This window comes from Rufibacter sp. XAAS-G3-1, from assembly GCF_013623775.1.
Taxonomy (GTDB): domain Bacteria; phylum Bacteroidota; class Bacteroidia; order Cytophagales; family Hymenobacteraceae; genus Nibribacter.
Genome location: NZ_JABFAM010000009.1, coordinates 230687 through 288357, shown reverse-complemented (window position 1 = coordinate 288357; position 57671 = coordinate 230687). Strand labels below are relative to the sequence as shown.

The following is a 57671-nucleotide window of genomic DNA, read 5'->3' as shown; positions in this document are numbered from 1 at the left end:
CTCCTTTAACCTGGACGGAACCTCCATTTACCTCACCATGGCCGCCGTGTTCGTGGCGCAGGCTACGGATACGCCCCTTGATTTCGGACACCAACTGACCTTGCTGCTGGTGCTGCTGCTTACCTCCAAAGGCGCCGCCGGAGTGACGGGGAGTGGGTTTATCACGCTGGCCGCCACGTTGCCGGCTGTGGGCAACATTCCCGTGGCGGGGCTGGCGCTAATCTTGGGCATAGACCGGTTCATGAGTGAGGCGCGCGCGCTTACCAACCTCATCGGCAACGCCGTGGCCACCATCTTCGTCTCTAAATGGGAGAAGGAGATAGATATGGAGCAAGCCAAAAAGCTGATTGGGTAAAGCGTTTTGGGGCTGTTTTCCAGAAAACAGCCCCCAAACGCTTTATACCTCCTCTGGGTGGTAGATGATCTTGTCGCGGTGCTTCATGCCCCAGTCGCGCAGTTCATTGATGACAGGGGTGAGGCTATGGCCGTATTCGGTGATAGAGTATTCCACGGTGACCGGGGAGGTGTCATGCACAGTGCGTTTCACCAGTTTATTCACTTCCAGCTCTTTCAGTTCTTTGGAGAGCATTTTGGCGGTAATGCCCTGCACATCGCGGTGCAGTTCTTTAAAGCGCCTTTTGTGCACGCAAAGGGCCACAATGATCGGAATCTTCCATTTTCCGCTTAGGATGTCCAGCGCATCTCTGATGGGCAGGATGTGGGTGATGCACAGATTGCGTTCGGTTCTGATAACTGCTTCCATATCAAATTGCTTTCGTGGGGGATACCAGTATAGAAAGGTAAACCAGTATCTATTTGAAACCAAAGGTACGTAAATTTGTTTATACAACTATAGTACAGACATATATTTTAGCCAAACCGATGAACTTACTTCAGGACTTGAACTGGCGCTACGCCACCAAACGCATGACGGGGGAGAAGATCCCGCAGGAGAAATTGGAGACCATTCTGGAGGCCATTCGGCTTTCGGCCTCTTCCATGGGCTTCCAGCCTTACAACGTGGTGGTGGTGGAAAACCCCGAAGTACGGAAACAGATTCAGGCTGTGGCCTATAACCAACCGCAGATTGTAGAGTCTTCGCATCTGCTCATTTTTGCAGTCTGGGACACCTTAACCGAGGAGCAGGTTGCCGCCTACATGAACCAGATTGCGGCCGAAAGGGGAGTAGGAATTGAAACATTGGCTGGTTTTGCGGACAGTATCAACAACATGATCAAAAACAGGACTCCTGAGGAGAATTTCCACTGGTCGGCAAAACAAGCATACATTGCGTTAGGTACCGGGCTAGTAGCAGCTTCTACGGAGCAGGTAGATGCCACGCCTATGGAAGGGTTTAACCCAACGGCTTTGGATGAACTCTTGGATTTACGCGCCAAAGGGCTGCGGAGTGTGGCGCTGCTGGCATTAGGCTACCGCGATGAAAAAAAAGACGTACTGGCCTCGGCCAAGAAGGTACGCCGCCCGGCCAAAGAATTTTTCGTGAACGTAGTGTAACTAATCTCCCCAGAAAGAGAATAACCATACAGAAACCCGCTGAATAGCCCATCTCCTGGTCTCAGCGGGTTTTCCATTGAGAACTAACATATCCATCCCATTACTATGAAAAAGCGCACCCTTGGAAAATCTGGGCTGGAAGTAGCCCCCCTGGCTTTCGGCGGAAACGTCTTCGGCTGGACGATTGACGAGAAAACTTCTTTTGAACTGCTGGATGCCTTCACCCAGGCTGGCTTCAACCTGATTGACACCGCCGATTCTTACTCCCTTTGGGTACCCGGCAACAAAGGTGGTGAGTCAGAGACCATTATCGGCAAGTGGCTCAAGTCCCGCGGCAACCGAGATAAGGTGGTGATCGCTACCAAAGTGGGTTCAGAAATCACGCCAGCGCGGAAAGGCTTGAACAAAAACCACATCCTTACATCCGTAGAGGAGTCCCTGCGCCGTCTGCAAACGGATTACCTAGATCTGTACCAGTCCCACTATGACGATGAAAAAACTCCGCTGGAAGAAACACTGGAGGCGTACCACCAACTGGTGCAGGCTGGAAAGGTTCGGGCCATAGGTGCCTCTAACTTTACCGTAGACCGTCTGCGGCAGTCATTGGAAATTAGTAAACAGCATAACTTCCCCGTTTACCAAAGCCTGCAGCCGGAATACAACCTCTACAGCCGCCAGGAATTTGAGGCCGACTTGGAGCAGCTGTGTCTACAGGAGGGAATTGGCGTCATTAACTATTTTGCCCTGGCCAGCGGTTTCCTGACTGGGAAGTACCGTTCAGAGGCAGACTTAAACAAAAGCCAGCGGGGCGGCGGCATCAAGAAATACCTGAATGAACGCGGTTTCCGTATTCTGTCTGCCCTGGATGAGATAGCAGCGAAACACAACGTAAACCCGGCGCAGATCTCTCTGGCCTGGCTCATGGCCCGCCCCAGCATCACGGCCCCCATCGCCAGCGCCACCAACTTGGAGCAGTTGGGTGACTTAATCAAAGCAGCACAGCTTGAACTTAGCCAAGACGATATTTCGGCGTTAGATCAAGCCAGTGCTTACTGAGGTTAGAGCATAACTCATTTGGCAAATTCCCTTTTCACTGTTTTAGGGCTGTTTTTGGTAAAACAGCCCTAAAACAGAAACAGAGGTATCATTCATTGATGTTACGTACTCCTGCTGGTGGTTTCCGGCGAGTAATTTTTTTATTGGCTCACCCTTCCTGTACTACTGCTTGCTCCAAAAGACCTCGTAGCGTCTTTAGACCTGTGCGCGTCTATGCACAACGATGTTCCGTACCCACCAGTGGTTCCCGGCGAGTCTGGAGACTCGCTTCATCCCAGGTCACGTGACTGGAGTCTCGCGCCGGTAATCTCTAAACCTGTGAGGTCTTAAAGACCTCACAGGTTTTTGCGTTTTGGGCCCGTTTTCCGAAAAACAGCCCCAAAACGCCACCGCAACAACGCCAATGGGGCTGGCAGAAAAAGCTATGGTTTGCGAAAGAGGGCGTGCTCATCGCTCTCTATCGCTATTCTACAGCATCAACTGCGGTAGGCATTAGTCCAGAAAAACCTGCCTGGGAATAAACAAGTCATCTAAGTTGACCAGGGCGTGAAGGACGGGGTGCAGTTCCTCACGCTGGAGCGTAAACATATCCCTTATGCTGAGAAACTTTACCTCTTCCAGAAGCTGGGCGTGGGGGGCATGCTCCGGATCTGAGCCTAAGGCCAAAGTGCCTTTCACCAGTTTCACCTCAAAGAAAAGCTCAATGGCGTGGAGCGGAGGGCGTAAAAACTCGTTCAGGTACAGGAACCTGCTTACTTCCACGTCCAACCCGGTTTCTTCCCTGAACTCACGGACAAGGCACTCTTTCACTTTCTCGTTGAAGTTCAGTCCGCCGCCGGGCGGCATCCAAAAATTGCCTTCGCCAAAAGCGGCCTTGTGGCGGGCCAATAGTAATTTATCTTCTTGTACCAAAAGGCCGCAAACTCTGATTCTGGCTTTAGAGGCGTATGGTTCCGCAAGCGGATGAATGTTCTCCATAGGTTGTAGGGCAGGGTGTCAGGCAGTACTTTTGTCAAATGTTAAAGACGTTCAATCCTGATTTCAAAAATACGGTAAAAGAGAAACTACAGCGGCAATTTTACATGCAATTGCTGGGTTTTGAAATAGAAACCGTAGAAATAGGCTTAATTGAGGGCAAATTAACCCTGGAAGAAAAGCACAAGCAGCACAAAGGCTTCGCCCACGGGGGCGTGATTGCCACCCTCGCCGATATTGTCATGGGCTTTGCGGCCGTTACCCTGGTGCCTGCTGATCAACACGTAGTCACTTCCAACCTCACTATTTCCTATTTGAACCCGGGGGTGGGTGACGCGCTTTTTGCCAAAGGCTGGGTCTTGAAACAGGGCAGGAAGTTGAACTTTTGTGAGGCAGAAATCTTTAGCATAGATGGGCCAGGCGAGAGAAAACTCATCGCGAAGGCCTCGGCTACCATGGCTACTATCTAACCAGAGGCTGCACTACTCCAACACAAAACATGACTCCAGCAGAAGCGCTCCGCAAGAATTTTCCGTTTGAACCCACCCAAGACCAGGCCAAGCTGTTCCAGAAGCTAGACCATTTCATTATGCGCCGCACTGGTTTGAAAGAAGTGTTCCTGCTGAAGGGTTTTGCGGGTACGGGTAAAACCACGGTGGTGAGCGCGTTGGTGAAAATACTGAATAGCTTCGGCTATAAATATGTGCTGCTGGCGCCTACCGGTAGGGCCGCCAAGGTCATGTCCATGTATTCGGCCAAACCGGCCTCTACCATCCATAAGAAAATCTACCGGCAGACCTCTAACCCCTATTCAGAAGGATTGGCTTTTTCGCGGCAGCCCAACAAGAGCGAGCAGGTCATCTACATAGTGGATGAGGCCTCCATGATCTCAGACGACAAGGCGTTTGGCGATAGCGGGCTGTTGCAGGATATGTTGGGCTACGTGTTTGAGCGGCCCAGCAACAAACTGCTGCTCATTGGTGATACCGCCCAGTTGCCACCCGTGAACCAGACCATCAGTCCGTCTTTGGATGCCGCTTACCTGCAGAGTAACTTCAACTGCCACGTGCACGAGATGGAGATGCGCCAGGTAATGCGGCAGGCCGAGGAATCTGGCATTCTCATGAACGCCACCCGCCTCCGGAACGAACTACTCAAAGAGCAGCCGGTGCTAGCCTTCAAGACGCGTGGTTTTAGGGACATTTTCTCTATGCGGGGCGATAAACTGGAAGACGGGCTACGCTACGCCTATGACAAGTTCGGGATTGACAACACCACGGTGATCTGTAGGTCTAACAAGACCGCTAACCTGTACAACCAGCACATCAGGCGGCAGATCTTCTTCGCCGAGGACGAGATTGGGGTAGGCGACTACCTCATGGTAGTGCGCAACAACTACACCTGGCTGCCCAAAGAATCCAGCATCGGGTTTATGGCCAACGGCGATTTCGTGGAGATCACCAAGATCATCCGCTATGAAGAGATGTACGGCATGCGCTTCGCGGATGTCCGGATCAGGTTCGTGGATTACCCCAACGAGGAAGAGCTGGACACCAAGATCATGCTGGACACCCTGTACTCAGAGGCGCCCGCCCTGCCCGCCGACAAAAACAAAGAGCTGTACCAGCAAGTATTGGAGGATTACCAGCACATTGCCAATAAACGGGCCCGGGCGCAAGAGATGCGGCAGGACAAATACCTGAATGCCTTGCAAGTGAAATTTGCCTACGCGCTCACTTGCCACAAAGCCCAGGGCGGTCAGTGGCAAGCGGTTTTCGTAGACCATGGTTTTCTGAAGGAAGATCTGGTAAGCCAGGAGTTCGCCCGTTGGTTGTATACGGCGGCCACCCGGGCCTCAGAACAGCTTTTCCTGGTAAACTTCAACGAGAAACTGCTGGAGAACGCCCCAGAACATGTGGAAGAGTAAGCAGCTTATGAAGACAGATATCAACCCAGATTTAGGAGCAATAGCAGTAGACCCAAAGAGTGGGCAGGAGACTTTTACGTACAACAATCAAAAATTGAATTTCAATCTTCTTGATTTTTGGAGTTGGTCACAATCAGACCTACTGAGCAATTCGTTAAGGGGAGTACTTGCCGAATTTATTGTAAAGCAGGATGTAGGTCTCTCTAAAGATTGCAGGGTAGAGTGGGATGCTTGTGACTTAGTTACTGAATCTGGGTTGAAGATAGAAGTAAAGTCATCTGCATATCTTCAAAGCTGGAAACAAAGCGGATTATCTAAAATCTGCTTTGATATTGCCCCTACGTTTGGCTGGGATTACGCGCTCAATCAATATTCAGAAATCTGCGGTAGGCAATCAGACTTTTATGTATTTTGTCTGCTACATCACCAAGACAAAAGTACTGTTGATCCTGCTAATCTTGATCAGTGGACTTTTTATGTTCTCCCAACAAGAATATTGAATGAGCAGAAGATAGACCAAAAGAGCATTACATTAGGGGCACTCTTGAAGCTAAAACCGATAGAGTGTAAATTTGGGAGGATAAAGGAAACAATTGATAGTTTTAAGTAGCAGGACAAAATAGATAAGTATTCCTGTTCAATCACTTAGTTAGAAAAGACAAGATGAAAAAGTTAGTACTTGGGGCTTTGTTTCTGGTGTTTGGCGGTACTGCCGCCATGGCGCAGGCCACCACGGCCACGCAGGCCACCGTTCCCGTTGCACCCATCGTTGCTCCGGCCCCGGCACCAGTGGGGCCGTCCATTCAGTTTGAGGAACAGAGATTTGACTTTGGTGATATCAAGTCCGGAGACGTGGTGGAGCATACCTTCAAGTTCACCAACAACGGCACCTTGCCTTTGATCATCTCCAACGTACGCACCACCTGCGGCTGCACCGCCACCGACTTCCCGAAGGCTCCGGTTATGCCCGGCGAAACAGCTTCCATCACCGCTAAATTTGACAGCGCGGGTAAGCGTGGGAAGCAAAACAAAGTCATTACCGTTGAGTCAAATGCCATACAAGGCAATGCGCAGGTCATGATTGTGACCACAATTGCCGCGGCTAACTAGCGTTTTTGTTGTGTTTTGGCCAAAACACAACAAAAACGCCTCTCTTGCAATGGCCGGAGAGGCGTTTTTGTTGTGATTATACTCTTAGGAGATGGTGGGGCGCCAAAACCCACCCCAACCCCTCTGAGGAGGGGAATATGCCTTTGCAGAAGAAAGGAATGCGCGGTAGAGTCTTTTCCAGCTGTTCGGGAGTTCTACTCCCGAACCTGCCTGCTGCGGAGTTCCACTCCGCCGGGAGCCACGGGCAAAAGAAGGGGAGTGGAACTCCCCGACCGAGTGCTTTCGGAGTGGAACTCCGAAAGAGCGATTACTTACAGTCTGATTCTTTAGAATTCTCAGAATATAATTAACGCTCATTTTTCCCTGCAAGATTAGCCAAGGAGAGGAGAATATGCCTTTGTTGGGGAATAAAGGTAATGCAACCAATAACCGTTACACGGATTTACTACTTTCCCCTTTCCAGTCTTCCCCGAGCGCGCCTCGCTTTTGGCCCTAGACAGACATTAGCTAAGAGAAGAGAACTTCCCAGGCCGAAAGGGCAGTGCGAGAGGGGAAGACGGGGCCTCGCGGCCGTGAGCGCATACCGGAACAGATGAAACAATACAGCACTTGCACCCACGCCAAAAGCGGACAAGCCAAGGCAACAGCAGAAGGCGTGCACCTACCAATCTCCCTAAAGAAGCCGCTTAACCAACCAAATTAGAGTAGTAAGGAAGAGGAATTAAGGCTGATTTTTCACCAAAGCCCACACCAGATTCAGCCAACCGCCAATCAAGAACAGGCCGCCAATGGGAGTGATGGCACCCATCCACTTAATGCCCGTGAGGCAAAGGATGTACAAGGAGCCGGAAAAGATAAGGATACCTATGAGAAAGCAGAGACCAGAAAGGCGCATGCCAGTAGCCGCCGGGAACTGCGTCATCAAGATGCCCACCAGCAGCAAGCCCAGGGCATGGTACATCTGGTACTTCACAGCCGTCTCAAACGTTTCAGTGCGGCCGGTTTCGGTGAGCAGTTTGGCTAAGCCATGCGCCCCGAAGGCTCCAATCATCACGCCCAATCCGCTTAACAAGGCACCAAGGATTAATATCGTTTTAATGGTCATTTTTGAAAATCAGGTTAAAAGTTATGGTGTCACTGAATAGTCTCGGTGACCAAAGATAGCACTGCCCACCCTAATCATGGTACTGCCCTCGGCAATAGCTAGTCTGTAATCTGAGCTCATGCCCATGGAAATTTCCTTGAAATGAGGGGCATCCTTGAAAAATTCCTGTTGCAATGCCTCAAAGTAACCACGCAGGCGGGCGAATTCCCGTTGCAGGTGTTGCTCATCTTCGGTATTGGTCGCCACACCCATGACCCCGCAAATGCGTACATTATTTAGAACGGCGAAATCCTCTGAACGAAGAATTTGCCTGGCTTCTTCCAAATCCAGGCCGAATTTGGTTTCCTCCTCGGCAATGTAGAACTGCAACAGGCAATCAATGACGCGGTGGTGTTTTTGGGCTTGTTTGTTGATTTCCTGCAACAAACGCAAACTGTCTACCGACTGGATGAGGCGTACAAACGGTGCAATGTATTTTACCTTGTTGGTTTGCAGGTGCCCGATCATGTGCCACTCCACATCTGACGGAAGCTGCGGTTGTTTGTCCTTCATTTCCTGCGCCTTGTTTTCGCCGAAGGCCCGCTGTCCGCCATCGTAGGCTTCCTGGATCAGTTCTACAGGATGGGTTTTAGAAACGGCAATCAACTGGCAGTTAGTCCCGTGCAACCGTCTCTGGAAATCCTGGATGTTCTCTTGAATTGTCATGATAAGTAATTAGACAGAAATAACTATATCTTCTCCTCTCTGTATCCTCCTGAAAGGATCTTGTGGGCGAACTGGCAATGGCGTTATTTACAGCTTTGCCAGTTCGCCCACAAGATCCTTTCAAGAAGACAAAATAGATTTTTAATTTGTCCTGCTACTTAGCAAAAGAAAAAGTAGGCAAGCCTTATTAAACTGACAACTAACAACTAAAAACTGATAACTAACAACCAGCAACCAAACTCAGTCTTCTAACGCATTGGTGAAAAAGGTGTTCTTGAGCAAGAGCCACAGCAACAGCAGCACCAGGGCCCAGCGCAAATATATCTGGTAATAATCTTTGGTATCGCGGTAGCGGGTTTCTTTTATCTCGGTTTTCTCCAGGCTGTTGATGCGCTGGAAGATCTGCGAAAGGGCATTGGCATCCTGCGCCCGAAAGAACTGCCCCTCAGACAAAGAAGCCAACTGCCGCAGTGTTTTCTCTTCCAGGCCGGTTTGGATGGACGCCATCTGGCCTGTGGAGTCAGCCTCCAGCAAGACGGTTCCCTCGCGCCCAATGCCCACGGTGTACAGCTTTAAATGGAAGGCGTGCGCCAACTGAGCCGCTAGTTCAGGGTCTAAGCTTCCGGCGGTATTCTCGCCGTCACTGATCAGAATGCAGACCTTTGACTTGGCTTTGGAATCGCGCAGCCGGTTAATGGCTACGGCCAGCGCGCTGCCAATGGCGGTGCCGTCTTCAGAAACCATCCCCAGTTGAATGTTTCTGATGCTTTCCCGTATCATCTCGTAATCGGTGGTGAGTGGGGCCAGGGAAAAGGCGCGGCCGGCAAAAACCACCAACCCAATTCTGTCCTGCACCCGGCCGTTCACAAACTGCAGGGCCACTTCCTTGGCGGCTTCCAGCCGATTGGGGAGAAAATCCGTCAATTCCATGGAGCCCGATACGTCCATGACCAGCACAATGTCAATGCCCTCGGCGGAGAGTTCTACGGTTTCATCGGTCTTCTGGGGCCGGGCCAGGGCCACCAACACCAGCATCAGGAACAGCCCGAACACCACGTCTGGAACGTAGCGCAGAATGCTAGTCCAGTGCCAGGTGACATCTCCCGCAAACAGCGCCACGTCCATTTTCTTCCGGAACCGCACGTGCAAAAGCCAGCGCAGCAGAAACAGCAGCGGCACGCCCAGGAGCGCGTACAGAAACCCAGGGTTGGCCCATTCAAATGACTGCCAGGTTTGCCACGAGAACCAGCTCAGGTTCAGCCAGGAGAAATCAGCGGGTGTTTGCCACATGGCGCAGGGAGTCTCTGATTAAAACATAACGGTTCGCGGCGAAATCGGCTAATTGGTTCAGAGAGTCGGTTTCCTCGCTTTCATTCTCTGAGATAATATTGCCGTAGATGGCGCGGTCACACACTTTAAGGGCATTGCTCACCCGTTCGTCTTCTTCATAATAGGAAACAATCTCTTTGGTGGTAAACGAGTTAATGGCGGTGTCTTCCAGCTTGGTTAAGTAGTTCTTCCATAAGATAATGGCGCGTTCTAGTTGATCTAAGGTTTTACCCCGCAGAAAACGCTCTTTGGACGTCTGGAACCGGGACTGGAACTGCGCTTGGTCTTTCTGGAGCACGTACAGTTTGTACCGCAAGTTAATGCCTTTCCCAAACAAGCCCCAGACGCCGCCAATGAGAATAGCGGCCGCCACGGCCCCCATGAGCCAGTACAAGTAATTGAATTGCTCCGGAACCGGTTGCAGGTGCGTGGTAGATTGAAGCGGAAGCGGGTCTTTTACCAGTGCTACGTTTTGGATCAGGAACACGGTATCACGGGCCGTTGTGAGGTGCAGGGTATCGCCGTTATGGAACAGTTGGGCCGTCAATTGCAGCGTCTGCACCGGTTTCAGGCTGAAGGTGCGCAGCGTGTAGAGTGTGCTGTCTGTGCTGATGCCCTGCACGGTGCGGGTGGGGTAGAAGTCTTTCCTGACCACTTCAAAAGGAGAGAACCCCGCCGAGGTGTCGGGGAAAACCACTTCGGCCTGGGGGGCGTGCCTGGAAAGCAGCACGTATTTCACAGATTGGCCTATTTCCACAGAATCGCGCAGGAAAAATCCCTCCACCGTAATGGCCGGGAATTGGGCTTGGCAGACAAAGGGAAACAGACAGCAGAAAAGCCAGCCTGTTCTTTTTATTAATGATGGAAGCAAATTCAATTCTAGGTTGTGAGCCAATCCAAAGGATCAGCTTCTTTTGTGTTTACTGATTATTGCTCTGTTTTGGGCTTGTTTTGGTAAAAGTAGGCCCAAAACGGAGAGAAGCTATGCTTAGGAACTCCGTTTCATGATCTTGTTGCGGGCCTTGAACAGATGCACCAACTGGGGCACATAATCCTGCTCCACAAAAATAGGAAGGAAATCGGCCTGGTATTGGCGGCACAGTTTCGCCAGCCTTTCCTGGTTCTGGGCGTAGGGGAGCAGGTACCGTTCCCTGAACTCCCTGGAAGACGTATTCACCCAGATGGTTTTGCCGGTTTCTTTGTCCTGCAGCGGAATAATACCCAGTTTTGGGAAATCAATCTCGCGTTTGTCCATGAGTTGCAGCACAATGAGGTCATGTTTTTTGGCCAGCATGATCAGTTCCCGCTCATAGTTGAGGTCAATAAAATCAGAGATCAGGATGATGATGCTTTTGCGCTTGACCACGTTCAGGCAGAGCTTGATACCGGCCCCAATGTTGGTTTTCAGGGATTGGGGCTGCAAGACCGCCAGCGTTTTGATGAGGCTGTAGGCGTGCTCGTTGCCTTTGCCGGGTTTCAGGTAGCGCTCTTTGCCGTCGCTGAAGCAGATCATGCCCAGTTGGCTGCCCTGTTCCAGCGCCGACAGGGCCAGAATGCCGCCAATCTCTTTGCCAATGTCCATCTTCTGCGCCCCCGGGGTACCCAAGGAGTGAGACCCGCTCACGTCTATCAGCAGGAAAACGTTCTGTTCTTTTTCTTCGCGGTAGGTCTTGACAAAGATACCGTGGCCCTTGGCCGATACGTTCCAGTCAATGGAACGCACATCGTCACCGTACTGGTAGGAGCGCACGTCATCGAACTCCAGGCCAGAGCTTTTGAAGACAGATTTGAAGTCGCCCTGCATCTGGGTGTCAATTGCCTTTCTAATCCGTATCTCGTACTTTCGTAGCTTCCTGACCAAGTCTTTCATGCCTGCTAAAGAGTTGCGCCCCGTTAAAATTACCCAAACTTACAACAACCGCGTGAAAAAACGTTTGTGCCTCCTGTTACTCCCGCTGGTGATGCTGGCCTGTACCCCTGAGCCCGCGAAGCCCGCCGATTTGATTTCTGAGGAGCAGATGACCAGGATCATGATAGACGTGCACCTCACCGAGGCGGCCATTGGCCGAACCATCCCCAACTATGACACGTCGCGGGTGGCGTACCGCGAGGCCCACAAACGTATCTTAAAACGCCATGCCGTCTCAGATAGTGCCTTCAAGCACAGCTACGACTTTTATCTCTCCAACCCCGCCCTGCTGGACAAGATCTATGAAGATGTTTTGGACAGCCTGAGTTTACGGGAGGCGAAGTTGACCGCCAAGGTGGCAGTGGCTGATTCTGTACAGGCTGCACCACCAGACACGGCAAAGACGGGGCTAACCAAATTCAGGAAAATGTCTTCGGCAGATACTCTGACCACCATACAAAGCAAAGTGAAAAGAATGATTAGATAAGCTTCTTGCCATTAGGCACTTGTGCCTGCGGCTGGGCTAAGACAATGTTCCCTTCCTCGTCTTCAAATCCCGTCACCAGAATCTCTGAAAGCCAGGGCCCTATCTGTTTGGCAGGGAAGTTGGTGACGCAGATCACTTGCTGTCCCACCACTTCTTCTAACGTATAGCGGCACGTAATCTGGGCGCTCGATTTTTTTATTCCCAGTTCCCCCAGGTCTACCCAGAGTTTATAGGCGGGTTTGCGCGCCTCAGGGAAAGCCTCAGCCCGCACAACGGTGCCAGCCCGTAGCTCTACGGCCGTGAACTGCTCCCAGGTGATTTTGTTTTCCATTGTTTTGGGCCTAAGATAAGGGCTCGGCCACAAAGGGGCAAATACGGTTGTGACTCCGTAGAAACCTCTGGAGCAAGGCCGCGTATCCAAAGAACCGGTTCTTGCAACGGAGCGGCTTTTATCCAGAAACCCACAGACTATGAAAAACAATACAGGTACCACTTTATCGGTTTGGCAGCCGGGCGTGGAGATGCCCCTAACCCCAACGCTTGACAGCAATATTTCCACGGATGTTTGTGTGGTGGGGGCGGGTATCTCTGGGCTGACCACCGCTTATTTACTCTGCAAGGAAGGAAAGAAAGTAGTTGTGCTGGACGCCGGTGAAATCTGCGGCGGGGAAACCAGCCGTACCACCGCGCACCTTTCCTGGGCCCTGGACGACCGTTTTTCTACGTTGATCAAGGTCTTCGGGAAAGCGCAGGCCCTGCTGGCCTATGAAAGCCACCGCGATGCCATCCATAAGATTGAGCAGATTGTCAGGGACGAAAACATCCAGTGCGATTTTGAATACGTGCCGGGTTACCTGTTTCTGGGGGCCACTGACACCGAGGATCAACTGGATCAGGAGCTGAACGCTTGCCGTGAATTGGGCATCAAAGACGTGGTGAAACTCAAACATGGCCCCTTGCTTAGCGTGAGCGAAGGCCCTTGTCTGGAATTCGCGCACCAGGCGCAGTTTCATCCCGTAAAATACCTGGCCGCTCTCAGTCGCTACATTCTGGAACACGGCGGGGAGATCTACACCAACAGCCACGTCCAAGAATTTGATACCGGCAGCGTGCACCGGGCCATAACAGATGCAGGTTTTGCTGTCACGGCCAATCATCTGGTGGTGTGTACCAATACGCCGGTGAATGACCAGGTGACCATGCACACCAAGCAGGCCCCGTACCGCACCTACGTGATTGGCGCGCGGGTGCCCACCGGCAGCGTGCCTACCGCCCTGTATTGGGACGATTCTGATCCTTACCATTATGTGCGTCTGGGCACGGTGGCCGGGGAAGAGAACCTTGACTCCCAGATTCTGATTGTGGGGGGCGAAGACCATAAAACCGGTCAAAGCAACGGCGATGAAAGCGAACGGTTTGCCTGCCTGGAAGACTGGACGCGCCAGAAATTCCCGATGGTGCAGGATGTGGTGTTCCGCTGGTCTGGTCAGGTGATGGAGCCCGTGGATTACATGGGATTCATTGGCCGTAACCCCGGCGACAGCAAGAGCGTCTACATCGCCACCGGCGACTCGGGCCACGGCATGACCCACGGCACCATTGCGGGCATTCTGATCTCGGATTTAATCTGTGCACGCGTCAACCCCTGGGAGATGCTGTATGACCCCGGCCGCGTGACCTTCTCCACCGATTCGGCCAAGGAATTCCTGAAAGAGAACTTGAACGTGGCCGGTCAGTACCTGGACTGGGTAAAACCGGGCCACAAAGAGGAGGAAGTGATTGCCCCCGGCACCGGCATGGTGGTGCAGAAAGGGGTAGGTAAAGTAGCCGTCTACTGTGATGCCCAAGGTGCCCGCCATGAATGTTCGGCGGTGTGTACGCACTTGGGGTGCGTTGTGCACTGGAACAACCTGGAGAACTCCTGGGATTGCCCCTGCCACGGCTCCCGCTTTGACCCCTACGGAAAAGTAGTGGCCGGCCCAGCACCCAGAGATTTGGAGAAGCTGTAGTTGTCAGTTGTTGGTTTTTAGTTGTTAGTAGCGTAGAATCAATTATCCTTTACAGGTGAAGAGCCTGGCAGAAACAACAACTGCCAGGCTCTACTATAATAAGTACTAAGACAAAAATAATTATTCCTTCTTATCTTTTGTCATCTTAGAAAGATCTTGGTAGCGAACGGCAATGGCGTTTATTTACAGCTTTTCTAGTTCGCCCACAAGATCCTTTCAGGATGACAAAGTAGATAGTTTAATTTGTCTTGCTACTTATTGGAATGTTGTTTTAATAGCTTGAACCTGTTTAGAGTTTTTCAAAAACCGGTATTTAGAGCAATTACCCTGGTGCAAGCGTCTGCCTGGGCTGTCGTTTTTAGGCTACTTTCATAAAAACAGGCCTTAAACAGATGGTTTATCTGTACACGGCCGCAAGCAGCTGCCTGTGCCGCCGTTTCCTGCCTGTTTTTATGAAACAGGCAGGAAACTCTAAACAACTTCTTTTTTGAAAAACACACTAAAAACCAACAACTAACAACTGACAACTAACAACTACCTATAAGCCTCCAATTGCTTCAAGCGGACTTCCACCGAGGCGATCCATTCCATTTGCTGTTCTTTGTCCAGGCCGTGGCGGCTCTCAGAGTCGTAGAGATCCTGCTCTTTGTGCCAGTTGTTGAAGGCTTCAGAGGCATATTTGTTCAGGTCGGCGGCCCCGCGGTTGCAGGCATTGGGGAGTTCGGCCAGGCGCTTGCGTAGCATACGGGCGTGCAGTTCGGTTAAATCAAAGTGAAGCTGCTCATGGGCCAGCAGCAGGACAGAGGTTTTGTTGCGCGTCCAGGATTCTTTGGGGTTGAAAACGGCCTCCACTTTAAACTTCAGCTTGTTGTTCTCGCACTTAACCTTCATCTCCATGTTGGTGGAGGTAAGCGCGTGGTGTTTGTTGGTGGGCGCGGGACTGCCGGCAAAATCATCCCAGGTGAGGCGTTTCTGCACCGTCCAGGGGATGTTAGTCAAGGCAACCGTTTTGGGGCTAGTTTCAGGAAAAGGGGCAAAAAACAGCGCACTTATCCAAAGGGGCAAGAATAGAAATGACATAGCTGCTTCGGTAACACACTCCTGGGCAAAAGGAGTTTCTTCTCTCACAACTAAGTTATAAAAAAAATTATTGCGGACTCAATTTCTTAAACCGGAAAAACAGCAACAAGGCGGCAATGGTTAACCCGGTGAGCAGCCCCAGCCAGATGCCCACGGCTCCTAACTCCAGCCAGAAACCCAGGGCAAACCCCATGGGCAAGGCAATGAGCCAATACGAGAACAAGGAAATCATGCTGGGTACTTTCACGTCTTCAAGCCCGCGCAACGCGCCTAAGCCCACTACCTGTACCCCGTCTGACAACTGGAAAACCGCCGCAATAATGAGCAGCTGGGACGCCAGCGCATGTACGGCCACGTCTTCCACGTAGAAATGCGGGATAAGGTCTTTGCAAAGAATGATGAGGGTGGCACTGGTAGCCATGAACAAAGCCCCCAGGACAAGGCTGCTGTGCCCCGCCATGTGCGCGCCGTGTAAATCGCCGGTGCCGCGCAGTTTGCCTACCCGTATGGTGGCGGCCGCCGAGATTCCGCTGGCCATCATGTACGTCACCGAGGCCACGTTGAGGGCTATCTGGTGCGCCGCCAGGTCGCGCGCGCCTACCCAGCCAATCATCACCGCCGAAAAACTGAACGCGCCCATCTCAAAGATCATCTGCAAAGAGATAGGCAGGCCAATCTTGAACATGCGGGTCATGTGCGTCCAGGAAATATGCTGCAGGTTCAGGTACTGGCGATAACGCGCAAACCTACGGGCGTAAAGGACAAACACCGCCATCATGATGGCCATGAGCACCCGCGAGATGAGCGTGGCCCAGGCCGCTCCGTTCAGACCCAGGGCGGGGAAGCCCAGTTTCCCGTAGATGAGCACGTAGTTCAGTCCCACGTTCACCACGTTGGCCAGGATGGAGATGTACATAGATTGTTTGGTGAGCGACAGGCCCTCGGCAAACTGCTTGAACGCCTGAAACACCATGAGTGGCACCATGGAGAGAAACAGGATATTCACGTACGGAATGGCCAACCGCACCACTTCTTCGGGCTGGTTCAGGTACGCGATGAGCGGGGAGAGACCCCAGAAGGCCAGAAAGAGCAGTACGCCGATGGCAGTATTCAGGATGAGCCCGTTGAGCAGCACCAAAGCGATGCGGGTATGGTTTTTCCGGCCATCGGCACGGGCCACCAAAGGTGTCATACTAAACGAAATGCCCAGCCCGAACACCAGCGTAATGGTGAAGATGCTGTTCCCCAACGAGGCCGCCGCTAACTGCGCTGTTCCTATTCTACCGGCCATCACGCTGTCTGCCACGCTCACCAGAATATGGCCCAGTTGGCTTAGAACCACCGGGTAGGCCAGCCAGAAAGTATTTTTATAATGTTCGCGGTATTGAGCGGAGAAAATCACGGGCAAATTTTTAAACAGGCCGCAAAGCTACGGCTATTTTCTCTTTCTGCTCAAGACAATTCAAACCTTTGTAACCATCTAAGAGCCACAGCTGGCGTGTGGAAATGGCTCACACCTGCCTACCATGTAAATCATAACCAGGTGTTTCTGGGGGTAAGAATCGTTACTGGCTTTAACTATAGGGGGCAACCCTTGCGGTTGCCCTTTGCTTTTGCCGCTAAAAACCAATGATCAGCATTACTCACTTTGATGCGTATTTTCTTCCAGCAGCCCATTGCGTTGGTTACCGTCTTGGGCCACCACAAGGGGAATACCTGGATTCTGCTGATAGCGCTTGCTACATCTAAGATACCGGCCGTAGCAGCACATCGGCGAAGCCGTGGCTGGGGTCTGTGAACACGTCCTGCACGGTGAATCCGCAGGAGTGGGCCATTTCCTCCACTTGCTTTAGAGAGAATTTGTAGGAGTTCTCGGTATGGATGGCCTCCCAGGCTTCAAAGTGGAAGGTCTGGTTCAAGGCACCAAGGTGTACTTCCTGGGCTTTGCGGCTGATGAGGAAACTGCGCATGGTGCCTTCCAGTGGGTCATATTCGGCGAAATGCTGGAATTCGTCCAGGTCAAAATTAGCGTGGAGTTCTTTGTTGATGCGGTGCAGCAGGTTCAGGTTGAAGGCCGAGGTGACACCGGCGGCATCGTCATAGGCGCGCCGTATCTTTTCGGGGTCTTTTTTCAAATCCAGGCCTAAAAGGAAAGAATCTTCGGGGTTCAGGCTTTGCCGGAGGGTGCACAAAAACTTCTTCGCCTCGGGCAAATCAAAGTTGCCTATGTTGGAGCCCAGGAACAGCACCACCTTGCGTTGCCGTTCGTTCTGGTTGAGCCATTCCAAGCCCTGGAAGTATTCGGCGGCCAGCGCCTTCACCGGTAAAGAGGGCCAGCGGTGGTGCATGTCTTCCAGCAGCAGGCTGAGCTGGTCTTCAGAAATATCCAGCGGCACATAGGAGAAATTCGCTTTGGAGGCCACCAGTTCAGAGAGCAGCAGTTTGGTTTTATAGGCGTCTCCGGCCCCTAAATCTACCAGTTGAAATGGGGTGTGGGTGTCAATGGCGAAGAGGATTTCCTTCCGTTGCTTTGACAGAATCTGGTGCTCCAGCTTGGTCAGGTAATACTCCGGCAATTCCATAATCTGCTGGAACAGCTGACTGCCTTTGGCGTCATAAAAGAATCTGGAGGAGAGCTTTTTGGGGCTTTGGCTCAAGCCTTGCATGACGTCCTGCGCCAGCCCGTTATCGTCAGACAGGCGGGTGGGCAACAGGTTAATCAGGCGGTCATGGGTAGAGGTGGAGGTCATAGATTTTTGCTTGAATTATCTTTTGGCAAGCCGAATACCAGTAAACTGCCAGCGTTTGTCGGCAGGGAAAAAGTTACGGTACGTGGGCCGGATGTGGCTTTGCGGCGTGGCGCAGGAACCGCCCCTGAGCACCATCTGGTTCACCATGAACTTCCCGTTGTATTCCCCAATAGCCCCGGGAGCGGTTTCAAACCCAGGATACGGGAAATACCCGCTATACGTCCACTCCCAGGTAGTACCCAAAAGCTGCGCCACTGGTTGTGTCTTTTCAGCTTGGGTTGCTGTCACCGGTTGGTACATGCCGCTTTCCAGAAAGTTTCCTTCCTCTACAGGATGGGCGTGCAGCTGCGCCAGCGCCTCCCACTCAAACTCGGTAAGCAACCGGTGCCCCGACCAATTCGCGTATGCCAAAGCCTCATAGAAACTGATATGGGTGACCGGAGCCTCAAGGTCAATTTTCTCTAACCCGTGTAAGGTGAAGTGCCACCATTCATTGTCCAGTTCAATCCAATACAGCGGGGCTTGCCACCGCTGTTGCTGGCAGAGTTGCCAGCCTTCGTCCAACCAGTATTTGAATTCGGCGTAGCCGCCCGCTTCTATAAAAGAGAGGTATTCTGCATTGGTCACCAGCGTGCGCCGCGCCTGAAATTCTGCTACATACACCGGGTGCGCCAGCAATTCATTGTCAAAGCAGAATCCTGTGCCCTGAAAGCCGATGGTGTACATACCGGCCGTCACGGTGCACCACTCGTTTTGGGGCTGTTTTCCGGAAAAGACACTTGAAACAGCCTCGGGTTTGGGCAGGTACGCCGGCAGCAAGGGATTGCAGCTCAGAATGTACTTGATATCGGTGACCAGTAGTTCCTGGTGCTGTTGCTCATGCTGCAGGCCCAGTTCCAGCACGGCATTCAGCGAAGCATCCTGTAAAAGCTGCTTGTCCCTTAAAGCTTTCTCCATTCCTTCGTCTACGTGCCGACGGTAGGCGTAAATGTCTTCCAGGGGTGGGCGGGACAGCGTGCCACGGTCTGAGCGGGCAATGCGGCTGCCCATGCTGTTGTAGTACGAGTTGAACAGAAAGGCATACTGCGGATGAAAAACCTGGTAGCCAGGCAGGTGCGGCAACAGGATAAAGGTCTCAAAGAACCAGGTGGTATGCCCCAGATGCCATTTGGGCGGACTCACATCTGCCATGGGTTGCATGACGGTATCTTCGGGGGTGAGCGGGGTGCATATTTTTTCGGTTTGCGCCCGTATGTGCTGGTAGCGGGACAGCAAACTTTGAAAGCCGACAGGAGTAGGGAAAGACATGTGGTTTCTACGTATTTATCCCTTCTAAACTACTTTTAGGCCGAAAGGTTGTACCTTCACTTGCTCTATAAACCTTCTATGCCCTTCGTTTTAACGCCTTTTAGCCGGGAACTCGCCTTCAAATTTGATGCCCGTACGTCGCGCGGTGCCATGAAAACCCACCAGGCCCATTACCTGCGGTTGCACCACTCTGATAACCCCGAGGTGCAGGGCTGGGGAGAGTGCTCTCCGCTGCCGGGCCTCAGCCCAGAATACTCCCCAGATTTTCCTGTGCTGCTGGAAAGACTCTGCACCCAGTACAATGCCCTGCGCATTGAAGACCCAAACGCCGAAGAAGGAGCCAACTTCTGGAATTCTCTGGTGGAATGGCCGTCTATCTGCTTTGCTTCTGAAACCGCCTGGGTAGATTACCTGCGCGGAGCCAATCGTATTCTTTATAAAAATGCCTTCTCCCGTTCAGAAGAAGGCATCAAAATCAATGGCCTTATCTGGATGGGGGACTCGGCCTTTATGCGGGAGCAGATTCTGAAAAAGATGGGGGCGGGTTTCAAGTGCCTGAAGCTGAAGATTGGCGGCCTCCACTTTGCCCAGGAACTGAAGATACTAAGAGAAATCAGGCGTGTGGCCAGCCCAGAGGAACTGGAGCTCAGGTTAGATGCCAACGGAGCGTTCCCTACCTTTGAGGCCGAAGAGAAACTCCGGGAATTGGCCAAGTACCACATCCATTCCATTGAACAACCCATTAAGGCGGGTCAGCCCGATGCCATGCAGCTCTTGTGCGAAGTTTCGCCTATTCCTATTGCGTTGGACGAGGAATTGATTGGCCTCAACGGCGAAGAAAACAAGTGGAATCTGCTGGATAAAATACGGCCGCAGTACATTATCATAAAACCCACGTTGGTGGGAGGCCTTCTCAGTAGCCGCGAATGGATACAGGTGGCCTCGTCCTTAGGCATTGACTGGTGGCTCACCTCGGCTCTGGAATCCAACATCGGCCTGAACGCCATTGCGCAGTTCGCCGCAGACCAGGCAAACCCCTTGCCCCAAGGCCTGGGCACCGGTCAACTGTACCACAATAACTTTGCTTCGCCGCTTGAAATTAGGGGGGAAGAGCTGTGGTATAATCCTGAAAAAGCTTGGGAATTGCCGGAGTGAGTGAGAATTACTATTCCTCTTTCATTGTCATCCTGAAAGGATCTTGTGGGCGAACGGGAATAGCTCTTCTTCAACGCCTTTCTAGTTCACCCACAAGATATTTCCAAGATGACAGGACTGGTTGAATTTAGGAGAATTAGTAGGTTTATACACTTAGCAGAAGGCAGGGACTTGCTTACCAAGTATCTTCCTTTTTCGCCCATTTTCCAGAAAACAGCCCTAAAACGCTTATTCTTCCAGCAGTTTCTTCACCAAAGCAGGAACACCAACCGTTGCTTTTTCCTGTATGATGGTGATGTTCCTTTTAGGAGGCACGGCCGGTGCGTTGGGGTCAATGAGGTAAATGGGCGTATCATGCGGGGCGTAGGAGAGAAGGCCCGCCGCCGGGTACACTTGCAAAGAAGTCCCGATGATGAGCAGGTAATCGGCGGTCATGGTTTCCTGAGCGGCCTGTTCAATGAGCGGCACCGCCTCGCCGAACCAGACAATGTTAGGCCGCAGTTGAGAACCTTTTTCGCAGAGATGGCCTAAACTCAGCTCCCAGCCTGGCATGGGGTAAATCAGGTTTTCATCCTTGGTGCTACGACTTTCAAATAGCTTCCCGTGCAGGTGCAGAATGTTGGACGAACCGGCTCTTTCGTGCAGATCATCTACGTTCTGGGTAATGATGTGCACGTCAAACTTCTGCTCCAGGTCAACCAAGGCTTTGTGAGCCGCATTGGGTTCTACGCCCAAGGCACTTTTTCTACGTTGGTTATAGAACTCCAGCACCAACCCAGGGTTTCTTCTCCAGCCTTCCGGCGAGGCAACCTCCATCACGTCATGTCCTTCCCAAAGGCCGTTCGCATCCCTAAAGGTTGCCAACCCGCTCTCTGCGCTGATTCCGGCGCCAGTCAAAACCACAATTTTCTGTTTCATGGGTATAATGAGTGAAAGAGTGATTGAATGATAGGGTGAATTCAACTAAGTATGCGGACAAAATTAGTTTGACATACTCTTTTGTCTTCATCCTGGAAGGATCTTGGTCGCGAACGGCAATAGCGCTCCATCAAAGCTATTCTAGTTCGCCCATAAGATCCTTCCAGGATGACAAATTAATATAAAGTAATTCTGTCTCCGTACTTAGTTAGAAATACCGCTTTAACTACGTAATATGGGCTTAAACGGTAAACTCCGTTTCAGGGCTGCTTTTTATAAAACAGCTTCAAAACGGAGCTTATCTAAGTAACATGTACGCTTAAAACTAAGGGCTCGCCCTTTAGCTGGCCTTTTTCTTAGCGGTAGTGGCTTTCGTGGTGGTTTTCTTGGCGGTTGCTGCTTTGGTGGTACCAGTCGTTTTCTTGGTCGCAGGTTTCTTGGCAGCGGGAGCATCAGCGGCAGGGGCGGCTTTTTTCTTGAAGCCGCCGCGCGTCGGTTTGTCCGGGGTAGCTTCCGCTAATTCCAGGCATTGCTCCAAAGTTAACTCAGACGGTTCCTGACCCTTCGGGATTTTCACGTTTTTCTTGCCCACGCAGATATAAGGCCCGAAGCGTCCGTTCAAGACCGTAACCTCTGGGTTCTCGGGGAAATTTTTGATCATTTTCTCCGCGTCAGACTTGCGTTTGGCCTCAATCAAAGCAATGGCTTCGGCCTCTGTTACCAACAAGGGATCAAGGTCTTTGGGCAGGGAATAGAACTTGCTGTTATGCTGAATGTACGGGCCAAACCGACCAATGGCGGCTTTCATGTCCTTGCCTTCATACTCACCCACCACGCGCGGTAACTTGAACAATTCCAGGGCTTGCTCTAAGGTGATGGACTCTATGAAGGTACCTTTTCTAAGGCTGGCGTACACCGGTTTGGCATCGGTGCCTTCCACCTCTTCGCCCAACTGCACGTAGGGCCCGAAGCGCCCTAGTTTGGCAATCACCTTCATGCCTGAAACCGGGTCAACCCCCAATTCGCGGGCACCGCTCACGGTTGAGCGCTCTACGCTGGCGCTGGTTTCAATGGTTTGATGGAAACTTGAGTAGAAGTTGTCCAACATTTTATCCCACTGCTTTTTACCGGCGGCAATCTCATCAAATTCTTCCTCTACCTTGGCCGTGAAAGAATAGTCGATCACGCTTTCAAAATGTGCTACCAGAAAATCGGTCACTACCATGGCTATGTCCGTAGGGAAAAGCTTGGCTTTCTCGGCCCCGGCCATCTCGGTTTTCTTCTGGGTAGAGATTTGGCCGTTCTCCAGGGTGAGCACATGGTACGCCCGTTCCTTTCCTTCCCGATTGTCTTTTTCTACGTAGCCCCGTTTCTGGATGGTAGAAATGGTAGGCGCGTAGGTAGACGGACGGCCGATGCCCATCTCTTCCAGTTTCTTCACCAAACTGGCCTCGGTGTAGCGGGGAGCCGGACGGCTGAACCGTTCGGTGGCTTGCAGACGCTGTAAGTCCAGCGACTGTCCTTCCGCCAACGGCGGCAACATGCCTTTCACGTCGTCATCGGCCATTTCCTCGTCATCGGTTGACTCGGTGTACACTTTCAGGAAACCCTCAAAACGAATGACTTCGCCGGTGGCGATCAATCTTTCGGGCTGGCCGCTGATGGTAATGGTGGCGGTGGTTTTCTCGATTTCGGCATCGGCCATCTGCGAGGCGATGGCCCGTTTCCGGATCAAATCATACAACCGTTGCTCATTGCGGTCTGAGCTCACCTGGAGGGCCGCAAAGTCGGTGGGCCGGATGGATTCGTGGGCTTCCTGCGCAGATTTTGACTTGGTCTTGTACTGGCGCGTTTTCACGTAGTTTTCGCCAAAAGAGCGCGCAATCTCGGCGGCGGCGGCTGTCATGGCATCCTGCGACAGGTTCACCGAGTCAGTCCGCATGTAGGAGATCTTTCCGGCCTCGTACAAACGCTGGGCTACCTGCATGGTCTGCGCCACCGAGAAGGACAGCTTACGGCTGGCTTCCTGCTGCAGGGTGGAAGTAGTAAACGGCGGCGCGGGGCTGCGTTTGGTGGGCTTTTTCTCCAGGCTTTCAATGGAATAGGCGGCACCAATGCAGCGCTGCAAAAAGTCTTCGGCCTCTGCCTGGGTTTTGAAACGCGTGTTCAGTTCGGCTTCCAGGCGCTTGCCGCCCGCGTCAAACTGGGCCACCACTTTATAGGAAGAGACGGCTTTGTGGCGTTCAATCTCGCGCTCGCGCTCCACCACCACGCGCACGGCCACAGACTGCACGCGTCCGGCCGAAAGCCCGGTTTTGATTTTTTTCCAGAGCACGGGGCTCAACTCAAAGCCCACCAAACGATCAAGCACCCGGCGGGCCTGCTGCGCGTTTACCAGGTTCACGTCTATGCTTCTGGGGTTTTCAATGGCGTTAAGAATAGCACTTTTCGTGATTTCTCTGAACACAATGCGCCGCGTCTTGGCCTCGCTCAGGTTCAAGGCTTCTGATAAGTGCCAGGAAATGGCTTCTCCCTCGCGGTCCTCATCAGACGCTAGCCACACCACTTCGGCTTCCTTGGCTAATTTCTTCAGTTGCGAGATCACCTCCCGCTTATCGGCGGAGACCACGTAGGTGGGCTTGAAACCGTTCTTGATGTCAATGGCATTGTTGTCTTTGGGGAGGTCGCGCACGTGCCCAAAGCTGGATTTCACAATGAAATCCTTCCCCAGGTACCCTTCAATGGTCTTGGCCTTGGCCGGCGACTCCACAATTACTAAGTTTTTTATCATATGGGAAGAGAGCAGGGCAGGGCCCTAAATTTTTTCAAAGATGTAGTAATTTTTTGAGACAATCCAACCACTATCTTTATACCCGTTGTTCAAATGAGGTAAAAGAATATACCTTAGAGGGATAAAAAGGTTTATAAGTATACGTTCGCATGAAGAATCTCTTATTAATGCGCCACGCCCCTGCGGCGGATAAAACCATTGGGCAAACAGATTTTGACCGGGAAATCACCCTTCTGGGGCAACGGCGGGCGGGCGAGGCGGGCCAATGGCTGAGAAGTCAATCCTTACAACCAGAACTGGTCTTATGTAGTTCCTCGGTGAGAACCCGCATGACGCTGGAGCACCTGCTCAGCGAGGTGGGCCACAAGGTGCCGGTGCAATTTGAGCGGGATATTTATTACGGGGCCGAGCAGGACCTGCTCAGCCTGCTGCACGGCGTGGGAAACGACGTAGATACGCTGCTGGTGATTGGCCATAACCCCACCATTTCCTTTCTTGCCTCTTCGCTGGCGCATGAAGAGGTTTCTTTCAGCCCGGCCTCCATTGCGCACCTGCATTTTAACGGATATAATTGGGAAAACCTGCGGGCCGGTAGCTGCAAGCTTCATGTTCTTTATAGAGAATAGTTCTGCTGTTTTAGGCTTCTTTTTCTGAAAACAGGCAGAAAACGAGAAAACACGCTTGCCATGTTCTGCTGTTTTAGGGCTGTTTTCCTGAAAACAGGCTAAAAACGTAAAACCGGCCTATAATTATTTGTAGTTTAGCGGCCTCGTCCCACACCAGAAAATATTTTTTCTTTTTCATGCAACCTATGGCAACAACTATCGTATCGGTCATCAACCAAAAAGGAGGTACTGGTAAAACCACCACTACCATAAACCTGGGGAGCGCCCTGCAGAAACTGGGCAAACGCGTGTTGTTAATCGATTTAGATCCTCAAGCCAATCTTTCTTATTCCCTGGGAATCACGGAGCCTGAAAGCACCCTCGCCGATGTGTTTACCGGCAAGGATAAACTGACGGACTGCATTCAGGAAAGCGGCGGCCTCTTCATTGCGCCGGGTTCCAATGAGTTGGTAGACGTAGAGATCTCGCTGGTAAACCATGGGGAACGGGAGCGTTTTCTGCAGCAGATGCTGAGCGAGGCCAAAGGGTATGACTACATACTGATTGATTGCCCGCCTTCCCTGTCGCTCTTGACGGTAAATGCCCTGGTGGCCTCCCATGAAGTCCTGATCCCGCTGCAAATGGAGGTGCTCACCCTACAGGGCTTAGGGCAGATCCTGAACACGGTGCAGCAGATAAAGAAAACGCTGAACTCAACCCTGAAGGTGAAGGGCATAGTGGTGGTCATGTATGACAAGCGCCGCAAACTGAGTTCAGAGATTGAAGACTACCTGAAAGAGAACGTAGACGAATATATCTTCCAGCAGCGCATCCGGCAGAACGTGAAACTGGCCGAGGCCCCTTCCTTTGGGCAAAGTGTGCTGGACTATGACGCCTCTTCTTATGGGGCGAAAGATTATATGGGGCTGGCAAAAGAATTTGTGACTATTCCATAGCGAACGCATTTTCAGAAGTGTGGTATTTTTAGTAAATTGCGAAGATGTCTGCCGTAGTGGACACCTGAAATTAAATTAATGGCAAACTTTATTGCCGCAGAAGATAAAATTCTCTTCAATTCAAAGATAAGATGGCTTTAGGTAAAAACTTAAAACTCAACAAGGATAAACTGATCGGGAAGGCGGAGGCGGGAACCCCCACTGAAACGCCGCCCACGGAGGCCGTTGCCAACGTGACGGAAGAAACCCCGGTGGCAGTACCGCCTGAGGAAACGCCAGTACAGGAGAATACGCCCGCGCAGGAGGAGACAACTCCTGTCATGGACACTCCTTTGGCTGAAGTAAAAGGTGCGTCTAATGGAAAGACTACGCCCGCCAAAGCCCGTGTAGGAGGAAGAACATTGGAGAAACAAGCTGAAAGAACCGGGAAAACCCTGGCAGAGCCAGAAACCTCAGATCAGGCCAGGAAAAGCAATTCTCCCCGCCAGACTTCCCAGAACCAGGATTCTGACTATATCAATGAGCAACTGAACCGCGTGCTCTACGCCCTGGATGCCTTCAAAAAAGGAGACGTTTCGGTGCGGTTGACCAAGCAGAACAACGACATCTTCTCAGAAATAGCCGAAGCCTACAACTCCATGGTGGAGATGATTGGGGGCGTGGGCGGTGAGGTGTCGCGGATCTCCAAGGTAGCGGGGGTAGAAGGAAACCTGAAAGCCCGTGCCTCTGCTGAGAGCGCCTCCGGTTTCTGGAAAGACATGATCAACAACATCAACGGCCTGGTAGACTCCATCGCCGTGCCGGTGTTGGAGGTGGGCAAGGTATTGAAGAACATCTCCCGCGGTAACCTGGATGAGACGTTCCAGATTCCCGTGTCGGGTGACTTCAAGGTCATGGCCGAAACCATCAACCGTACCATTGACAACCTGAACCTGTTTGCCGGTGAGGTAACCCGGGTGGCCCTGGAAGTAGGTACCGAGGGGAAACTGGGAGGCCAGGCCTCGGTGCCCAACGTAGCCGGTATCTGGAAAGAACTCACCGATAACGTAAACGCGATGGCCTCTAACCTGACCCTTCAGGTACGGGACATCGCCAAGGTAACCACGGCCGTGGCCCAGGGAAATCTGGACCAGAAAGTAACCGTAGACCTGAAAGGCGAAATGCTTCAGCTCAAAGAGAACATCAACCAAATGGTGGACTCCCTCAACATCTTCGGGGATGAGGTGACCCGCGTGGCGCGTGAGGTGGGTACCGAGGGGAAACTGGGCGGCCAGGCGAAAGTGCCGAACGTAGGCGGGGTTTGGAAAGACCTCACCGACAACGTGAACACCATGGCCTCCAACCTGACCTCGCAGCTCCGTGACATCGCCAACGTGGCCACCGCGGTGGCGAAAGGCGACCTGACCCAGAAAATCACGGTGAACGTGAAAGGCGAGCTGGCCGAGCTGAAGGACAACCTGAACCAGATGGTGGACTCCCTCAACATCTTCGCCGATGAGGTAACCCGCGTGGCGCGTGAGGTAGGTACCGAAGGAATCCTGGGTGGCCAGGCCAACGTGCCCAAAGTGGCCGGGGTTTGGAAAGAACTAACCGACAACGTGAACTCCATGGCCTCCAACCTGACCCTTCAGGTGCGGGACATCGCCAACGTGGCCACCGCCGTGGCGCGGGGCGAGTTGAGCCAGAAGATCACGGTAAATGTAAACGGAGAGCTCCTTCAACTGAAAGACTCGCTCAACCAGATGGTGGACTCCCTCAACATCTTCGCTGGCGAGGTAACCCGCGTGGCGCTGGAGGTAGGTACCGAAGGGAAATTAGGCGGCCAGGCCTCGGTGCCGAATGTAGGCGGGGTTTGGAAAGACCTGACAGATAATGTGAATTATATGGCGTCTAACCTGACGCTGCAGGTACGGGACATCGCCAACGTAGCCACCGCCGTGGCGAAAGGCGATTTGACCCAGAAAATCACCGTGGATGTGAAAGGTGAGCTCCTTCAACTAAAGGACAACCTGAACCAGATGGTGGACTCGTTGAACATCTTCGCCGGGGAGGTAACCCGCGTGGCGAGAGAGGTAGGAACCGAGGGTAAATTAGGTGGCCAGGCTTCTGTACCTAATGTGGGCGGGGTTTGGAAAGACCTCACCGACAACGTGAACTACATGGCGTCTAATCTGACGCTGCAAGTAAGAGATATTGCCAACGTGGCTACCGCCGTGGCACGTGGCGACTTAAGCCAGAAGATCACCGTTGGGGTAAAAGGCGAATTAGCTGAGCTGAAGGACAACCTAAACCAAATGGTGGATTCCTTGAATATCTTCGCTGGGGAAGTTACCCGGGTGGCCCTGGAAGTAGGAACCGAAGGGAAATTGGGAGGCCAGGCCTCCGTTCCTAACGTAGCCGGTACCTGGAAAGCGCTGACGGATAACGTAAACTCGATGGCATCTAACCTGACGCTTCAGGTGCGGGACATCGCCAACGTGGCGACTGCGGTAGCCCGTGGCGACCTGAGCCAAAAAATCACAGTAAATGTGAAAGGCGAGCTCCTTCAACTGAAGGACAACCTGAACCAAATGGTGGACTCCCTCAACATCTTCGCCGGTGAGGTGACCCGCGTGGCGCGTGAGGTAGGAACTGAGGGTAAACTGGGCGGACAGGCGGCCGTGCCGAATGTGGCTGGTACCTGGAAGGCCCTGACCGATAACGTGAACTCCATGGCGTCCAACCTGACGCTGCAAGTACGGGATATCGCCAACGTGGCGACCGCCGTGGCAAGGGGCGATTTGAGCCAAAAGATCACGGTAGACGTGAAGGGCGAGCTCCTTCAACTGAAGGACAACCTGAACCAGATGGTGGACTCCCTCAATATCTTCGCCGGGGAGGTAACCCGCGTGGCGCGTGAGGTGGGTACCGAGGGAATCTTGGGTGGACAGGCCAATGTACCGAACGTGGGTGGGGTTTGGAAAGACCTTACCGAGAACGTGAACTACATGGCCGGTAACCTTACCTCTCAGGTACGGGACATCGCCAACGTGGCCACCGCGGTAGCAAGGGGCGACCTGAGCCAGAAAATCACGGTAGACGTGAAAGGCGAGCTCCTTGAATTGAAAAACAACCTGAACCAGATGGTGGACTCCCTAAACATCTTCGCTGACGAGGTAACTCGGGTAGCAAGAGAAGTGGGAACCGAAGGTAAATTGGGCGGCCAGGCCAACGTGCCTAAAGTACGGGGTACCTGGAAAGAGTTGACGGACAATGTGAACTCCATGGCGTCTAACCTGACGCTGCAAGTGCGGGACATCGCCAACGTGGCCACCGCCGTGGCGAAAGGCGACCTGACCCAGAAAATCACGGTAGATGTAAAAGGAGAGCTCTTAGAGCTGAAAAACATCTTAAACCAGATGGTGGACTCCCTCAACATCTTCGCCGGTGAGGTAACCCGGGTGGCCTTGGAAGTAGGTACTGAAGGTAAACTGGGCGGACAGGCGGCCGTGCCCAACGTGGCCGGAACCTGGAAGATGCTGACCGACAATGTGAACTCCATGGCGTCTAACCTTACCTCTCAGGTACGGGACATCGCCAACGTGGCCACCGCGGTAGCGAAGGGTGACCTGAGCCAGAAAATGACCGTAAATGTGAAGGGTGAAATCCTTCAACTGAAAGATATCTTAAACCAGATGGTGGACTCCCTCAACATCTTCGCGGGGGAGGTAACCCGCGTTGCGCTGGAGGTAGGTACCGAAGGAAGACTGGGCGGACAAGCCAAAGTGCCGAACGTGGCCGGGGTTTGGAAAGACCTCACCGACAACGTGAACACCATGGCCTCCAACCTGACCCTTCAGGTGCGGGACATCGCCAACGTAGCAACGGCCGTAGCGAAAGGAGACCTGACCCAGAAAATCACGGTAAATGTGCGGGGCGAGTTAGCCGAGCTGAAGGACAACCTGAACCAAATGGTGGACTCCCTCAACATCTTCGCCGGGGAGGTAACCCGCGTGGCGCTGGAGGTAGGTACTGAAGGCCGTTTAGGGGGCCAGGCTTCCGTGCCGAACGTGGCCGGGGTTTGGAAAGACCTTACCGATAATGTGAACATCATGGCCTCCAACCTGACCACTCAGGTGCGCGGCATCGTGAAAGTAGTAACGGCGGTATCTAAAGGTGACTTAACCCAAAAACTGACCCTGCAAGCCAAAGGCGAATTAGCCGATCTGGCCGACACCATCAACAGCATGGTGGAAGACCTGAACCGCTTGGCGGGAGAGGTGAGCCGGGTAGCCAGAGTAGCCGGGGTGGAAGGAAAACTGACCGAGCGCGCGACCGTGCATGGTGTATCTGGAAGCTGGAAAGAACTGGTAGATACCTTGAATGACTTGTTAGAGTCCATTGTAACACCGGTGTTGGAAGTATCCCGCGTAGTACGTTCTATCTCTGAGGGAGATTTAACCCAAAGAGTTGAAATTCATACCGCCGGTGATATTCTGGCCATGTCTAATGCCCTGAACCTGGCCGTGGACAACCTGAATTCCCTGTTAGGGGAAATCAATGACTCGTCCCTGATTGTTGGTTCGTCTTCTGAAGAGATGGCGGGCAAAGGATTAGAGATGAACCGGGTAACGGTAGACGTAGCCCTGGCCATGCAACAAATGGCCGAGGGTGCCCAAAACCAGGCCCTTAAAACAGACCAGGCCTTCAAACTGATTGAAGAGATCATGAAGGCCACCAAAGAGACCGCGAACAAAGCCGATGTGGTGAACCGTTCGGCGGTCATGGGGGAAGAGACTTCCCAGTTGGGTCTGAAAACAGTGGCCGAGGTGGTGCGCAACATGGAAGAGATTTCTTCTTCTGCGGCCCTTACTGCCAAAACCATTGAAGTACTAAGCACCCGTAGCCAGGAGATCTCCAAATCACTGGGAGTAATCACTGACATTGCGGCGCAAACCAACCTGCTGGCTTTGAACGCAGCCATTGAGGCGGCCAGAGCGGGTGAAGCCGGACGCGGTTTCGCGGTAGTAGCCGAGGAAATCAGGAAGCTGGCCGAAGGCTCCCGGAAATCGGCGAGTGAAATCAACACGCTGGTAGACGATGTGAAGAAAGATACCTCTTCTGCCGCCGCCGCTATTGCCACCATGGAAGGCCGGGTATTAAAAGGAAAGAATGCCACGTTTGAGGCCTCCGGTGCCTTTAAGAACATTGCCACTTCCAGCGGTGAGACGCTGCGCAGTGCCCAGGACATCTTAGTGTCTACGGAAGTACAGAAAACCTCTATTGGCGATGTAGTGAAGTACGTGGAAGAGGTAGTAGCCATTGCGGAACAGACCGCCACCGGTACGCAACAGGTAGCGGTAACCGCAAAGCAACTTTCAGCTTCCATGCAAGAATTGACTACTTCCAGCCAGCGTCTGAATGACATTGCCGATGACCTCCAGATCAGTATTTCGGCCTTCAAACTTGTAAACGGCAATTTGGTTTACCCTAACCGGAACGCGCGTAAACTAACGGCGGTGCCTTCTGCCCGTAAGCGTTCTTACCAGGGAGATGATGCCAATGACGTTGACTTTGACAGAAAACTAAATGGCAAAAAGCCACTTAAAAACAGAGGTCAGGAATAATGGAGTCTCAGAACATACGAGATAAAAAGGACAAGGTAGTAGAGGAGAAGGTGCATCTTATTGTCTTTAAGTTGGGCAGTGAAGAATACGGCGTCCGGATTGATCAGGTGAAAGAGGTAACCATTACCCCTGAGATCACCCGCATGCCCAAAACACCTCCTTTTATAAAAGGAGTATCCAACATTAGGGGAGATATTATAGCCATCATGAATCTGGAAGAGCGCTTTCACATTGAGCGCCCTTCCGGTTCAACTTCCCCGCATACGTATACCCTGGTGATGGAAGCCAAAGACTACACCATGGGCTTTATTGTGCACGAGGTGCCGCAGTCTTTGACCTTGCCCGTTTCCAGTATAGACAAAGCGCCTTCTTTTATCCAGGACATCAGCATCAATGAAAACTTCATTGAAGGCATAGGCAAGCATGAAGACCGGCTCATCATTGTGCTGGACATGTACAAAATCCTTACCTCAGAAGAAGTGTTGCAGTTAAAATCATAGTGCTTATTTTTTGATCTAATTACTTATGGAAATTACAGATAAGAAAAGAATATTAATTGTAGACGATTCTTTCTACATGCGCACTATGTTGAAAAACATGCTGCTAGATGCCGGGTATGACGTGGTAGGCGAAGCCCCAGACGGGAAAACCGCCCTCCAGATGGCGAAAGACAAAATTCCAGATCTGGTAACGCTTGACGTCATCTTGCCAGACAACACCGGTTTAGATGTTCTCAAAGGAATCAAGCAGGACAACCCAGATATCAAAGTGGTGATTGTAAGTGCCGTTGGCCAGGAAGTGATCATGAACGAAGCCGCCGAATACGGCGCTTTGCATTACATCATCAAGCCCTTCTCAGAAGACAAAGTGCTGGAAGCATTGAGCAACGCTTTCAAGGAAGAATAGAAAAAACAAGCCAAAAACAGCACCACACCCTCACCCTGTGCAGTCACCTAAAATCAGAGTTTTAATTGGGGATTCCTCCGTACGCGCAAGGCTTGTGCTTACTGGTATGATAGATGCCGAACCTCAGTTTGAGGTGGTAGATACGGCCCAGTCACAGGAAGAATTGCTGCGGAAGGCATTTTCCTCTCAGCCAGACCTGATCGTGGCCCAACACCACCTGACCATGAGCGGCAGGGTGCCCTTGTTCCGCCGGGTGTACGGCGAGAAATCTTCTATTTTACTCATGGTTTCTCAAAATCTGCCCCAAAACGCTTTTTCCATGCCCCCTCCCTTTGAAAGAGTTGGGGCTTACGCCCCAACTCCCGGAATTGGAAAGGGCCAAAAAGTCGAAAAAGCGGAACTCATGGCAAAACTGAGGGAGTTGGTGAATGTTTCTTCTGGTGAATTCACAGCCCCTACCTCTTTTGAGCGGCCGGGTGGCCGATGGGGAAAGTATGCCAGCACCTTGTTGGCCTCTTCTCCGGTGGCCAAAGTGCCGCTTTCAGTAGTGGTGATTGGTGCTTCAACGGGAGGTTCGGTGGCCATTGAGTACCTGGTCAGAGACCTGCACCTTCTGCAACCAGCGGTGGTGTTGGTTGCCGTCCACATGCCAGAAAAATTCACCAAACGCTTGGCCAAACGGTTGCAGAAATTCACCAGCTGGCGGGTGGAAGAAGGATACGAGGGCATGGAATTATCTGCTGGATCTATTGTGATTGCCCCCGGTGGGCAGAACATGCGGGTGCAAAGAAGATCTTTGAACCCAAACCAACTTTCCATAGGCCTGGAGCCCTGCACCACCATGGACACGCCTTCTGTAGATGTGCTCATGCAGTCTGCCGCCCAATGTGCGCACGCGCAAGTGCTGGGCGTGATTATGACCGGCATGGGACAAGATGGTACCGCCGGTGCCCGGGAGATAGTAAACAGGGGCGGGGTGGTGATTGCCCAGAATAAAGAAACCTCCACCATTTTCGGGATGGCCAAGTCTGCCATAGAAAGTGGGGTGGTGAGTGGAGTTTTCCCCTTAGGGCAGATAAACTCCATCATGCACCGGTTTGTCTCCGGCCGAAACAGGAGACACGTGCCCCAACAGAAAATGGTAGGATGAAGTCGAGAGATCAGGAATATAAAGAGATATTTATAGCCGAGGCTCTCGAGTACTATGATGCGCTGAACCGGCACATCAGTGATCTGGAGAAAACCCCGGAAGACGAACAAGTATTGGCCGAGGTATTCAGGTTACTCCATAACCTCAAAGCCAACGCCAAAGCGATAGGATATGAAACCATTGCCGATGTTTCCCATAAACTGGAAACCGCTTTCGGCCTGATCCGGAACAAGGAACTTAGTTTCAGTGATGAGGTGGTAACCGTCCTTTTTGACGGCATTGACCTGTTAGGCGAGATGATCACCGGCATTGACGGGCCCAAAGAGGTAGAGCCCAGCCCGGCTTTGCTCAAGAACCTGGACATCATCATCAATACCCAGGCCGATAGTTCCTCTGAACTGTCAAAGGTTCAGAAGTACTACACGTCCAAAAACCTCTCGCTCTCAGACCTGATCTATATTCAGATCAAGAAACTAGACCATTTGATGAATCTGGTAGGGGAGTTGATCATTGACCGCGACCGGATTGTCTCCATCGGCAAAGAGCTGGATCACGATGATCTCAAGAACGTAAGTGCGCACCTGTACCGTATTACCGAAGAAATACAGTACAGCGTGATGGATGCCCGCCTGGTGAATGTGGGTTCTCTGTTCAACAAGTTTCCGCGTATTGTGCGGGACATAGCGGTGACCGAGAAAAAAGAAATCAACCTGGAGATATTCGGGTCAGACATTCAGATTGACCGGAACATCCTCCAGATCATCACCGATTCATTGTTGCACCTCATGCGGAACGCCATTTCGCACGGGATAGAAAAGGCCGATGTCCGTAAGAAGAACAAGAAAACCCCCAACGGGAACGTCATCCTTTCGGCCCAGAATGACCGTGACACGGTTATTCTGAAATTGATTGATGACGGCAAAGGCATAGATCAGGAAGAGGTAAGACGTGCCATTGTGCAGAGAGGCTTCCTGACGGCCGATGCCGCCAACGACCTGCGCGATACCGAGGTGCTGTCTTATCTGTTTGAGCCCGGGTTTTCGTTGGCCAAGGAAGTGACGGAGGTATCTGGCCGCGGCGTGGGGCTAGACGTGGTGAAAAACGCCATAGACTCTATTGGCGGCAGAATCAGGGTGGATTCAAAGAAAGGGGAAGGTACCACGTTTACCTTGTTCCTGCCTACGTCCATCGCGGTGAAAGGAGCGTTGCTCTGCCAGGTAGAGGAGAATTTTTACGCCATTCCGCTCATGCACACAGATTCTGTGGTGGCGCTGCCTACGCAGGAATTGCATGAGGTGGGAGAACTGCTGGTGGCAGACATCAACGGCGAAACCATTACCATTGTCTCCATGCGCGAGCTGTTCAATACAGATATCACGGAGTACCGCGTTAAGAAGAGCGATCTGGCTGGGTATGCCCAGAACATCATTATTGTGACCTATAATAACCGGAAGTTAGGCTTGATTGTAGATAAACTGCTCAGACAGCAGGACATTGTGATCAAGGCCCTGAGCAAACCGGTCAATACCATTGAAATTTATGCGGGGGTGACCCTTCTGGGCTCGGGCAAGGTGTGCCTGGTGCTGGATGTGGCCGCCATTACCCGCTACTTTCTTGCCAGAAGGTAAGCACTACATGGCAAACAACATTTTTATAGCCTGATTCATGGAGCTTCAAGTAAATGAACTAGAGCGGGATATTATCAAAGAAATCCTGAACATAGGCCTGGCCAGGGCAGCAGACTCGTTTGCAGCAATCGCAAAAGACCGCGTTTTGTTGAAAGTGCCAGACCTGCAGTTGATGGAGGCCGAAGAACTTCTGAAGATTGTACGGGCGTATGAGCACTCGCACACCCTCATTCAGTCAGACATCAAAGGCGAACTGAACGGCTCCACCCTCATGCTGTTCTCTGAGCTGCACGTAGAGCAACTCTCAAAGGTCTGTTTGGGCATGACGGTGAAAGGAAGCGACCCGCTCACCGAAATGCAGGAATCTTTGCTGCTGGAAGTGAGCAACATCATTACCGGTGCCCTGGTCACGCAGTTGGCCAATATTTTGAAGGCTAGTATCTACGGCTCACCGCCCGTGGCCCCCAAGCATGATATTGCCGAATCACTGAAAGGCATCTTCACGGATCATCCCTTGTTCCAGCCGCTGGTGTTCACCGTGATTACCCAGTTCACCAACAATTCTAAATTGGTGGAATTGCCCCTGCTGCTGTTTTTTGACACCAATACCTTCATCAAGATTCTGGAGATCATCCGCTCCTATAATTTTCTTACCAAGTAAAGTTGGTAAAGAACCTGTTTATGGCCTGTTTTCATAAACTGGCATTCAAAGCAATTTCTCTGGTGCAGGCATCCACCTACGCTATCGTTTTTAGGCTACTTTTATAAAAACTATCCAAAAACAAGAGGTTTGCCTGTTTACTGCCGTAAGCGTCCGCTGGTACCGTATTTTTATGCCTGTTTTTATAAAAACAGGCATAAAACTCTAAACAGCTTCAAAATTTACCGCTATTGCGAGATTGATGCGCTTTAGAAGAAGATGAGTGGAGCGCCAAAACCACCCTTACCCCTCCCAGGAGGGAATACGCTTTTGCAGGGGAACAAGGGCATTACAACCAGGAACCGCTACGATGGCGCGGATTCACTTACTTTCCCCAGTTCCAGTCTTCCCCGAGCGCGCCTCGCTTTTGGCCCTGGACAGACATGCGCCAAGAGAGAAAGACTTCCCCGGCCAAAAGGGCAGTGCGCTCGGGGAAGACGGGGCCCCGCGGCCGTGAGCGCTTAGCGGAAGCTATGAAACAATACAGCACTTGCACCCACGGGAAAAGCAGAAAAGCCAGGGGAACAGCTCGTGAAGCTTGCACCTCCGCAGTAAGCGGCACTGCCAAGGGCACAGCAAAAGGCTGCTCCAGCTAATAAAGCCCAGGAAACCCACCGCCTCCCTAGAGAAAATTCTCCCTAAAAAAGCCACTTCCAGGCAGAGCCTAAAGCCTAGAACTGAACCCAATAAGAAGATTTAGCCTAAAACGAAAGAACCCACTAACTTTCCAATACAGTATCTTTTTTGTTGCTTTGCGCGTCTGAACAAATAATTGACTTAGAAAGACCCTTATGGACGCGTTAGGAAGACATATTCTGGTGGAGTTTTACAACTGCTCGCCAGAATTAATGAACGATGTGGTGCACATTGAGAACAGCATGGTGGCCGCCGCCGAAACCGCCGGTGCCACGGTCATCAACAGTACCTTTCACCACTTTTCTCCTTATGGCGTGTCAGGCGTGGTGGTCATCCAGGAAAGCCATTTGGCCATTCATACCTGGCCCGAGTATGGGTATGCCGCTGTGGACTTGTTCACCTGCGGCGATTCGGTAGATCCCTGGGTTTCCTATACATTCCTGAAAGAAGCGTTTGAAGCCAGCCACGGGTCTTCCATGGAATTACTGAGAGGTCAGCAAAGCCTGCTCAAACGCACCGATTTCACCGTAGAAGCCCGCGATTCCGGCCAGCCGGTGGCATCCATCCCGCGCATCACCCGCGATGTCTGGTTTACCGAACGCGACGAAAACATCGCCCTTTCGCTAAAACACACCGGAAACCAGTTATACAAAAAGCAATCGCCTTACCAGAAGGTAGAGGTGTTTGAGACGTTGGCGTACGGCAACATGCTTACCCTGGACGGCATGGTCATGTGCACCCAGAAAGACGAGTACGTGTACCACGAGATGATCACGCACGTCCCGTTCTTCAGCCACGGCAACGTAAAACGCGCCTTGGTGATTGGCGGCGGAGACGGCGGAACCGTGCGCGAACTGCTTCGCCACGACAGCATTGAGGAAGTGGTGCTGGTGGAGATTGATGAACTGGTGATTGAAGCCTGCCAAGCACATCTACCTGAAACAGCCAGCGCCTTCGGTCACCCGAAACTGAAACTGCTGGTAGAAGACGGCATCAAATACATTCAGGAATGTGCAGACGAAGCCTTTGATCTAATAATTGTGGATTCCGCAGATCCAGTGGGGCCGGGAGAGGGCTTGTTTACCGCCGAGTTCTATGCAGAGGTGCACCGTTGCCTTACTGCTGAAGGCGTGATGATTACCCAAAGCGAGTCGCCGCGGTTCAATACCAAGGTTTTTGTGGAGATCTATGATACGTATAAAGGCATTTTCGGGCAGGACAACGTGCACTGCTATCTGGCCGCCATTCCCACGTATCCTACCGGAACCTGGAGTTTCTCGTTCAGTGCCAAAGGCAGCGTGCATCCCAAGAAATTCGACCAGGAAGCTGCCGCCGCCTTCACCAAAGCGCAGGGCTTACGCTATTACAATGAAGACATTCACGTAGCTGCCTTTGCCTTACCTAATTTCGTAAAAGATTTACTTTCCTCTAAAGCCTAGTACTATGAGCATTACCATGCCCACCATGTGTGATTCCAAACACAAGAAAATTACCTCATTTGACCAGAATGGCGTAGGGGATGTAGGCAGCGGCCTTTTTGGACTTCCGTTTACCGAAGAAGAATCTGAAGTGGTGATTTTCCCTATTCCGTGGGAAGTGACGGTTTCCTACAACGCAGGTACCGCCGAAGGCCCGGCTGCCGTGCGCGATGCCTCTCCGCAGCTGGATCTTTTTGACCCCGAAGTACCGAACGCCTGGCACCTGGGAATTCACATGCCGGCGGTGCCAGAAAATTGGGCGAAGGAAAGCCAACGCCTGCGCGAGAAAACCGAGGCCTATATTGACTGGCTGGAAACCGGCAGCCCGGGTCAGCCCAACCGTTTTGATCTTACGTTGGCCGAAGTAAACCGAAAAGGCGAAGAACTGTTGCAGTGGTCTAAAAAAGAAACCCTGGCCTATCTGGAGAAAGGCAAACTGGTGGGCGTGCTGGGCGGAGACCACAGTACGCCATTGGGTTTTATGCACGCTCTAGCCGAAAAGCACGAAGAATACGGCATCCTGCAAATTGACGCCCACGCCGATTTACGGGACGCTTACGAAGGCTTCACGTACTCCCACGCTTCTATCATGTTCAACGCCCTCAAGCTGCCGCAGGTGAAAAAACTGGTGCAGGTAGGAATACGGGATCTTTGCCAGGCTGAGGCCGAGTTGGTAGACCAATCTAACGGACGCATCACCACGTTCTATGACAGCAAGATCAAAACCAAGATGTACGAGGGTACTTCCTGGCGCAAACAGTGCAAGAAGATCATCGCGCAGTTGCCGCAGAAAGTGTACATCAGCTTTGACATTGACGGGTTAGATCCTAAGCTTTGCCCGGCTACCGGTACCCCGGTGCCCGGCGGGTTTGAGTTTGAAGAGGCGGTGTATCTGATCAAGGCATTGGTGAAATCAGGCCGGGAGATCATCGGGTTTGACCTGTGCGAAGTGGCTCCCGGAGACAGTGAATGGAACGGAAACGTGGGCGCGCGGCTCCTCTACAAACTCTGCAACTGGATGGCCGTATCTCAGAAAAGATTAGAATCTACTATTTAACCCACCACCATACCTATGGGATTCATCCTCAGGATTATCATCACCGGCATTGTAGTGCTGGTGCTGGCTAAGTTTTTCCCTAGCATAACCATTGACGGAATTAGCGGTGCCATTCTACTGGCCCTGGTGCTCGCCATTTTGAACGCCTTTGTAAAACCCATTCTGGTGTTCCTGACCATCCCTATCACGTTTCTGACGCTGGGTTTGTTTCTGCTGGTCATCAACGTCATTATCCTGTACATGGCAGATTATCTGCTGGATGGGTTCAACATCAGTGACGTGATAACCGGTATTTTATTTAGCCTGGTGTTGTCCGTAGTGACCGCTATTATAGATGCCATTTTTTAGGACGTACTAAAGCCCCTTATAAGCAAGAATAGCCCGGAAAAACTTCCGGGCTATTCTTGCTTATAAGGGGCTTGGCAAAAGGAAAAGAGGCGTTTTTGGCGTATTTTTGTTTAAAGTATTAGAAAATGGGAGTTAAGGAAGCACGGGAAGCCCTCAAGCTTTATTTCGGGTATGACCAGTTCAGACCAGGGCAGGAAGATATTATCTCTAACGTGCTGGAAAAGCGCGACACGGTGGTATTGATGCCCACCGGGGGCGGAAAATCGGTCTGCTACCAGGTGCCGGGCTTGGTGATGCCGGGGCTAAGCGTAGTGGTTTCCCCGCTCATTGCGTTGATGAAAGATCAGGTAGAGGCATTGTTGGGCAACGGCGTGAACGCCGGATACCTGAACAGTTCGCAGTCTACCAAAGAGCAGCAGTTGATTGAACAGCAGTGTTTTGACGGTCGGCTGAAAATGCTGTACGTCTCCCCGGAAAAACTTCTTTCGGCGGGTTTCTTTTCCTTTTTAAAACGCTTGCAGATTAACCTGTTTGCCATTGATGAAGCGCACTGTATCTCGGCCTGGGGCCATGATTTCCGGCCGGAGTACCTGCAATTGAAAAACCTCAAACTGCAGTTCCCCGAGGTACCCATCATCGCGCTCACCGCCACGGCAGACCGCCTCACCCAGCGCGACATTCTCACCCAACTATACCTGCAAGACCCCAAGGTTTTCATTTCTTCGTTTGACCGTCCCAACATCTACCTGCAGGTGCAGCCGGGGCAGAAACGCATGGAGGCCATCCTTGATTTTCTGGAGGAACGTCCGTTCCAGCCGGGTATCATCTATTGCCTCAGCCGAAAAGCCTGCGAAACGTTGTCCGCTAAACTGAAAGAGAAAGGCTACAACGCCGATTATTATCACGCCGGTTTATCTGCCAAGGATAGAGACCAAGTACAGGAGAGATTCCTCCAAGACAACATCCAGATCATGTGCGCCACCATCGCCTTCGGGATGGGGATTGACAAGTCTAACGTGCGCTGGGTCATTCACTACAACTTGCCCAAGAACCTGGAGAGTTACTACCAGGAAATAGGCCGGGGCGGCCGGGACGGGGCCCCCGCCGAAGCTTTGTTGTTTTACAGCCTGGCTGATGTCATGACGCTCCGCGATATTGTCACCCAAGGGGAGAACAGCAAGGAACAGGCCTTGTCTTTGGCCAAGCTAGACCGCATGCAACAGTTTGCGGAAAGTACCAGTTGCCGGCGCAAAACCCTGATGCACTATTTTGGGGAGGAGTATTCCAAAGACTGCGGCAACTGTGACATCTGCGATAATCCGCCAACTTCTTTTAATGGTACCGAGTACGCCCAGAAAATTCTCTCGGCGGTGGCCCGCACCAAAGAAACGGTGGCCACGGCGCAGGTGGTGGATATTCTGCGGGGCTCCCGAAACCAACTCACCTTGTCCAGAGGCTATGACCAACTGAAAACCTTCGGCGCGGGCCGCGATGTGCCTTCCCAGGATTGGCAACGCTACATTCACCAGTTGATCAACCAGGGAATCCTGGAGGTAGCGTATGATGAGCACGGTGCCTTGAAACTGACCAACGCCAGCCAGGAAGTGCTTTTCAACGGCAAAAAAGTGGAGCTGGTGAAATTCCAGCCGGTAAGCCCGAAGGAAGAGAAAGAGAAGCGGCAGAAAAAATCCAGAAGCGGCGTGGAAACGGCCTTGTTTGAACACCTGCGGCAACTCCGGAAGCAGTTGGCCAACGAGCGCAACATTCCGCCGTACGTGGTCTTCACCGATAATACCTTGCAGGAGATTGTGGAACAGCGGCCCACCAATAAACCGGCTTTCCTAGCCATTTCGGGAGTGGCACAAGCGAAATTTGAGCAGTACGGCGAGATCTTCATCAATGCCATCCTGAGTTTTCTGGCCCAACAGGCCGAGCAGCAGCAGGCCCGTCTGAAGGGCACCACGCATCTGGTGACCTATGAACTGCTCCGGCAAGGCAAGACGCTGGAAGAAATCTCGGAGCAAAGGCAAGTACAGTTAACTACCATTTACTCGCATCTGGCCACGTTGTACCAGCAGGGGTATGATATAGATTTGAGACCATATCTCTCTGATTTGGAATACAGCCGGGTTAAGGAAGGGATTCTGCAAACCAAGCAAACCGCTGCCATGAAACCTATTTTCGATTACCTGGAAGGGGAGGTTGATTACCTTAAAATACGGCTTGCAATAGGCAGGTTTAATAGAGAGAATGGTTGAGTTATTGGCCTTCTTTTGAATCAATAAACAAGAAGTAATTTCATGAATGTTTTAGGGCTGATTTTTTAAAAACACGCTTAAAACAAGCTGTCTTTTTTGCATGGCAATTGATTCCTTTCTGCGCTTTGTCCTCTGTCTGGATATGGGTTCTGTGGAGAGGGATTGGTAGTTGCACGTTTTACGCTGTTGCCTTGGCTTTGCTGCTTCGTGCGTGGGATTGATTGGTGAGGTGCATGCCTTACGGTGTTCCCTAGGTTTGGCTGTTTGTTTCGTGGGTGCAAGTGCTGCATTGTTTCATCTCTGGCGGTATGCGCTCACGGCCGCGGGGCCCCGTCTTCCCCTCTCGCACTGCCCTTTCGGCCTGTACTGCCTGTCTCTCTTAGTTTTGCCTGTCCAGGGCCAAAAGCGAGGCGCGTTCGGGGAAGACTGGAACGGGGGAAAGAAAGTAAGACTCTTCTTCTATGGCGCGGAATCACTTCCGTGACATGCTTTTCGGGTTATCTTAAGTCATGGGAGTAAATCCGCGCCATAGAAGGGGCCGTGACGGTTATTAGTTGCATTGCCTGTATTCTACAGCAAAGGCGTATTCCCCTCCTCGGGGGGGTAGGGGTGGGTTTTGGCTCTTCATCATCTCCTTCTAAGGCGCATCATTCATACAAAGAGGTATCAGTAGCAAACAAAACAAAGATGCCCGTCTTAATAGACGGGCATCTTTGTTTAAAAGAAAATGGGGTATGGTTATTTCAAAGCGATTGCATCTGGTTTGCCATCTGGGTCATTGCTCACCACACCTTGGGAATTGACTTTTCCGCCGGTAAGGGCCAGGATTCCGGCTACGTGCGGGGCGGCGTAAGAGGTTCCGCTTCCGGTGGTGTATCCGCTGCCTTTCCAGGTGGTGTAAATGCTGGTGCCTGGGGCCGAGAAGTTCACGGAAGCCCCGAAGTTGGAGCTAGGGTTGAGTCTTCCGTAAGAATCCATGTTAGACACCACGTACACGTTTGTATCCACCACGCGGGCCGGAGAATCGGCTTTGCAGTCAATGCTGCTGTTACCGGAGGCCACCGCGATGAAGATGCCGCGGGCGGCGGTTTTCTTCACCAGGTCGTCCAGCATGGAGGAGGCAGCCACCCGGAGGCTCATGTTCACCACGTCACCGGGCTTGCCGTTCTTGTAGACGTGGTTCAGGGCCGAGTAGATGCGGGTAAGGGTACCGGCACCGGCGTTGTCAAACACCCGCAGGGCCACAATGGAAGCGTTGGCAGCTACCCCAACCACCCCAATGTTATTATTTTTCGCACCTATGATCCCGGCAACCGCGGTACCGTGGCCGTAGCCGTCTTCCCAGGAGGTAACCCCCGAGATAAAGGACTTGCTTCTTGCTTGATCTATGTTCAGGTCTGGGTGAGTAGACTGCACGCCGGAGTCAATCACCCACACGGTTTTACCGGTGCCATCGCCGTAACCCACGCGGGCAACGCCCCAGGGAATGGTTTGGGAAGATCCTAACGTAGAGAGGTCAGACGTACCAACGGCAGAGGTTTTACCAACTGGCGGAGTAGCTTTTCTGGCGGAGGCATCTGAGGTGATTATTTTACCAAGAGAAACCACTTGGTCTTGCTCAATAAAAGCTACATTCTTATCTTTTCTTAGCAGGTCAATCTCTTCTTTGCTGAAGGAGCCGGAGAAACCATTGACGGCCCCCTGAAAAATCTCCCGGACTCTGGTAGCGTCAAATCCGTTCCTGCCCAATACCCGTTGCCGCAACTCATTTGAAGGTTGTGGGTTGTTGTCTTTCAGTACAACAATGAACTTGCCAGCAATGGAAGTAGAAGAGGCAACCGGTTCTACCGGGAATTGGCCTGTTTCTTCTAATACTTCATCTTGTTGGCAACCAGACATTGAAAAGACGGAGGCAAGTGCAAAAAAAGACACTGCTTTCTTGAATGTAGCTGTGTTCATAGTTTTCTTAGTTTAGTATAAAAAATATGAGAATGTTGATGAAGAATCAGCCATATATAAGCGAGTTATTGCTGATTGCGTTACAAATGTACTGAATAATACAACTTTTAAGCAAGCAAATCCGTAAATAAAATCTTGATATTAAAGTTCTTATATATTGATATATTACAGTTCTAAGAAGCAAAAACAGCCTATGCAAAGCGTATACCAAATGTTTCCATAGAATCTGGAGAAAAATTATTTTAAAAAAATCAAAAAACACCGGAAAATCTATTGCCAAAAATTTTAGTTGTTTGCTAAAGAATTAGTACTTTTACTCTGTAAAACCAACTACAGACCTTCCTATGCTTAGCACTAATCTAAAATATCTTAGAAAACAGCTTAATCTGACCCAAGTGCAGCTTGCCGAAAAGCTGGAGATTAAGAGATCACTGATTGGTGCCTATGAAGAGGGGCGGGCAGAACCCAAATTGGCTACTCTGGTTAAGATGGCGCAAGTGTTCCAACTGTCAGTAGATGAGCTCATCAATCCAGAGTTACCCAACCTATCTAAGAGCGGTTCTTCCAAACGGCAGTCTAACGTAAAAGTACTATCTATCACGGTTGACAACCAAGACCGGGAGAATATTGAACTGGTGCCCTACAAAGCCAGTGCCGGTTACCTCAACGGCTATTCTGACCCTGAGTTCATGGAGGAACTCCCTAAATTCAGATTGCCTATGATCCAGAGCCCCGGCACCTACCGGGCGTTTGAAATCAAAGGTGATTCTATGTTGCCCATTCCTTCGGGAACGGTGATAGTGGGGCGCTATGTAGAGCAGTGGCAGGAAATAAAAGACGGTACCCCTTGTATTGTGGTGAGCCTGCAGGAAGGCATTGTGTTCAAACGCATCTATCACCAGCAGAAGCAAACCGCGCTGCGGCTGCACTCAGACAACCCAAGTTATGAGCCGTATGATGTGGCCTTAGATGACATAGTGGAGTTGTGGGAAGCCAAAGCGTACATCAGTACCACTTTCCCCATGGCTGAGATTTCGTTAGATAAACTCACCTCGCTGGTTCTGGACTTGCAGCAGGAAGTGAAGAAACTGAAGACTTCCAATTAACTCAACTCTTGGAAGGGTTGGGCCGTTTTGGGGCTACTTTCATGAAAGTAGCCCCAAAACGGCCCAACTTTTATATAGCAACGTTTTATATAGAAAAACCAGCATAAACCTCAGCGGCGTGGGTACGTATTTATCTTTGAACATCAACTCCCTTTCCCATGATCAAAGTGATTTCTGCCCCAGACAGACACCATGCCTCCCACGGATGGTTAGATTCATACTTCCTGTTTTCCTTTTCAGACTACTATGATATGAACAACGTGCAGTGGGGGCCTTTGCGGGTTTTCAACGACGATTATATCAAGGCAAACAGCGGCTTTCCAGAGCACTCGCATTCAGAAATGGAGATTGTGACCATTGTGCTGGAAGGGGAGGTCACGCATAAAGATAGCTTGGGGAATAACACGGTCATTAGGGCCGGAGAGGTGCAGCGGATGACCACCGGCACGGGCGTGAGTCATTCTGAGCACAACTACTCAGACAAAGAACTGCACCTGTACCAGCTTTGGTTTATTCCCAATAAGAAAGGCCTTGCCCCAAGTTATGAGCAGAAAGCAATTGATTTCACAGACCATAAAAACGAGCTGGTTCCTTTGGTGACCGGCCAAAAGGTGCTGGAAGACGTACTTTACATCAATTCCAATTCTACCATCTATTATTCTAATTTAAAAGAAGGGAATGAAATAGACTTCAAGACCTTCCCCATCCGGAAAGGGTTGCTCTACGTCACCACCGGTGAACTGTTTGTGAATGGCATACAGGTTCAGAAAAACGATCAGGTTAGGTCGGCAGATATAGATGCCCTCCGGATAAAAGCGTCGGCAGACAGCACGTTTATTCTGATAGATTTACCGGGAGTAGAAGCCAATTATTAACAGATATTACCTCAAATACAGCTAAGGCACACCCTATGGGTGTGCCTTAGCTGTATTTGAGGTAATTGCCTCCTGTATAAATTCTGTTTCTATTTATTTTTTTGTGAGGAAGTAGTTCCATGGAAGCAAGAAGCTGTTTACGTTTTCAATTTGTTCCTGGCGTAAACGTCCGCTTACGCCTTTGTCTACCGGAAATTCCAGATTTCGGGCTGTTTTCCTAAAATCAGCCCGAAAACGAAGGCACAAGCAGGCACTTGCGGCAGAAGATTTGCCTTAAAAGCATATGCATAAAGCTTTAAAAGGGTTCATAAATATATGGACAAATGAAACTATCTATTTTGTCTTCCTGGAAGGATCTTGTGGGCGAATTGGAAAAGCCGTAAATAAACACCATTCCCGTTCACTGCCGAGATCCTTTCTGGAGGACAAGGAGAGGATGGAATATAGTTATTCCGTCCGGTTGCTTAGTTATTTTGTTAAAATTGATATTTCTAATGGCTTAATTTTAAAATGAGTTTGCTATTTAAGAAGTGTAATTATTTAGGTTAGATGGAAAACAAGCTTTATTAATTGTTGTTTTCTCGTTCTGTAATTTTGCCGTTTATAAAATAACTTTAAGGTATTAGAGGCTATATATAATAAAAAGTTATAACTATTAGAAACTTATAGTTGGGCATTGCTAAGCAATCAGTTCCACGTGATCAGCTTATAGAGTAATTACATAGCAGCCTTTTACAGCATACCCTTCTATAAAATATTATTCTATACAACCCCTATTTGTCTCATTTCTTTTTTCTTAAAATATTGATAGCTAAATGTTTGTATATATGTCAAGTATTATATTATAAAGCTTTTTATAGAAGTCTGTGATGCCTATTGTTTATCTTAAACATTGTTTTAAATGAATATAGTATAAAATATTTATACGGATAAAATACCGTATTAATTTCGGGTAGATACTTTATTCTTATATTTTAAGGCTCGTATAACCTACCTAGTTAGCCACCTAATATTAATTCAAAAGACTATGAAGAAGAAATGGATATCAGTCATGATGGCCCCTATGTTAGTTGCAGGATTGTCTTTTGCAACAGCATCATGTGACGATGACGATGATGCACAATACGGACCAGGAGGAACAACGGGCACTACCGGAACAACAGGCACTACTGGAACTACTGGAACTACTGGAACAACAGGCACTACCGGAACAACCGGAACTACGGGTACCACTGGAACTACGGGTACCACTGGAACTACGGGTACCACTGGAACTACCGGAACTACAGGTACCACTGGAACTACCGGAACTACGGGTACCACTGGAACCACAGGCACTACCGGAACAACTGGTACCACGGCAGGAACCACAACTGGTACCACGGCAGGAACAACGACCGGTACCACGGCAGGAACAACGACCGGAACTACTGCAGGAACAACGACCGGAACTACTGCAGGAACAACGACCGGTACGACTGCGGGAACCACAGGTACAACCGCCGGAACAACCGGTACCACGGCAGGAACCACAGGCACAACCGCTGGAACTACAGGTACGACCGCTGGAACCACAGGCACAACCGCCGGAACCACAACTGGCGGCGGAACAACCACCGGAACTACTGCTGGAACCACAACTGGCGGAGGTACAACTACCGGTGGTGGAACTACAACCGGAGGTGGTACGACAGGTGGCTGATAAAACCATTTTCAAAACAAAAGAGGCAGCTATTAATAGCTGCCTCTTTTGTTTTAGAGTTCCCCAATGAGGGTAAGCCTGATTAAATCTCTTCCAGATCTTCTTCTGCTGGTCTGCCTTCCAGTAAACCAGCTGCAAGTGCCGGGGTATTATGGAGCCATTGGGTTTCCATGGTTTTGCTGGTGCGGGCCCCCAGTTTCTTAAGCAATTCCACTTTTTTAAGCAGGTTTCCATTACCCTCAGAAAGTTTGTTCATGGCGGCATGGTACTTCTGTTGGCTGCGTTCCAGGTTCACCCCAATATCTTTCAGGTCTTCCAGAAAATTGGCGAACTTGTCATAGAGCTTGCCGCTTTCTTCCGCAATGCGCAAAACATTGCGTTTCTGGCTTTCCTGCTTCCAGACACTGGCCACGGTGCGAAGGGTAGCCAATAGGGTAGAAGTCGTGACAAAGACAATGTTCCGATCCAGGGCCTCCAGAAAAAGGTCACGGTCATGCTGAATGGCCAGGTTGAATGCCGGTTCAATGGGAATGTACATCAGCACGAAGTCTGGAGAGTCAATGCCGTGCAGGTACTGGTAATTTTTTCGGCCTAGATCAGAGAAATGCGTCCTGATGGCCTGCACGTGGCTTTTCAGGTGCAGCTGCTGCTGAAGTTCGTCTTCGCAGTTGCAGTACGCATCATAGGCTACTAAACTTACCTTGGAGTCAATAATCAGGTGTTTGTTGTCGGGCAGATCAATGATCACGTCTGGGCGGAAAACTTTGGCGTCATCATGTTGCAGCACTTGCTCGCGGCGGTAATGGACGTTGCGCTCCAGGCCAGATTTTTCCAGCAGGTTCTCCAGCAGGTATTCGCCCCAGTTGCCCTGCGCTTTTTTCTCGCCCCGCAGCGCTTTGGTAAGGTTGATGGCATCCTGGCTCATCTGTTGGTTCAGGCTGGCCATGTAGGTGATCTGCTCCTTCAGCGAAGCACTGTCTTTCAGCGTCTTTTCATACGTCTGCTCTACCTTGCTCTCAAATTCCTTGATCCGGTCCTTCAACGGGGAAAGCACCTGCTCCAGGTTTTCGGCCGACGCTTTCCGGAAGTGTTCGGCATTGTTCACCAGCACTTGGTTGGAGACTTGGGTGAATTGCTGCATAAACGTCTCGCGCAACTGCGACAACTCGGCCCGCTCGTCAGAGAGTTTCTGCTTTAGGTGGTAAATGTCGTTCTCGGCGCGGGTAACCTCGGCGTGCAGTTCCATCACCTTGCCGCTTTCCCGGCGCAATTGCTCCTGCAGTTTCAGCATTTCGGCCTGAGCCGCCTCCAGTTGCTTGAGGGCGAGGATTTTGTCAGCCTCCTGGTTTTGCAAGGTGCTTTTCAAAGCCGAAAGTTTGCCCTGCACCAGAAAATAGGTCAGAATGGCCCCCATTAAAAAGGCGAGCAGCGAAAGCGTAATATCCATAACGGGGTAGGGTAAGTCAGCGAAATCAACACCTAAAGATACGCGTTTAGTGCCTAAGACTAACATATTTCGCAAATAGTAATGGGGTTAGCAAGTAGGTTGCCTGTCTATGAGAAAGCTGTACAAAAAGAATCTTCAAGAATGTGGGGTGAATGTGGTTACTTCCAGCGGTTTCCGGTATTAAGATATGTACCTTTCTAGAAATTGCTTTGCTTTAGAAAACCAGGCTATAAACCAACCTAAGTAGCAGGATAAATATTTTAATCTATCTTGCCGGTGGTTCCCGGCGAGTATGGAGTCCCGCTTCCTCCTGTGTCACGAGACCGGGGTCGCGCGCCAGTTGGGCCTTTGGCTCTAAACCTAGGGGTCTTGGAGATCTTACAGGTCTGCGCGTTTGGGGCCTGTTTTGCGAATAACAGCCCCAAAACACCTCAGCGGGATTCCCCCACTACCAGGGAAGAGGCTAAAAGAAGAAGCTGGTTTCTTGCAGGTAAGTGGTTTATTCTGAGAAAAAGGGATTCACCGTCAGCTTTTATTGTTACCTCTGCAGTGCAGAGCTATTGGCGCTTAGCAGATTTTAATTTACTACCCGTGTTACTATTTAAAAATGGCGGAATAACGCTTTTCCTTCGGCGCAAGTTGTGGGAGCCAGTGCTGGAATTGGTTAGGCAGGGCATTACCCCGCACCAACTGGCGCTGACCATCACGCTGGGGGCTGGTTTTGGGATGATTCCCTTTCTAGGGTTAACCACTATTCTTTGTACGTTCTGGGCCATCAGGCTGAGGTTGAACGTGGCTTTTACAATTCTCATTGGCTACCTGATGCAGCCGTTCCAATTGGCCTTGTATGTCCCCTTCGTAGATCTGGGGCAACGTATTTTCCCGGTCACGCCCATCCCTTTTTCCCTGGTGAAACTCACCAGCATGTTCAGAACCGACTTGCTGAATGCCCTGCAACAACTTTGGCTGGCCAATCTGGTGGGCATCATGGCCTGGTTGCTGTGCTTTATTCCGTTCGGGGTTGTGCTGTATTTCTCTAGCCGCAAAGTCCTGCACCGGGTGCTTCCGGTGCAGCAGGCGGCCTAGCGTTTTGGCCCTGCTTTTCTAAAATCAGCCTTAAAGCTTGTTTCAGCTTTGTCTTTCGTGCTGCAAACGCCAAAGAGAGAACTTGCCTTCGCGCTTTCCCCGTCTTCGTAGCGCTGCTACGAGGCTCTGAAACCAATCCGCAGAACCTTACTCTTGCCAGTTGCGATACGAAGCCAAAATTTTTCAAGCTCTTAAAACCTTTTCAAGCTCTTAAAACTGCCTTTTTCTTATTTCATTCCAGTATTTGATGAACTGCCATCTTAGCAAGGCAAGGTGGTGGTTTATACCCATTTTCTGCCCAAAGACACCGGAACAGGAACACACCGGGTTTAGGTGCGTACGCTTTAACGAGGTTTCATTTTCTCTCAGAAGCTGGTTTTAGGGCTTTCTCCTGTTAGAGAACCATCCGTTCATTCAAATTACGCACCGTCATGTCCACTGTTCCGCAAGAAAAAGTTCTTGACAATACCATTCGCCTGCTGCTGGAAGGTTTCCCTTTTATCCAGAACAGGGTAGAGCGTTTCAAATCCAACATCTTCAAAACCAGGATCATGCTTCAGAACGTGATCTGTCTGCATGGCGAGGAGGCCACCAAAATTTTCTATGACCCCCAGAAGTTCATGCGGTTCCAGGCCATTCCCAACCGAATCCAGCGAACCCTCATGGGCAAAGACGCCATCCAAACCATGGACGGGGAAGGACATGCGCACCGAAAAGCCATGTTCATGTCTTTGATGACGCCGGATAGCCTGTATAAGCTGAACCGCCTCATGACGCACCAGTGGCAGGCTTCCCTTAGCCGTTGGGAGCAGATGGACAAGGTGGTGCTGTTTGAGGAAACCCAAGACCTGCTTTGCCGCGTGGCCTGCGCCTGGACTGGGGTTCCATTGAAAGAAGAGGAGGTACGCCTTCGGGCCAGGGACTTTGCCGCCATGGTAGACGCCTTTGGAGCGGTGGGGCCCCGGCACTGGCGCGGAAGAAAAGCCAGGGCCAGGGCCGAGAAATGGATTGGAAAGATCATCAAGAAAATCCGGAAGGGGAAATTGACAGTGAAGGAGGGTTCGCCGGCTCAGGTCATCGCCCTGCACCGTGACCTGGAGGGCGATTTGCTGGACGTTAAAATGGCGACCGTGGAGTTGATCAATCTGCTACGCCCCATTGTCGCCATTGCCTGGTACATCACGTTTGGCGCGGTGGCGCTGCATGAACACCCGGTGGCCCGCCGTAAGATTGCCGGGGGCGAAGAAGGCTACGTGGAGATGTTTGTGCAGGAGGTGCGTAGGTATTACCCTTTTGGGCCGTTTTTAGGAAACCGGGTCAAAAACGATTTTGATTGGGGAGGCCACCACTTCAAGAAAGGCACGCTGGTGTTTCTGGACATCTACGGCACCCTGCATGACCCCAACATCTGGGAGCACCCCAATGAGTTTTACCCGTACCGCTTCAGAGACTGGGATGAAAGCCCCTACAATTTCATTCCGCAGGGCGGGGGCGATCATTACACGGGGCACCGGTGCGCGGGCGAGTGGGTGACCATTGAGGCCATGAAAGTTTCCATGGTCTTTCTCTCAAAATACATGGAATACGAGGTGCCTCCGCAGGACTTGAGTTACAGCTTAGTGCGTATGCCTACGTACCCCAGAAGTAAGTTCATCATGCAGAACGTGCGCGGAGTTGGCCAGGCGGTTGAAGGAGATGTGAACAGATTATCTAAGTGTCCGTTTCACCGCGGGTAAGTATCTGATAAAGCAATAAACCCCGCAGCTAAAAACTATTAAGTCTGCGTACTTATTAGCTTTTAGCTGCGGGGTTCGTTTTAGGGCTGTTTTGAGCAAAATAGCCCTAAAACAGCACTTGTTTGATTCTGTTGGAGAAAGTCAACGCACTTTAATAGATCCCTGTTTAGGGCTGCTAATTAGGAAATAGCCCCTAAACTATTTACCTTTCAGGGGTAGGGTAAAGGTGCCATTGCATTGGCTTACCCTAAGAAGATAGCGGTTGTTGTTGGGAGATATCATTTTCTTAGGAACAGCTGTTGAACCTGCTTGTTTAGTCACTTTAAATTAAACCAGATGAATTTACTTGTAGCCCTTTCTTTTCTGTTTCTTTCTTCTTTAGCCAACTTCTTCCAAGGCAACATTCCTGCTGCCAAACCAGGCACCACCTACGGTAAAAAAGTTAAAGCCACTAATGCCGTACAGCTACCCGAACTTACCCAAAAGCTAGCCGAGAAAAGCGAATTTACCGGCAAGATTGAAGGCACTGTGGTAGAAGTCTGCAAAAAGAAAGGCTGCTTCATGAAACTGGCCCGCGAGAATGGCGACCCTATCATGGTCAAGTTCACAGACTACGCCTTCTTCATGCCGCAGGACATTGTGGGTAAAACCGTGGTAGTGCAGGGAACTGCCCAAGTAAAGGAAACGTCAGTAGAGCGTTTGCAGCACTTCGCGCAGGATGCCGGTAAGAGCAAAGAAGAAATTGCTTCTATCTCCCAGCCCAAGAAAGATATTGAGATTGTAGCAGATGGGGTATTGGTTCTGAAATAGCTTCTGATTCTTTATCCTTCCTAAAACAGAAAGGCTCTTTTTTTTACCCGAAATGGTGGAAAAGAGCCTTTCTGTTTAAACCCTTTTTTATGGAAACGTTCCTAAATTAGGGATTGCCTACCATCCGGTGCCCCTTCTACTAAAGCAGTACTCATAGAAAAGGTAGTGCTATTTTATATCGTATTTACCATAACTACCCTCGCGCGCAAATACTCTTGTAGGCGCAATACTGGCAGGTTTCCAGGTCATTGGTTTTCCGGATGGGTTCTTCTGGGTTCAGCATTCTAATGACCAAATCTTTCAGCAGCCGTTCTGAGGTTTCCATGAAATTGGCGGGTTCTCCCAAGGCATCTACAAAGGGTAATTCTGAGGTGAGCACCCCAGCCCCCAGGTTTCTAAACGAGATGATGCCTGCCTCAAAATCATAGTTGGCTTTGGGAAGATTCAGGACTTTGCTTTCCAGCAGACTTCCTTTCTGGATTTCTTTAGCCAGAATGTAGCGGTACAGCCAAAGTTGACGCACTTTGTCCAGATGGCGGTCATGCAGGAGCGTGGTTTCCAGGTCTTCGGGGTTTACTTTCAGGTTTCGGGCTTCCACTTTTCCGGTTTTGTAGTCAATCACGCGCAGGGTGTGGCCACTCAGGTCAATACGGTCGGCTTTACCGGCAATGCGCACGGGCACCTTTTCGCCGGAAGGCAGTTTCACCTCCAGTTCGGTCAGGAGCGTTTCTTCCAGATGCAGGATGTACAGCGGCAGTTCCTCTGAGTCGCGCAGGCCTTCCAGGTAGCGGGTGAGCAACTGTACGGCCACTTTGTAAAGAATCAGATTCATACCCTGTTCGGGCAGATTGCCCAGGGTACCGCGCTTGAATTCCAGTTGCACTTTCTTGGCTAAATTAGCCAGCATCACGTCCACATCAGGTTGCAAAATGGGCCTGCCTTCTTCCGCAAAGGGCCTGAAATAATCTTCCAGCACTTGGTGCACAATCGTCCCGAAGGTATCAGCGCCCACCAGTTCGTCTATCTCTTCTACCTCCTCCAGCTTGGCTATTCGGCTGAAATAATACTGCAGCGAACAGTTCACGAATTGGTTCAGGTGCGAAGGGTACAAGCCGCGCCGAAGTTGTTCCTTCAGTTTGCCTAAAACCACTTCGTCTTTCTGGATGATGATGTCCGGCTCATACTCCTTTGTATCTAATTGCTCCACCACGGCCGTTAGCTCCCGGAAGGTGATATTAGGGTTTTTGGGAGCCAAATCATGTTGCAGCTGTAGAATAAAGCGGCTTTTCTCACCCGATCCGTAGGTATCAGAGGGCAACACATACAGCAGGTTCACGCGTTTGACCCGCTGCAATAAACGGTAGAAGTAATACGAGGTAATGCTCTCTTGTTCAGCGTAGGTTGGCAAGCCGAAGGTGCGCAGCACGTCATACGGAAAAAGCGAGTTCTGCTTCTTGGGCTGAGGCAGCACGTTTTCGTTTACGCTCAGAATGATGAGGCTTTCAAAATCTAGGGCGCGGGTTTCCAGCAATCCCATGACCTGGGTAGGCGAGATAGGTTCTCCGCTGAACGGAAGCTTGGTGTTGCCTATCTGTTCATACAGAAACTTCTTGAAGCTGCGTACCGAAATCTTGTGTTCGCGGCAGTCAAAGAGCGTATCCAGTCGCCTGACAATGGTGTAGAGCAGAAAAAGGTATTCGGTTTCAATGGGGTTTTCAGTTTCCACCTGATAAATGCGGCCCAGCGCGTCTACCAATTGGTACAGCGTGTCAATCAGATCAGTACAGTCGTTCCAGGTGCGGAAAAGGGTGATGAACATGGGGTGCTCACGGCCTAGTCTGATGATTTCCTCGGCAGTGAGCAAGACGCTGTTGCGCTGTACCATTTCGTCCAGCACGTGCTGGAACAAATCTAAATCGGTTTCCCGCTCCGCAATGCTGTTCAGGTATTGCTCATACCGCCGCAGGAACGGGTGCTGCAACAGTTTGGTCACGGCCAGGTGATGGTAACGGTTCACTTTGTAGCCAGTGTCGGTGGGTTGCACCACGCCGGTCAAATGCACGTCAAAGAGCAAATCTACCAGGTTGAACAGGGGCGTGCCTTTGAAGGAGAGCCCCATGGTCACGTTGTAATCCGATACCTCGTCTGAAATGGAGTGCAGCACGGGCAAAAGCAGGGTTTCATCGGGCAACACAATGGCAATCTCGGCTTTGGGGTCTTTTTGCCGAATCTCGCGGAGAAGCTGTCCGGCAATCTTGCCCTGCATGCTGGCGTTGGCCACGCCAATGGCGTTGATTTCCTTGGTATCTGAGAGCAGCAGGTTCTGTTGCCAGTTCCACTCGGGTAGCGGCCACTTGGCTTTGTAGCGTTTCAGGAAGTGCCCGGCCCGTTTGTCTGATTCCTGCGCCATGTAATAGTCATCAGAATCAAAGAAGATATCGGCTTTGCCAGCTTCCAGCAACGTCTGGATAATCTTCTGCTCGGCTTTGGAAAGGGCATTCAAGCCCACAAAAACGTACCGGAAACAGCCTTTGTCGCTCTGCGCGATGTCTTTGATGCGGTTGGCGACCATCCGGAAGGCCAGGCCGGTGTAGGCCTGCTTCTCCTTTTTCAGCTTCTCGTGCAAGGCGTGGTACGTGCGCTCCAGGTTGCTCCAGAGTTGAAAATACTGTTTCACGTTGGCGGTAGGCGCACTGCTGCCCGGTTTGCCGGGGTCCCAACGTTCCAGCGCCTTGGCCTCGCTCACGTACTCAAACACCGCCTTGGCGTCTACCATCTCCATGTCCATGCGCGAGAAATCCTCCAGCAACGTGGCCGACCAGCCCACAAACTGATCAAAGTCCAGCTTAGGGTCAAATTGCAGCATGAGGTCGTACAGATCCAGTTGCAGGTGCAGCGGCTCCAACACTTCTACATTGGCCATGTTGCAGACAAATTCCTCCATAGAGTAAATCTGCGGCGACCAGATACCAGTGGGGGCAGCTTGGGCCAGGGCATTCTTGAAATACAAGGTGGCGCGGCGGGTGGGAAGCACAATGCACAGATCGCTCAGCTGATCGGTGTAGGTCTGGTAAATATGCTCGGCGGTTTGCCGCAGGAAAGATTGCATAGCGGGGAGCGGTATCAAGTAGCTTGTATCAAGTAGCAAGATACAACGTTTTAGGGCCGTTTTTTGGAAAAGAGGCCAGAAACAGGCTGATGGCTTAGACAGGCCATGAAATGCGTATTTCCTCTTTAGATCAGAATAGAAATATGCCGTAGATAAGATAGAAATAAATCCAGAAAGAGTATGCGCCGATTTGCCATTTCAGATATACACGGATGCTGTAAAACCTTTAGGTATCTGGTAGAGGAAGAGCTAAAACTCAAAACCTACGACCAGCTGTACCTGCTGGGCGATTACATTGACCGGGGGCCCGATTCAAAAGGAGTCATTGACTTTATCCTGGAATTGCGCGAAAAAGATTTTCAGGTGATTACCCTTTGCGGGAACCACGAAGACATGCTGCTGGAGGCCAGAGATAACTCGGCGTACGCAGACAACTGGCTTTATAATGGCGGAGTGGCGGCGTTGAAAAGCTTCAAGGCCGAAACTCTTTTTGATATTCCTCCCAAGTACTGGAAGTTTCTGGAAGAGCTAGAGCTTTACGTAGAGTTAGCGGACTACCTTCTGGTGCACGCCGGTTTCGACTTTTCCCATGACTACCCCTTTGATGACCGGGAGGCTATGCTCTGGATTAGACATTTTGAGGTAGACAAAAAAGTTTTAGGGGCCAGGAAAATAATACACGGGCATACGCCCATTTATCTTGATGACATTGCTTCTTCCCTGAAAGAACCGGTTTCTGACGTCATCAACATTGACGGCGGCTGTGTTTTCACCCGGCAGTTAGGCTATTTAACCGCCCTAAACCTAGACACCCTGGAACTGCACGCCCTGAAGAACAGGGAAGAAATGTAAGACACAGGTTAGTTGTTTTTAGCTTGTTTTCATAAAACCGGTTTATAAGTGCCAAAGTACAGTCTCTGACTACCCAGCACGGTAGACACAAGTTAGAGACTCGCGCCCGCGATCCTGGTAGGAGACGTCACAGGTTTTAGAAACCTGTGACGTCTAGCTCCGGCTACTTTCCCCGTTTCCAGTCTTCCCTGAGCGCACGGAGGGAAACAATGAAACAACCCAGCATAAGGGCTTCGCATCCACCTGCCACCACGCCAGCAACAGCGAATTTGCGTGCCCAAAAAAATCCTCCATAAAAAAGCCTCAGAATAACTTCTGAGGCTTTTCAATTTCCATTAGCGCTGTACGGGGTGAGGCTCCTGCAACTGAAGCATACGCCCGGTATACGCCCTGGTTTCTTCACAGAGCTGCGGATTTTGAGCCAGCGGAATGCCGAACGTAGGCACCATCTCCTTGATTTTCTCCTGCCACGCTGGGGTAGCCGCTTTTTGCGGGAAGCACTTGTGGATGAGGTTCACCATGATGGAAACGGCGGTGGAGGCACCGGGGGAAGCCCCCAACAAGGCGGCCAGGGAGCCGTCGGCGGCGCTGACCACTTCGGTTCCGAATTCCAGCACACCGCCGCGCTTGGGGTCTTTCTTGATGACCTGCACCCGTTGACCGGCAACCTCCAGTTCCCAATCCTCCGCTTTCGCGGTGGGCACATATTCCCGCAGGGCCGCCAACCGGTCTTCGGGCGACTGCCGAACCTGATTGATGAGGTATTTGGTGAGTGGGATATTGGTGTAGCCTGCGGCCAGCATAGGCCGAAGGTTGTTGATCTTGATGGAGAAAGGCAAGTCAAAGAATGACCCTTTTTTCAGGAATTTAGTCGTAAAACCGGCGTACGGCCCAAAGAGCAAAGCCTTTTCGCCGTTGATGACGCGCGTGTCTAAGTGCGGCACAGACATGGGCGGTGACCCAACGGCCGCTTTCCCGTAGACTTTGGCCTGGTGCTGGGCAATAATCTGGGGGTTGGTGCATTTAAGCCACTGGCCGCTTACCGGGAAACCACCAAAGCCTTTTCCCTCGGGAATACCGGAGGCTAATAAGAGAGGCAGGGAGCCGCCACCGGCACCAATGAACACGAATTTGGCCCGCGCCCGACGTTTCTGTCCGGTTTTCAGGTCTTTGATGCGGACGCGCCAGATACCGTCTTCCTTGTGTTTAAAAGAGCGTACTTCGTGGTTACGGTACAACTGTACGCCGCCCATTTCTTTGAGGTGCTTGAACAGCTGGCGGGTAAGACAGCCGAAGTTCACATCGGTACCCACTTCCATGCGGGTGGCGGCCACTTTCTCCTGGCGGTCGCGGCCGGTCATGATGAGCGGCATCCATTGGGCCAGCTGGTCAAAATCCTCTGAATACTGCATGCCCTGGAACAGGGGAGACTTTATCATGGCCTGGTAGCGCTTGCGCAGGAAAGCAACGTTCTTTTCTCCCCACACAAAGCTCATGTGCGGTACACTGCGGATAAACATTTTAGGATCAAG

Annotated in this window: 47 protein-coding genes (2 of these 47 running past the window's edge); 29 read left to right on the top strand and 18 right to left on the bottom strand. The window is 51.2% G+C overall.

Features of this window, described 5'->3' with window-relative positions:
* Positions 1-355: the end of a dicarboxylate/amino acid:cation symporter gene (locus tag HHO50_RS12755; RefSeq protein ID WP_181306437.1), read on the top strand. Its footprint begins 908 nt before the window's first position; the window shows 355 of its 1263 coding nt (coding positions 909-1263); its start codon lies beyond the left edge, outside the window; its stop codon occupies positions 353-355.
* Positions 356-397: 42 nt separating this feature from the next.
* Here the strand turns inward: HHO50_RS12755 and HHO50_RS12750 are convergent, their stop codons facing one another.
* The gene (locus HHO50_RS12750; protein WP_181306436.1) at positions 398-763 is read right to left on the bottom strand and encodes a helix-turn-helix domain-containing protein; all 366 of its coding nucleotides are present in this window, start codon (positions 761-763) and stop codon (positions 398-400) included.
* 119 nt (positions 764-882) lie between these two features.
* On the opposite strand from HHO50_RS12750, the gene HHO50_RS12745 reads away from it, so the two are divergent.
* Together HHO50_RS12745 and HHO50_RS12740 are read left to right on the top strand one after the other, a co-directional pair.
* A complete protein-coding gene (locus HHO50_RS12745) occupies positions 883-1515 on the top strand; it encodes a nitroreductase family protein (protein WP_181306435.1) in 633 nt (210 codons plus the stop codon).
* A gap of 105 nt (positions 1516-1620) precedes the next feature.
* Entirely contained in the window at positions 1621-2571 is a 951-nt protein-coding gene (locus HHO50_RS12740) for an aldo/keto reductase (protein WP_181306434.1), read from the top strand.
* A 492-nt stretch (positions 2572-3063) separates the two neighbouring features.
* Here HHO50_RS12740 and HHO50_RS12735 read toward each other — a convergent pair whose 3' ends face one another.
* Entirely contained in the window at positions 3064-3549 is a 486-nt protein-coding gene (locus HHO50_RS12735; RefSeq protein ID WP_181306433.1) for an NUDIX hydrolase, read from the bottom strand.
* A 38-nt stretch (positions 3550-3587) separates the two neighbouring features.
* Here HHO50_RS12735 and HHO50_RS12730 point away from each other — a divergent pair, with 38 nt between their 5' ends.
* Genes HHO50_RS12730 through HHO50_RS12715 form a run of 4 tightly spaced genes read left to right on the top strand, consistent with a single transcriptional unit; the run spans position 3588 to position 6583 of the window.
* Positions 3588-4016, top strand: coding sequence for a PaaI family thioesterase (locus HHO50_RS12730; RefSeq protein WP_181306432.1), 429 nt, complete (start codon positions 3588-3590; stop codon positions 4014-4016).
* A gap of 29 nt (positions 4017-4045) precedes the next feature.
* Positions 4046-5473, top strand: a complete 1428-nt coding sequence (locus tag HHO50_RS12725) for an ATP-dependent RecD-like DNA helicase (protein WP_181306431.1) — start codon at positions 4046-4048, stop codon at positions 5471-5473.
* 7 nt (positions 5474-5480) lie between these two features.
* Positions 5481-6083, top strand: coding sequence for a hypothetical protein (locus HHO50_RS12720; RefSeq protein ID WP_181306430.1), 603 nt, complete (start codon positions 5481-5483; stop codon positions 6081-6083).
* Positions 6084-6136: 53 nt separating this feature from the next.
* Positions 6137-6583, top strand: coding sequence for a DUF1573 domain-containing protein (locus tag HHO50_RS12715; protein WP_181306429.1), 447 nt, complete (start codon positions 6137-6139; stop codon positions 6581-6583).
* Positions 6584-7304: 721 nt separating this feature from the next.
* Here HHO50_RS12715 and HHO50_RS12710 read toward each other — a convergent pair.
* The 5 genes from HHO50_RS12710 to HHO50_RS12690 all read right to left on the bottom strand — a co-directional run bounded on the left by HHO50_RS12710 (position 7305) and on the right by HHO50_RS12690 (position 11592).
* On the bottom strand, positions 7305-7688 hold the full coding sequence (locus HHO50_RS12710) for a DUF423 domain-containing protein (protein WP_181306428.1): 384 nt from the start codon (positions 7686-7688) through the stop codon (positions 7305-7307).
* Positions 7689-7709: 21 nt separating this feature from the next.
* A complete protein-coding gene (locus tag HHO50_RS12705) occupies positions 7710-8393 on the bottom strand; it encodes a YggS family pyridoxal phosphate-dependent enzyme (RefSeq protein ID WP_181306427.1) in 684 nt (227 codons plus the stop codon).
* A 240-nt stretch (positions 8394-8633) separates the two neighbouring features.
* On the bottom strand, positions 8634-9683 hold the full coding sequence (locus tag HHO50_RS12700) for a VWA domain-containing protein (protein WP_181306426.1): 1050 nt from the start codon (positions 9681-9683) through the stop codon (positions 8634-8636).
* Positions 9664-10593: a hypothetical protein gene (locus HHO50_RS12695; RefSeq protein ID WP_181306425.1), complete on the bottom strand. Its 930-nt coding sequence runs from the start codon at positions 10591-10593 to the stop codon at positions 9664-9666. The genes HHO50_RS12700 and HHO50_RS12695 overlap by 20 nt, the downstream gene beginning before the upstream one ends.
* A 117-nt stretch (positions 10594-10710) precedes the next feature.
* Positions 10711-11592: a DUF58 domain-containing protein gene (locus HHO50_RS12690; RefSeq protein ID WP_181306424.1), complete on the bottom strand. Its 882-nt coding sequence runs from the start codon at positions 11590-11592 to the stop codon at positions 10711-10713.
* A 52-nt stretch (positions 11593-11644) separates the two neighbouring features.
* On the opposite strand from HHO50_RS12690, the gene HHO50_RS12685 reads away from it, so the two are divergent.
* Positions 11645-12118 carry a DUF4296 domain-containing protein gene (locus HHO50_RS12685; protein ID WP_181306423.1) on the top strand — a complete coding sequence of 158 codons (474 nt, stop codon included), beginning with the start codon at positions 11645-11647 and terminating at the stop codon, positions 12116-12118.
* Here HHO50_RS12685 and HHO50_RS12680 read toward each other — a convergent pair.
* Positions 12111-12449, bottom strand: coding sequence for a tRNA-binding protein (locus HHO50_RS12680; RefSeq protein WP_181306422.1), 339 nt, complete (start codon positions 12447-12449; stop codon positions 12111-12113). The genes HHO50_RS12685 and HHO50_RS12680 overlap by 8 nt on opposite strands.
* A 139-nt stretch (positions 12450-12588) precedes the next feature.
* Between HHO50_RS12680 and HHO50_RS12675 the strand changes: the two genes are divergently transcribed.
* A complete protein-coding gene (locus tag HHO50_RS12675) occupies positions 12589-14127 on the top strand; it encodes an FAD-dependent oxidoreductase (RefSeq protein WP_181306421.1) in 1539 nt (512 codons plus the stop codon).
* 534 nt (positions 14128-14661) lie between these two features.
* Here the strand turns inward: HHO50_RS12675 and HHO50_RS12670 are convergent.
* From HHO50_RS12670 to egtB, 4 genes are all read right to left on the bottom strand, one after another.
* Positions 14662-15126 carry a DUF922 domain-containing protein gene (locus HHO50_RS12670; protein ID WP_181306420.1) on the bottom strand — a complete coding sequence of 155 codons (465 nt, stop codon included), beginning with the start codon at positions 15124-15126 and terminating at the stop codon, positions 14662-14664.
* A gap of 148 nt (positions 15127-15274) precedes the next feature.
* Positions 15275-16609 (bottom strand): MATE family efflux transporter, encoded by a 1335-nt coding sequence (locus tag HHO50_RS12665; protein WP_370457586.1) that lies wholly within the window; start codon positions 16607-16609, stop codon positions 15275-15277.
* Between the two features lie 343 nt (positions 16610-16952).
* Positions 16953-17957: an L-histidine N(alpha)-methyltransferase gene (egtD, locus tag HHO50_RS12660; RefSeq protein WP_181306419.1), complete on the bottom strand. Its 1005-nt coding sequence runs from the start codon at positions 17955-17957 to the stop codon at positions 16953-16955.
* A 15-nt stretch (positions 17958-17972) separates the two neighbouring features.
* Positions 17973-19265: an ergothioneine biosynthesis protein EgtB gene (gene egtB, locus HHO50_RS12655; protein ID WP_181306418.1), complete on the bottom strand. Its 1293-nt coding sequence runs from the start codon at positions 19263-19265 to the stop codon at positions 17973-17975.
* 78 nt (positions 19266-19343) lie between these two features.
* On the opposite strand from egtB, the gene HHO50_RS12650 reads away from it, so the two are divergent.
* Entirely contained in the window at positions 19344-20420 is a 1077-nt protein-coding gene (locus HHO50_RS12650) for an o-succinylbenzoate synthase (protein ID WP_181306417.1), read from the top strand.
* Between the two features lie 228 nt (positions 20421-20648).
* Here HHO50_RS12650 and HHO50_RS12645 read toward each other — a convergent pair whose 3' ends face one another.
* Complete coding sequence (locus HHO50_RS12645) at positions 20649-21338, bottom strand: NAD-dependent deacylase (RefSeq protein WP_181306416.1); 690 nt, start codon at positions 21336-21338, stop codon at positions 20649-20651.
* A 340-nt stretch (positions 21339-21678) separates the two neighbouring features.
* Positions 21679-24129, bottom strand: coding sequence for a type I DNA topoisomerase (gene topA, locus HHO50_RS12640; RefSeq protein ID WP_181306415.1), 2451 nt, complete (start codon positions 24127-24129; stop codon positions 21679-21681).
* A 149-nt stretch (positions 24130-24278) separates the two neighbouring features.
* Between topA and HHO50_RS12635 the strand changes: the two genes are divergently transcribed.
* The 12 genes from HHO50_RS12635 (at position 24279) to recQ (ending at position 41457) form a co-directional block, all read left to right on the top strand.
* Positions 24279-24755 carry a histidine phosphatase family protein gene (locus HHO50_RS12635; RefSeq protein WP_181306414.1) on the top strand — a complete coding sequence of 159 codons (477 nt, stop codon included), beginning with the start codon at positions 24279-24281 and terminating at the stop codon, positions 24753-24755.
* 185 nt (positions 24756-24940) lie between these two features.
* Complete coding sequence (locus tag HHO50_RS12630; protein ID WP_181306413.1) at positions 24941-25690, top strand: ParA family protein; 750 nt, start codon at positions 24941-24943, stop codon at positions 25688-25690.
* A 131-nt stretch (positions 25691-25821) separates the two neighbouring features.
* Positions 25822-31296, top strand: a complete 5475-nt coding sequence (locus HHO50_RS12625) for a HAMP domain-containing protein (protein ID WP_181306412.1) — start codon at positions 25822-25824, stop codon at positions 31294-31296.
* The gene (locus tag HHO50_RS12620; RefSeq protein WP_181306411.1) at positions 31296-31796 is read left to right on the top strand and encodes a chemotaxis protein CheW; all 501 of its coding nucleotides are present in this window, start codon (positions 31296-31298) and stop codon (positions 31794-31796) included. The genes HHO50_RS12625 and HHO50_RS12620 overlap by 1 nt, the downstream gene beginning before the upstream one ends.
* Before the next feature lie 25 nt (positions 31797-31821).
* Complete coding sequence (locus tag HHO50_RS12615) at positions 31822-32202, top strand: response regulator (protein WP_181306410.1); 381 nt, start codon at positions 31822-31824, stop codon at positions 32200-32202.
* Positions 32203-32308: 106 nt separating this feature from the next.
* Positions 32309-33352 carry a CheB methylesterase domain-containing protein gene (locus HHO50_RS12610; RefSeq protein ID WP_181306409.1) on the top strand — a complete coding sequence of 348 codons (1044 nt, stop codon included), beginning with the start codon at positions 32309-32311 and terminating at the stop codon, positions 33350-33352.
* A complete protein-coding gene (locus tag HHO50_RS12605) occupies positions 33349-34980 on the top strand; it encodes a chemotaxis protein CheA (protein WP_181306408.1) in 1632 nt (543 codons plus the stop codon). The genes HHO50_RS12610 and HHO50_RS12605 overlap by 4 nt, the downstream gene beginning before the upstream one ends.
* A 37-nt stretch (positions 34981-35017) precedes the next feature.
* The gene (locus tag HHO50_RS12600; protein ID WP_181306407.1) at positions 35018-35641 is read left to right on the top strand and encodes a chemotaxis protein CheC; all 624 of its coding nucleotides are present in this window, start codon (positions 35018-35020) and stop codon (positions 35639-35641) included.
* 830 nt (positions 35642-36471) lie between these two features.
* The gene (speE, locus tag HHO50_RS12595; RefSeq protein WP_181306406.1) at positions 36472-37755 is read left to right on the top strand and encodes a polyamine aminopropyltransferase; all 1284 of its coding nucleotides are present in this window, start codon (positions 36472-36474) and stop codon (positions 37753-37755) included.
* 4 nt (positions 37756-37759) lie between these two features.
* Positions 37760-38851 carry an agmatinase family protein gene (locus HHO50_RS12590; protein WP_255478719.1) on the top strand — a complete coding sequence of 364 codons (1092 nt, stop codon included), beginning with the start codon at positions 37760-37762 and terminating at the stop codon, positions 38849-38851.
* 15 nt (positions 38852-38866) lie between these two features.
* Positions 38867-39199: a phage holin family protein gene (locus tag HHO50_RS12585; RefSeq protein ID WP_181306405.1), complete on the top strand. Its 333-nt coding sequence runs from the start codon at positions 38867-38869 to the stop codon at positions 39197-39199.
* Between the two features lie 125 nt (positions 39200-39324).
* Positions 39325-41457: a DNA helicase RecQ gene (gene recQ / locus HHO50_RS12580; RefSeq protein ID WP_181306404.1), complete on the top strand. Its 2133-nt coding sequence runs from the start codon at positions 39325-39327 to the stop codon at positions 41455-41457.
* Positions 41458-42195: 738 nt separating this feature from the next.
* Here recQ and HHO50_RS12575 read toward each other — a convergent pair.
* Positions 42196-43416, bottom strand: a complete 1221-nt coding sequence (locus tag HHO50_RS12575) for a S8 family serine peptidase (protein ID WP_181306403.1) — start codon at positions 43414-43416, stop codon at positions 42196-42198.
* A 344-nt stretch (positions 43417-43760) separates the two neighbouring features.
* Here HHO50_RS12575 and HHO50_RS12570 point away from each other — a divergent pair, with 344 nt between their 5' ends.
* From HHO50_RS12570 to HHO50_RS12560, 3 genes are all read left to right on the top strand, one after another.
* A complete protein-coding gene (locus tag HHO50_RS12570) occupies positions 43761-44522 on the top strand; it encodes a LexA family transcriptional regulator (RefSeq protein ID WP_181306402.1) in 762 nt (253 codons plus the stop codon).
* A gap of 158 nt (positions 44523-44680) precedes the next feature.
* Positions 44681-45397: a pirin-like bicupin family protein gene (locus HHO50_RS12565; RefSeq protein WP_181306401.1), complete on the top strand. Its 717-nt coding sequence runs from the start codon at positions 44681-44683 to the stop codon at positions 45395-45397.
* A 1112-nt stretch (positions 45398-46509) separates the two neighbouring features.
* The gene (locus tag HHO50_RS12560) at positions 46510-47169 is read left to right on the top strand and encodes a hypothetical protein (protein WP_219921534.1); all 660 of its coding nucleotides are present in this window, start codon (positions 46510-46512) and stop codon (positions 47167-47169) included.
* Positions 47170-47181: 12 nt separating this feature from the next.
* On the opposite strand, the gene rmuC is transcribed toward HHO50_RS12560, so the two are convergent.
* Positions 47182-48546 (bottom strand): DNA recombination protein RmuC, encoded by a 1365-nt coding sequence (rmuC, locus tag HHO50_RS12555; RefSeq protein ID WP_181306399.1) that lies wholly within the window; start codon positions 48544-48546, stop codon positions 47182-47184.
* Between the two features lie 591 nt (positions 48547-49137).
* Between rmuC and HHO50_RS12550 the strand changes: the two genes are divergently transcribed.
* From HHO50_RS12550 to HHO50_RS12540, 3 genes are all read left to right on the top strand, one after another.
* The gene (locus HHO50_RS12550) at positions 49138-49632 is read left to right on the top strand and encodes a DUF2062 domain-containing protein (RefSeq protein WP_181306398.1); all 495 of its coding nucleotides are present in this window, start codon (positions 49138-49140) and stop codon (positions 49630-49632) included.
* Positions 49633-50063: 431 nt separating this feature from the next.
* Positions 50064-51368, top strand: a complete 1305-nt coding sequence (locus tag HHO50_RS12545; RefSeq protein ID WP_181306397.1) for a cytochrome P450 — start codon at positions 50064-50066, stop codon at positions 51366-51368.
* A gap of 336 nt (positions 51369-51704) precedes the next feature.
* Positions 51705-52178: a DUF4920 domain-containing protein gene (locus HHO50_RS12540; RefSeq protein WP_181306396.1), complete on the top strand. Its 474-nt coding sequence runs from the start codon at positions 51705-51707 to the stop codon at positions 52176-52178.
* 193 nt (positions 52179-52371) lie between these two features.
* On the opposite strand, the gene HHO50_RS12535 is transcribed toward HHO50_RS12540, so the two are convergent.
* Positions 52372-55287, bottom strand: a complete 2916-nt coding sequence (locus HHO50_RS12535) for a PD-(D/E)XK nuclease family protein (protein WP_181306395.1) — start codon at positions 55285-55287, stop codon at positions 52372-52374.
* 180 nt (positions 55288-55467) lie between these two features.
* On the opposite strand from HHO50_RS12535, the gene HHO50_RS12530 reads away from it, so the two are divergent.
* Positions 55468-56139 (top strand): metallophosphoesterase, encoded by a 672-nt coding sequence (locus HHO50_RS12530; protein ID WP_181306394.1) that lies wholly within the window; start codon positions 55468-55470, stop codon positions 56137-56139.
* Positions 56140-56474: 335 nt separating this feature from the next.
* On the opposite strand, the gene HHO50_RS12525 is transcribed toward HHO50_RS12530, so the two are convergent.
* On the bottom strand, positions 56475-57671 hold the 3' portion of the coding sequence (locus HHO50_RS12525; protein ID WP_181306393.1) for a malate:quinone oxidoreductase. Its footprint extends 309 nt past the window's final position; the window shows 1197 of its 1506 coding nt (coding positions 310-1506); its start codon lies beyond the right edge, outside the window — the gene reads right to left on this strand; the stop codon is at positions 56475-56477.

Excerpts from the sequence above, each read along its gene's own strand:
- HHO50_RS12545 (WP_181306397.1), top strand. The coding sequence starts at position 50,064 with ATGTCCACTGTTCCGCAAGAAAAAGTTCTTGACAATACCATTCGCCTG.
- HHO50_RS12590 (WP_255478719.1), top strand. The coding sequence starts at position 37,760 with ATGAGCATTACCATGCCCACCATGTGTGATTCCAAACACAAGAAAATT.
- HHO50_RS12735 (WP_181306433.1), bottom strand. The coding sequence starts at position 3,549 with ATGGAGAACATTCATCCGCTTGCGGAACCATACGCCTCTAAAGCCAGA.
- HHO50_RS12710 (WP_181306428.1), bottom strand. The coding sequence starts at position 7,688 with ATGACCATTAAAACGATATTAATCCTTGGTGCCTTGTTAAGCGGATTG.
- HHO50_RS12675 (WP_181306421.1), top strand. The coding sequence starts at position 12,589 with ATGAAAAACAATACAGGTACCACTTTATCGGTTTGGCAGCCGGGCGTG.
- speE (WP_181306406.1), top strand. The coding sequence starts at position 36,472 with ATGGACGCGTTAGGAAGACATATTCTGGTGGAGTTTTACAACTGCTCG.
- HHO50_RS12635 (WP_181306414.1), top strand. The coding sequence starts at position 24,279 with ATGAAGAATCTCTTATTAATGCGCCACGCCCCTGCGGCGGATAAAACC.
- HHO50_RS12740 (WP_181306434.1), top strand. The coding sequence starts at position 1,621 with ATGAAAAAGCGCACCCTTGGAAAATCTGGGCTGGAAGTAGCCCCCCTG.
- rmuC (WP_181306399.1), bottom strand. The coding sequence starts at position 48,546 with ATGGATATTACGCTTTCGCTGCTCGCCTTTTTAATGGGGGCCATTCTG.
- HHO50_RS12650 (WP_181306417.1), top strand. The coding sequence starts at position 19,344 with ATGCCCTTCGTTTTAACGCCTTTTAGCCGGGAACTCGCCTTCAAATTT.
- HHO50_RS12530 (WP_181306394.1), top strand. The coding sequence starts at position 55,468 with ATGCGCCGATTTGCCATTTCAGATATACACGGATGCTGTAAAACCTTT.
- HHO50_RS12705 (WP_181306427.1), bottom strand. The coding sequence starts at position 8,393 with ATGACAATTCAAGAGAACATCCAGGATTTCCAGAGACGGTTGCACGGG.
- HHO50_RS12560 (WP_219921534.1), top strand. The coding sequence starts at position 46,510 with ATGATGCACAATACGGACCAGGAGGAACAACGGGCACTACCGGAACAA.
- HHO50_RS12600 (WP_181306407.1), top strand. The coding sequence starts at position 35,018 with ATGGAGCTTCAAGTAAATGAACTAGAGCGGGATATTATCAAAGAAATC.
- HHO50_RS12645 (WP_181306416.1), bottom strand. The coding sequence starts at position 21,338 with ATGAAACAGAAAATTGTGGTTTTGACTGGCGCCGGAATCAGCGCAGAG.
- HHO50_RS12745 (WP_181306435.1), top strand. The coding sequence starts at position 883 with ATGAACTTACTTCAGGACTTGAACTGGCGCTACGCCACCAAACGCATG.
- HHO50_RS12690 (WP_181306424.1), bottom strand. The coding sequence starts at position 11,592 with ATGAAAGACTTGGTCAGGAAGCTACGAAAGTACGAGATACGGATTAGA.
- HHO50_RS12575 (WP_181306403.1), bottom strand. The coding sequence starts at position 43,416 with ATGAACACAGCTACATTCAAGAAAGCAGTGTCTTTTTTTGCACTTGCC.
- HHO50_RS12625 (WP_181306412.1), top strand. The coding sequence starts at position 25,822 with ATGGCTTTAGGTAAAAACTTAAAACTCAACAAGGATAAACTGATCGGG.
- HHO50_RS12620 (WP_181306411.1), top strand. The coding sequence starts at position 31,296 with ATGGAGTCTCAGAACATACGAGATAAAAAGGACAAGGTAGTAGAGGAG.
- HHO50_RS12535 (WP_181306395.1), bottom strand. The coding sequence starts at position 55,287 with ATGCAATCTTTCCTGCGGCAAACCGCCGAGCATATTTACCAGACCTAC.
- HHO50_RS12540 (WP_181306396.1), top strand. The coding sequence starts at position 51,705 with ATGAATTTACTTGTAGCCCTTTCTTTTCTGTTTCTTTCTTCTTTAGCC.
- HHO50_RS12680 (WP_181306422.1), bottom strand. The coding sequence starts at position 12,449 with ATGGAAAACAAAATCACCTGGGAGCAGTTCACGGCCGTAGAGCTACGG.
- egtB (WP_181306418.1), bottom strand. The coding sequence starts at position 19,265 with ATGTCTTTCCCTACTCCTGTCGGCTTTCAAAGTTTGCTGTCCCGCTAC.
- topA (WP_181306415.1), bottom strand. The coding sequence starts at position 24,129 with ATGATAAAAAACTTAGTAATTGTGGAGTCGCCGGCCAAGGCCAAGACC.
- HHO50_RS12725 (WP_181306431.1), top strand. The coding sequence starts at position 4,046 with ATGACTCCAGCAGAAGCGCTCCGCAAGAATTTTCCGTTTGAACCCACC.
- HHO50_RS12585 (WP_181306405.1), top strand. The coding sequence starts at position 38,867 with ATGGGATTCATCCTCAGGATTATCATCACCGGCATTGTAGTGCTGGTG.
- HHO50_RS12615 (WP_181306410.1), top strand. The coding sequence starts at position 31,822 with ATGGAAATTACAGATAAGAAAAGAATATTAATTGTAGACGATTCTTTC.
- HHO50_RS12715 (WP_181306429.1), top strand. The coding sequence starts at position 6,137 with ATGAAAAAGTTAGTACTTGGGGCTTTGTTTCTGGTGTTTGGCGGTACT.
- HHO50_RS12570 (WP_181306402.1), top strand. The coding sequence starts at position 43,761 with ATGCTTAGCACTAATCTAAAATATCTTAGAAAACAGCTTAATCTGACC.
- HHO50_RS12610 (WP_181306409.1), top strand. The coding sequence starts at position 32,309 with ATGATAGATGCCGAACCTCAGTTTGAGGTGGTAGATACGGCCCAGTCA.
- HHO50_RS12730 (WP_181306432.1), top strand. The coding sequence starts at position 3,588 with ATGTTAAAGACGTTCAATCCTGATTTCAAAAATACGGTAAAAGAGAAA.
- HHO50_RS12630 (WP_181306413.1), top strand. The coding sequence starts at position 24,941 with ATGGCAACAACTATCGTATCGGTCATCAACCAAAAAGGAGGTACTGGT.
- recQ (WP_181306404.1), top strand. The coding sequence starts at position 39,325 with ATGGGAGTTAAGGAAGCACGGGAAGCCCTCAAGCTTTATTTCGGGTAT.
- egtD (WP_181306419.1), bottom strand. The coding sequence starts at position 17,957 with ATGACCTCCACCTCTACCCATGACCGCCTGATTAACCTGTTGCCCACC.
- HHO50_RS12750 (WP_181306436.1), bottom strand. The coding sequence starts at position 763 with ATGGAAGCAGTTATCAGAACCGAACGCAATCTGTGCATCACCCACATC.
- HHO50_RS12720 (WP_181306430.1), top strand. The coding sequence starts at position 5,481 with ATGAAGACAGATATCAACCCAGATTTAGGAGCAATAGCAGTAGACCCA.
- HHO50_RS12700 (WP_181306426.1), bottom strand. The coding sequence starts at position 9,683 with ATGTGGCAAACACCCGCTGATTTCTCCTGGCTGAACCTGAGCTGGTTC.
- HHO50_RS12605 (WP_181306408.1), top strand. The coding sequence starts at position 33,349 with ATGAAGTCGAGAGATCAGGAATATAAAGAGATATTTATAGCCGAGGCT.
- HHO50_RS12565 (WP_181306401.1), top strand. The coding sequence starts at position 44,681 with ATGATCAAAGTGATTTCTGCCCCAGACAGACACCATGCCTCCCACGGA.